The organism is Burkholderia sp. RF2-non_BP3, assembly GCF_001522185.1.
Classification (GTDB): Bacteria; Pseudomonadota; Gammaproteobacteria; order Burkholderiales; family Burkholderiaceae; genus Burkholderia; species Burkholderia diffusa.
Genome location: NZ_LOSU01000057.1, coordinates 1 through 55,053 on the forward strand (window position 1 = coordinate 1; position 55,053 = coordinate 55,053).

The window sequence follows — 55,053 nt, forward strand, 5'->3', positions numbered from 1 at the left end:
GACTGCGACTGGGGGCGGGAATCATGCCGGGCCTGGCTGGCCAAAGCCCCAATTATCGGGGCGTAAAGATAGTAACGGGGCGGTGTATGGCTGGCGCGTTTCATGGCAAATCCACGGCAGCTCGAGGCCGCGAGAGCATACCGTTAGCATCCGAATGACGACAGAGAAATTCCCACGGAGCCCTCCGCCGCCGCCCAGTGTCGGGAGGTGACGTCGGTTTGCCTGCTCGATCCCGTCAGACGTCCCCGTGTTGCTTCTGACGAGAGCGAGCTACCAGATTCGAAGGGCATAGGCTTCGTCAACGAGCGAACGAGCTGCGCCACCGAAAAAGCCACGATCTTAGCCATCAACGCGAAATGCATACCGCTCGCGTCGACGCTGGTCGGCACATGAGGTGCACGCGGCGCTCGGATCACCCAGCGCGGAATGCTCGCCCGGTACAAGTCGCGGATCCAATTTTTGCCCTGATCTCGGCACGGCGTGAGCATCGCCGGGGCGGCGAGCAGCCGACGTTGAGGTGCTCGTGTCGGACGTTAGCTTCTCTGGCGCGCGTAGTCCGCAGGAGGCGTTGCATAGGCGTCTCGATCAAAGTCGACGCGGAAGAACCGCCGGTCGACGCCGGATACTTCGCCGCCACCTACAACGCGGCGATGCCAGCGAGCGCGGCCCCGGAGGCAGTCGCGGACGCATGATGTTGAAGATCCCTTCGACCCACCTGATTGCGGCTCGCGGCGACGATGACACCGCCCGGAGCGGTCCGGAAGCTCGACCTGCCCGGACGTCCTGGTGCCGCTGATACGCGACGATTTGCACCCACACCTCTGCCCATCATGTCGGCCACGCGTCACCGTCGCAGCGAACGCGCCGCGGTGCGGCAAGTATCGCGCCGGACCTTCGCGCAGCGGATCAACACATGAGTCGGACTATCGCAGCGAAGCCGCGCTATACGTCCGATATCCGATACGACACTCGGCCCGCTGACCACGGACTTCACCGTTGTTATGTGCCGTGCGAGCTGGCGCGCCTCGTTTGCGCGTCCTGCTTGCGGCATCGTGGTGCCGCCGGAGTGCGACATGGAGGCACCGAAGATCGCGCGAAGGCACGAGAGAAGTCCGGATTTTGAATGAGGCGGGGGAGAGCGGGGGCTCGATCGCGTGAAAGCGGGGCGGTATCGCGCCTGTGTTCTGTCCCCGGGACGGAAAACATGGGCCAAGGGCGATCCCTGTTCTGACGGTTCGATTCCGGCGTGTCGCAGCGGAGGATGCGAGCAGGCACTATATCCGGAACCCGATGTCCGGTGTGTCGGAGCCTCTGCGGATAGCCCGGCTGACCCCGGCCAGACGATGTGCTGACGCGCCACCGTTAAACGGCTTCAGATTGGTCCTGGCGTTTGCCGGATGCCTTTGCAAATCCCTCCGGCATGGAAATTGCGGATTTTTTGCATCTACCCGCTTGGCATTATGCGCGGAAGGCCTTATGATGGCGGTCTTTCGTTTTCAGCGAAGATGCAAATCGATGCTGAAAACGGAGGTCTGACGAAAATGTGGGCGCCGATCGGCGATCCTCTCGTGCTTGCCTCAGCCGGGCGAGCATGGGTGTCGGGTGAGTCGCGCAAGTGGGCTGGAAGAGAATGAAAATAATCTTCCGGATGTGCTTGACAAGAGTGCGATGCACCCCCATAATCGTCAGTTCTCTACGGAGGGGTGCCCGAGTGGCTAAAGGGGGCAGACTGTAAATCTGTTGGCTTACGCCTACGTTGGTTCGAATCCAACCTCCTCCACCAGAACATCAGCGCAGAGAGCGGTAGGGAATCGTTAGTGGCCCGTGCGGGTGTAGCTCAATGGTAGAGCAGAAGCCTTCCAAGCTTACGACGAGGGTTCGATTCCCTTCACCCGCTCCAGTCCGTGTAGTTGAAGCGTAATAGCGCCCATGTGGCTCAGTGGTAGAGCACTCCCTTGGTAAGGGAGAGGTCGGCAGTTCGATCCTGCCCATGGGCACCAGCAGTAAAAAGTCAGTGTCTGTTTGCGCGCGGCGCAACATGTGAAATTCCTTTCGGGAGTTGAAAATGGCCAAGGAAAAGTTTGAGCGGACCAAGCCGCACGTCAACGTTGGTACGATTGGTCACGTTGACCACGGCAAGACGACGCTGACGGCAGCGATCACGACGGTTCTGACGAAGAAGTTCGGCGGCGAAGCGAAGGCCTACGACCAGATCGACGCGGCACCGGAAGAAAAGGCGCGCGGCATCACGATCAACACGGCACACGTCGAGTACGAAACGGCAAACCGCCACTACGCACACGTCGACTGCCCGGGCCACGCTGACTATGTGAAGAACATGATCACGGGCGCAGCGCAGATGGACGGCGCGATCCTGGTTTGCTCGGCAGCAGACGGTCCGATGCCGCAAACGCGTGAGCACATCCTGCTGGCGCGTCAGGTTGGCGTTCCGTACATCATCGTGTTCCTGAACAAGTGCGACATGGTGGACGACGCTGAACTGCTCGAGCTGGTCGAGATGGAAGTTCGCGAACTGCTGTCGAAGTACGACTTCCCGGGCGACGACACGCCGATCGTGAAGGGTTCGGCGAAGCTCGCGCTGGAAGGCGACACGGGCGAGCTGGGCGAAGTGGCGATCATGAGCCTGGCAGACGCACTGGACACGTACATCCCGACGCCGGAGCGTGCAGTTGACGGCGCGTTCCTGATGCCGGTGGAAGACGTGTTCTCGATCTCGGGCCGCGGTACGGTGGTGACGGGTCGTGTCGAGCGCGGCATCGTGAAGGTCGGCGAGGAAATCGAAATCGTCGGTATCAAGCCGACGGTGAAGACGACCTGCACGGGCGTTGAAATGTTCCGCAAGCTGCTGGACCAAGGTCAGGCAGGCGACAACGTCGGTATCCTGCTGCGTGGCACGAAGCGTGAAGACGTGGAGCGTGGCCAGGTTCTGGCGAAGCCGGGTTCGATCACGCCGCACACGCACTTCACGGCTGAAGTGTACGTGCTGAGCAAGGACGAAGGCGGCCGTCACACGCCGTTCTTCAACAACTACCGTCCGCAGTTCTACTTCCGTACGACGGACGTGACGGGCTCGATCGAGCTGCCGAAGGACAAGGAAATGGTGATGCCGGGCGACAACGTGTCGATCACGGTGAAGCTGATCGCTCCGATCGCGATGGAAGAAGGTCTGCGCTTCGCAATCCGCGAAGGCGGCCGTACCGTCGGCGCCGGCGTCGTCGCCAAGATCATCGAGTAAGCCAGTTATTCGTTGATCGACAGTTTTGGGGCTGGCAGCAGCCGGCCCCAACATGGTTTAGGGGTATAGCTCAACTGGCAGAGCGTCGGTCTCCAAAACCGAAGGTTGGGGGTTCGATTCCCTCTGCCCCTGCCAAAAATCGCCACGTGTCCCACGTGGCATTTGTTTTAAGGTGTTATGGCGAATCCATCCGTCGAAACTGTAAATACCTCCGGCGATAAGCTGATGCTGGCCCTGGGCGTATTGCTAGTCTTGGCCGGATTCGTGGGCTTCTTCTGGCTGGCCAACCAGCAGTGGTATGTCCGCGGCGCCGCATTGGCGGTAGGTATCATCGCCGGCGTGGCCGTCGGTCTGATGTCCGTGCCTGGCAAGAGCCTCATCGCATTTGCCAAGGATTCGTACAAGGAAGTCCGCAAGGTCGTTTGGCCCACCCGCAAGGAAGCAACGCAAACCACGCTTGTCGTGTTCGGTTTCGTGCTCGTGATGGCGATTTTCCTCTGGTTGAGTGACAAATCGATCGAATGGGTGATTTTCTCGGCGATTCTGGGTTGGAAATGATATGAGCGATACTCCGGCATCCCCGAGCGGAAAGCGTTGGTACGTCGTGCACGCCTACTCCGGTATGGAGAAGAGCGTGCAGCGCGCGCTTCAGGAGCGCATTGAACGTGCTGGCATGCAGGATAAATTCGGTCAGATCCTGGTTCCGACCGAAGAAGTGGTCGAAGTCAAAGGCGGCCACAAGGCTGTAACCGAACGTCGTTTCTTCCCCGGCTACGTGCTGGTGGAAATGGAGATGACGGACGAAACGTGGCACCTCGTGAAGAACACGGCGAAGGTCACGGGTTTCGTCGGCGGTGCGCGTAACCGCCCGACCCCGATTTCCCCGAAGGAAGTCGAAAAGATCATGTCGCAGATGCAGGAAGGCGTCGAGAAGCCGCGCCCGAAGACCCTGTTCGAAGTTGGCGAGATGGTGCGTGTCAAGGAAGGCCCGTTCACGGACTTCAACGGCACTGTCGAGGAAGTCAACTACGAAAAATCGCGCGTGCGTGTGTCGGTCACTATCTTTGGCCGCTCTACCCCGGTCGAACTCGAGTTCGGCCAGGTCGAAAAAGTTTGATCCCGATTCGGTGGGCAGCCTCGGCTGCCCACCTTCGCGCTTACGGCTCGCGTTATGGCCGTTGAGGAGCGTCAGTAGCCAACGGCGAACGCGCGTTATCACTCACCGAACGCCGTCTGGCGTTCCAACGAGGTTTACAAATGGCAAAGAAGATTGTCGGCTTTATCAAGCTGCAGATTCCTGCAGGTAAAGCCAACCCGTCGCCGCCGGTTGGTCCGGCACTGGGCCAGCGCGGCCTGAACATCATGGAGTTCTGCAAGGCGTTCAACGCGCAGACTCAAGGCATGGAGCCGGGTCTGCCGGTGCCGGTGGTCATCACGGCATACGCTGACAAGAGCTTCACGTTCGTGATGAAGACGCCGCCGGCGACCGTCCTGATCAAGAAGGCGGCGAAGGTGGACAAGGGCTCGAGCAAGCCGCACACCGACAAGGTCGGTTCGATCACGCGCGCTCAAGCCGAAGAAATCGCGAAGACCAAGATGCCGGACCTTACGGCAGCTGATCTGGACGCAGCCGTTCGCACCATCGCTGGTAGCGCACGCTCGATGGGCATCACTGTGGAGGGCGTGTAAATGGCTAAGATCTCCAAGCGCCGTCAGGCATTTGCCGCCAAGGTCGACCGTCAGAAGCTGTACGCGATCGAAGACGCACTGGCACTCGTGAAGGAATGCGCGAGCGCGAAGTTCAACGAATCGATCGACGTCGCAGTCCAGCTCGGCATCGACGCGAAGAAGTCGGACCAAGTCGTTCGTGGTTCGGTCGTTCTGCCGGCAGGTACGGGCAAGTCGGTTCGCGTTGCCGTGTTCGCACAAGGCGACAAGGCCGAGCAGGCTCGTGCAGCAGGCGCGGAAATCGTCGGTATGGAAGACCTGGCTGAGCAGATCAAGGCTGGCCAGATGGACTTCGACATCGTGATCGCTTCGCCGGACACGATGCGTATCGTCGGTACGCTCGGTCAGATCCTCGGCCCGCGCGGCCTGATGCCGAACCCGAAGGTCGGCACGGTCACGCCGGACGTCGCGACTGCAGTCAAGAACGCGAAGGCTGGTCAGGTGCAATTCCGTGTCGACAAGGCCGGTATCATCCACGCGACCATCGGCCGTGCATCGTTCGAATCGACCGCACTGCGTTCGAACCTGTCGGCACTGATCGAAGCGCTGCAGAAGGCCAAGCCGGCAACGAGCAAGGGCGTCTACCTGCGCAAGATCGCACTGTCGAGCACGATGGGTGTCGGCGTGCGTGTCGACCAGGCTACGCTGGCAGCACAGTAAGCAAGTATTCGGGCCGCTTCGTTCGCGAAGCGGCCTACATGGGCTTTGGGCGGTTGTTCGTGCAGCAGGGCGGGCAACCGGTTATCAAAGACCGTTGGTGGGGCGCAGCAGGCAGGCGATCCCTTAATTCAAGCCAACGCAGATGGCGAACCCGAAAAAGTTTTGCAGTGGTGAAGCCGCAGGTCGTGAAGCGATTCACGGCGTGAGGTGGAAATACTCCTAACGAGGTCGGACGCCGTTGTTGAACGAGGTACGTGAGGTTTCGTGCCGAACGTATCGTTTCTGGAGGCTAACCGTGCCGCTTAATAGAGAAGACAAGCAAGCCGTCGTCGCTGAGGTTGCCGCGCAAGTCGCGAAGGCCCAGACCGTTGTGCTGGCTGAGTATCGTGGAATTGCGGTTGGCGATCTGACCAAGCTGCGCGCGAAAGCGCGTGAGCAACAGGTTTACCTGCGCGTGTTGAAGAACACGCTGGCGCGTCGCGCTGTTGAAGGTACGCCTTTTGCTCCGCTGGCAGAGCAGATGACTGGCCCCCTGATCTACGGCATCTCGGAAGATGCAATTGCTGCTGCTAAGGTCGTCAACGACTTCAGCAAGAGCAATGACAAGTTGGTCATCAAGGCTGGTTCGTTCGATGGCAAGGTGATGGACAAGGCTGGCGTGCAAGCGCTGGCAAGCATCCCGAGCCGTGAAGAACTGCTCTCGAAGCTGCTGTTCGTTATGCAATCGCCTGTTTCGGGCTTCGCGCGTGCTCTTGCCGCGCTGGCCGAGAAGAAGCAAGCAGAAGCTGCGTAATCGAGCGTGCATCAGCGTCACTGATCGCTGGCTGTATCCGAATTCAATTTAGGAGTATTTCAAATGGCAATCGCAAAAGAAGACATCCTGGCAGCAGTCGAAGGGATGACCGTTCTGGAACTGAACGAACTGGTCAAGGCATTCGAAGAGAAGTTTGGCGTGTCGGCAGCTGCAGTGGCAGTCGCTGGCCCGGCAGGCGGCGGCGCTGCTGCTGCTGCAGAAGAGAAGACCGAATTCACGGTCGTCCTGGCTGAAGCAGGCAGCAACAAGGTTGCAGTCATCAAGGCAGTTCGCGAACTGACGGGCCTGGGCCTGAAGGAAGCGAAGGACGTCGTTGACGGCGCACCGAAGGCTGTCAAGGAAGGCGTCGACAAGGCTGCTGCTGAAGAAGCCAAGAAGAAGCTGGAAGAAGCAGGCGCGAAGGTCGAAGTCAAGTAAGTTTCGACGCGCTGTGCGAAGGCTGGCGGTATTTTCACCGCCGGCCTTTTTGTGCTTTGTGGGGACGTTATTCTGGCACTCATTCGGGAGCCCGAATAATCGGCCCCAGAAGCCAAAGAAAACCGCCGAATCGTAAGCGATGGTCGCGATCGGCGTTTCTCTTTGTCTTCTGAAGCGACTGCAGAAGGCAAGTTTGGTCGGGTAGCGGGCAACACAGGCATCCGCTGCCGTCAGCCAGCGGTTGGTAGCGGCCAACCACCAAGCTTCTCGGCTCGTTCAAGCCATCGGGCGGCCATCGGGTCTCAGTCGGTGAACACTCGGGTTCGAAACGTCCAGGTATCCCGCCTCGACAGCACCCGCCGTGATTCGGAGATCGTATGCAATATTCCTTCACCGAGAAGAAGCGCATTCGCAAGAGTTTCGCGAAGCGCCCCATCGTTCACCAAGTTCCGTTCTTGCTGGCCACCCAGCTTGAATCATTCAGCACGTTTCTGCAAGCTGATGTGCCTGGCACGCAACGCAAGCCTGAAGGTTTGCAAGCCGCATTCACATCGGTATTTCCCATTGTTTCGCACAACGGCTTCGCGCGCCTCGAGTTCGTGAGCTATGCGTTGTCCGCGCCGGCATTCAACATCAAGGAATGCCAGCAGCGTGGCCTGACGTACTGCTCCGCGCTGCGCGCGAAGGTCCGCCTCGTCATCCTCGACAAGGAATCGCCGAACAAGCCGGTCGTCAAGGAAGTGAAGGAGCAGGAAGTGTACATGGGCGAAATTCCGCTCATGACGCCGACGGGCTCGTTCGTCATCAACGGCACCGAGCGTGTCATCGTCTCGCAGCTGCACCGTTCGCCGGGCGTGTTCTTCGAACACGACAAGGGCAAGACGCACAGCTCGGGCAAGCTGCTGTTCTCGGCACGGATCATTCCGTACCGCGGCTCGTGGCTCGACTTCGAATTCGATCCGAAGGACATCCTGTACTTCCGCGTCGACCGTCGCCGCAAGATGCCGGTCACGATCCTGCTGAAGGCCATCGGCCTCACGCCGGAACAGATCCTCGCGAACTTCTTCGTGTTCGACAACTTCACGCTGATGGACGAAGGCGCGCAACTCGAGTTCGTGCCCGAGCGCCTGCGTGGTGAAGTCGCGCGCTTCGACATCACGGATCGCGACGGCAAGGTCATCGTCCAGAAGGACAAGCGGATCAACGCGAAGCACATTCGCGACCTCGAAGCCGCGAAGACCAAGTACATCTCGGTGCCGGAAGACTATCTGCTCGGCCGCGTGCTGGCGAAGAACGTCGTCGACGGCGACACCGGCGAAGTGATCGCGACCGCGAACGACGAAGTCACGGAAAGCGTGCTCGAGAAGCTGCGCGAAGCGGGCATCAAGGACATCCAGACGCTCTACACGAACGATCTGGATCAGGGTCCGTACATCTCGTCGACGCTGCGTGTCGACGAAACGACTGACAAGACGGCCGCGCGCATCGCGATCTACCGCATGATGCGTCCGGGCGAGCCGCCGACCGAAGAAGCGGTCGAGGCGCTGTTCAACCGTCTGTTCTACAGCGAAGAAGCGTACGACCTGTCGAAGGTCGGCCGTATGAAGTTCAATCGCCGCGTCAGCCGTGACGAGATCACCGGCCCGATGACGCTGCAGGACGACGACATCCTCGCGACGATCAAGATCCTCGTCGAACTGCGCAACGGCAAGGGCGAAGTGGACGACATCGACCACCTCGGCAACCGTCGCGTGCGTTGCGTCGGCGAACTGGCGGAAAACCAGTTCCGCGCGGGTCTCGTGCGTGTCGAACGCGCGGTCAAGGAACGCCTCGGCCAGGCCGAAAGCGAAAACCTGATGCCGCACGACCTGATCAACTCGAAGCCGATTTCGTCGGCGATCCGCGAGTTCTTCGGTTCGTCGCAGCTGTCGCAGTTCATGGACCAGACCAACCCGCTGTCGGAAATCACGCACAAGCGCCGTGTTTCCGCACTGGGCCCGGGCGGTCTGACGCGCGAACGCGCAGGCTTCGAAGTTCGTGACGTGCACCCGACCCACTATGGCCGCGTGTGCCCGATCGAAACGCCGGAAGGTCCGAACATCGGTCTGATCAACTCGCTCGCACTGTACGCGCACCTGAACGAGTACGGCTTCCTCGAGACGCCGTACCGCAAGGTCGTGGACAGCAAGGTGACCGACCAGATCGACTACCTGTCGGCGATCGAGGAAGGCCGCTACATGATCGCGCAGGCGAACGCCGCGATCGACGAGAACGGCACGCTGGTCGACGAACTCGTGTCGTCGCGTGAAGCCGGCGAAACGATGATGGTCACGCCGGACCGCATCCAGTACATGGACGTCGCGCCGTCGCAGATCGTGTCGGTTGCCGCTTCGCTGATCCCGTTCCTCGAGCACGACGACGCGAACCGTGCACTGATGGGTTCGAACATGCAGCGTCAGGCCGTGCCGTGTCTGCGTCCGGAAAAGCCGGTCGTCGGTACGGGCATCGAGCGTACCTGCGCGGTCGACTCGGGCACGACGGTTCAGGCGTTCCGCGGCGGCGTCGTCGACTATGTCGACGCAGGCCGTATCGTGATTCGCGTGAACGACGACGAAGCGGTCGCAGGTGAAGTCGGCGTCGACATCTACAACCTGATCAAGTACACGCGTTCGAACCAGAACACGAACATCAACCAGCGTCCGATCGTGAAGATGGGCGACAAGGTTTCGCGCGGCGACGTGCTGGCCGACGGCGCCTCGACGGACCTGGGCGAGCTCGCGCTCGGCCAGAACATGCTGATCGCGTTCATGCCGTGGAACGGCTACAACTTCGAGGACTCGATCCTGATCTCGGAGAAGGTCGTGGCCGACGATCGCTACACGTCGATCCACATCGAAGAGCTGAACGTCGTTGCACGCGACACGAAGCTCGGGCCGGAAGAAATCACGCGCGACATCTCGAACCTGGCGGAAGTCCAGCTCGGCCGTCTCGACGAATCGGGCATCGTGTACATCGGTGCGGAAGTCGAAGCGGGCGACGTGCTGGTCGGCAAGGTCACGCCGAAGGGCGAGACCCAGCTGACGCCGGAAGAGAAGCTGCTGCGCGCGATCTTCGGCGAGAAGGCTTCGGACGTGAAGGACACGTCGCTGCGCGTGCCGTCGGGCATGAGCGGTACCGTGATCGACGTCCAGGTGTTCACGCGTGAAGGCATCCAGCGCGACAAGCGTGCGCAACAGATCATCGACGACGAACTGAAGCGCTACCGTCTCGACCTGAACGACCAGCTGCGCATCGTGGAAGGCGACGCGTTCCAGCGTCTCGCACGGATGCTGGTGGGCAAGGTCGCGAACGGCGGTCCGAAGAAGCTCGCGAAGGGAACGAAGATCGACCAGGCTTACCTGGAAGATCTCGACCACTATCACTGGTTCGACATCCGCCTCGCGGACGACGAAGCAGCGGCATCGCTCGAAGCGATCAAGAACTCGATCGAAGAAAAGCGTCACCAGTTCGATCTCGCGTTCGAAGAGAAGCGCAAGAAGCTCACGCAAGGCGACGAACTGCCGCCGGGCGTGCTGAAGATGGTCAAGGTGTACCTCGCGGTGAAGCGCCGCCTGCAGCCTGGCGACAAGATGGCAGGCCGCCACGGTAACAAGGGTGTCGTGTCGAAGATCGTCCCGATCGAAGACATGCCGTACATGGCCGATGGCCGTCCGGCAGACGTCGTGCTGAACCCGCTCGGCGTGCCGTCGCGGATGAACGTGGGTCAGGTTCTGGAAGTGCACCTCGGCTGGGCCGCGAAGGGCCTCGGCTGGCGTATCGGCGAAATGCTGCAGCGTCAGGCGAAGATCGAGGAACTGCGCGTGTTCCTGACGAAGATCTACAACGAGTCGGGCCGCCAGGAAGACCTGGAAAGCTTCACCGACGACGAGATCCTCGAACTCGCGAAGAACCTGCGCGAAGGCGTGCCGTTCGCAACGCCGGTGTTCGACGGTGCGACCGAGGAAGAAATGGGCAAGATGCTCGACCTCGCGTTCCCGGACGACATCGCGGAACAGCTCGGCATGAACCCGTCGAAGAACCAGGTCCGCCTGTACGACGGCCGCACGGGCGAGATGTTCGAACGTCGCGTGACGCTGGGTTACATGCACTACCTGAAGCTGCACCACCTGGTCGACGACAAGATGCACGCGCGTTCGACCGGCCCGTACTCGCTCGTCACGCAGCAGCCGCTGGGTGGTAAGGCGCAGTTCGGTGGTCAGCGTTTCGGTGAAATGGAAGTGTGGGCACTCGAAGCGTACGGCGCGTCCTACGTGCTGCAGGAAATGCTGACGGTGAAGTCGGACGACGTGACCGGCCGGACGAAGGTTTACGAGAACCTCGTGAAGGGCGATCACGTGATCGATGCAGGCATGCCGGAATCCTTCAACGTGCTCGTGAAGGAAATCCGCTCGCTCGGTATCGACATCGATCTCGACCGCAATTAATCGGACTACGGAGAGAAAGCAATGAAAGCTCTGCTCGATCTATTCAAGCAAGTCCAACAGGAAGAAGTTTTCGACGCGATCAAGATCGGTCTGGCCTCGCCGGACAAGATCCGTTCGTGGTCGTTCGGTGAAGTGAAGAAGCCGGAGACCATCAACTACCGTACGTTCAAGCCGGAACGCGATGGTCTCTTCTGCGCGAAGATCTTCGGGCCGATCAAGGACTACGAGTGCCTGTGCGGCAAGTACAAGCGTCTGAAGCACCGCGGCGTGATCTGCGAGAAGTGCGGCGTCGAAGTGACGCTGGCGAAGGTGCGTCGTGAACGGATGGGCCACATCGAGCTGGCCTCGCCGGTCGCACACATCTGGTTCCTGAAGTCGCTGCCGTCGCGTCTGGGCATGGTGCTCGACATGACGCTGCGCGACATCGAACGCGTGCTGTACTTCGAAGCATACGTGGTGATCGAACCGGGCATGACGCCGCTGAAGGCGCGGCAGATCATGACCGAAGAGGATTACTACAACAAGGTCGAGGAATACGGCGACGAATTCCGTGCCGAAATGGGCGCGGAAGGCGTGCGTGAACTGCTGCGTGCGATCAACATCGACGAGCAGGTCGAGACGCTGCGCACCGAGCTGAAGAACACCGGCTCGGAAGCGAAGATCAAGAAGTACGCGAAGCGCCTGAAGGTCCTCGAGGCATTCCAGCGCTCGGGCATCAAGCCCGAGTGGATGATCCTCGAAGTGCTGCCGGTGCTGCCGCCGGAACTGCGTCCGCTCGTGCCGCTGGACGGCGGCCGTTTCGCGACGTCGGACCTGAACGACCTGTATCGCCGCGTGATCAACCGTAACAACCGGTTGAAGCGTCTGCTCGAGCTGAAGGCCCCTGAAATCATCGTCCGCAACGAAAAGCGGATGCTGCAGGAAGCCGTCGACTCGCTGCTCGACAACGGTCGTCGCGGCAAGGCGATGACGGGCGCGAACAAGCGTCCGCTGAAGTCGCTCGCCGACATGATCAAGGGCAAGGGCGGTCGTTTCCGTCAGAACCTGCTGGGCAAGCGCGTCGACTACTCGGGCCGTTCGGTCATCGTGGTCGGCCCGACGCTGAAGCTGCACCAGTGCGGTCTGCCGAAGCTGATGGCGCTCGAGCTGTTCAAGCCGTTCATCTTCAACAAGCTGGAAGTGATGGGCGTCGCGACGACCATCAAGGCTGCGAAGAAGGAAGTCGAGAACCAGACGCCGGTGGTGTGGGACATCCTCGAAGAGGTGATCCGCGAGCACCCGGTGATGCTGAACCGTGCGCCGACGCTGCACCGTCTCGGTATCCAGGCGTTCGAGCCCGTGCTGATCGAAGGCAAGGCGATCCAGCTGCACCCGCTCGTCTGCGCGGCGTTCAACGCCGACTTCGACGGTGACCAGATGGCCGTTCACGTGCCGCTGTCGCTCGAAGCGCAGATGGAAGCGCGCACGCTGATGCTGGCGTCGAACAACGTGCTGTTCCCGGCCAACGGCGATCCGTCGATCGTGCCGTCGCAGGATATCGTGCTGGGTCTGTACTACGCGACCCGCGAAGCGATCAACGGCAAGGGCGAAGGCCTGTCGTTCACCGGCGTGTCGGAAGTGATCCGTGCGTACGAGAACAAGGAAGTCGAGCTGGCATCGCGCGTCAACGTGCGGATCACCGAAATGGTCCGCAACGAAGACACGTCGGAAGGCGCGCCGCAATTCGTGCCGAAGATCTCGCTGTACGCGACGACCGTCGGTCGCGCGATCCTGTCGGAGATCCTGCCGCACGGCCTGCCGTTCTCGGTGCTGAACAAGCCGCTGAAGAAGAAGGAAATCTCGCGCCTGATCAACACCGCGTTCCGCAAGTGCGGTCTGCGTGCGACGGTCGTGTTCGCCGACCAGCTGATGCAGTCGGGTTTCCGCCTCGCGACGCGCGCCGGCATTTCGATCTGCGTGGACGACATGCTCGTGCCGCCGCAGAAGGAAACGATCGTCGGCGACGCCGCGAAGAAGGTGAAGGAGTACGACCGCCAGTACATGTCGGGTCTCGTCACCGCGCAGGAACGCTACAACAACGTGGTCGACATCTGGTCGGCGACGTCGGAAGCGGTCGGCAAGGCGATGATGGAGCAGCTGTCGACGGAGCCGGTGACGGACCGCGACGGCAACGAGACGCGCCAGGAGTCGTTCAACTCGATCTACATGATGGCCGACTCGGGCGCCCGGGGTTCGGCGGTGCAGATTCGTCAGCTGGCCGGTATGCGCGGCCTGATGGCGAAGCCGGACGGCTCGATTATCGAGACGCCGATTACCGCGAACTTCCGCGAAGGCCTGAACGTGTTGCAGTACTTCATCTCGACCCACGGTGCACGTAAGGGTCTGGCTGATACGGCACTGAAGACGGCAAACTCGGGTTACCTGACCCGTCGTCTCGTCGACGTCACGCAGGATCTGGTGGTGGTCGAGGACGATTGCGGCACGTCGAACGGCGTGGCGATGAAGGCGCTGGTCGAAGGCGGTGAAGTCGTCGAGGCACTGCGCGACCGTATCCTCGGCCGCGTCGCGGTCGCGGACGTCGTGAACCCGGAAACGCAGGAAACGCTGTACGAATCGGGCACGCTGCTCGACGAAACGGCGGTCGAGGAAATCGAACGCCTCGGCATCGACGAAGTGCGCGTGCGCACGCCGCTGACCTGCGAAACGCGTTATGGTCTGTGCGCGGCCTGCTACGGCCGTGACCTCGGCCGCGGCTCGCTCGTGAACGTCGGCGAAGCAGTCGGCGTGATCGCGGCACAGTCGATCGGTGAACCGGGCACGCAGCTGACGATGCGTACGTTCCACATCGGTGGTGCGGCATCGCGTGCGGCAGTGGCGTCGTCGGTCGAAGCGAAGAGCAACGGTATCGTGCGTTTCACGGCGACGATGCGTTACGTCACCAACGCGAAGGGCGAGCAGATCGTCATCTCGCGTTCGGGCGAGGCGCTGATCACCGACGATATCGGCCGCGAGCGCGAACGTCACAAGATCCCGTACGGCGCGACGCTGCTGCAGCTCGACGGCGCGGCGATCAAGGCCGGCACGCAGCTGGCGACGTGGGACCCGATGACGCGTCCGATCATCACCGAGTACGGTGGTACGGTGAAGTTCGAGAACGTCGAGGAAGGCGTGACCGTCGCGAAGCAGATCGATGACGTGACCGGCCTGTCGACGCTGGTCGTGATCGACGTGAAGCGTCGCGGTTCGCAAGCTTCGAAGAGCGTGCGTCCGCAGGTGAAGCTGCTCGACGCGAACGGCGACGAAGTGAAGATCCCGGGCACGGAACACGCGGTGCAGATCGGCTTCCAGGTCGGCGCACTGATCACCGTGAAGGACGGCCAGCAAGTGCAGGTGGGTGAAGTGCTCGCACGTATCCCGACCGAAGCGCAGAAGACGCGTGACATTACCGGCGGTCTGCCGCGGGTGGCGGAACTGTTCGAAGCGCGTTCGCCGAAGGATGCCGGCATTCTCGCGGAAGTCACCGGCACGACGTCGTTCGGCAAGGACACGAAGGGCAAGCAGCGTCTCGTCATCACGGACCTCGAAGGCAATCAGCACGAGTTCCTGATCGCGAAGGAAAAGCAGGTGCTGGTCCACGATGCTCAGGTCGTCAACAAGGGCGAAATGATCGTGGACGGCCCGGCCGATCCGCACGACATCCTGCGTCTGCAGGGTATCGAGGCGCTGTCGCGCTACATCGTCGACGAAGTGCAGGACGTGTATCGTCTGCAGGGCGTGAAGATCAACGACAAGCACATCGAGGTGATCGTTCGCCAGATGCTGCGTCGTGTGCAGATCACCGACAACGGTGATACGCGCTTCATCCCGGGCGAACAGGTCGAGCGTTCCGACATGCTGGACGAGAACGATCGCATGATCGCCGAGAACAAGCGTCCGGCGTCGTACGACAACGTGCTCCTCGGTATCACGAAGGCGTCGCTGTCGACCGACTCGTTCATCTCGGCGGCATCGTTCCAGGAAACGACCCGCGTGCTGACCGAAGCGGCGATCATGGGCAAGCGCGACGATCTGCGCGGTCTGAAGGAAAACGTGATCGTCGGCCGTCTGATCCCGGCCGGTACGGGTCTCGCGTTCCACAAGGCACGCAAGGCGAAGGAAATGTCCGACCGCGAGCGTTTCGATCAGATCGCAGCGGAAGAGGCATTCGACTTCGGCACGCCGAGCGCGCCTGCGGAAGAGCCGCAACACCCGGCAGCCGAATAAGCACGGGCGGCGCGAGCCGCCTCACGTTGCGTATTCGCTGTCGTCGAAACCGCCCGGTCCGCCGGGCGGTTTTTTTTATCCGTCGTTCACGTGCATGACGGGCTTGCCGCATGCTTGCGCAGGCCCGTCATGCGCGCGAACGAACTCGGTCGATTGGCCAACGTTGCACGATTCGCCGCGCGCTGCGCGAGCGGGTTGTTAAAATCGCGGTCATCGTTCCGCCGTCCTCGTTCTCATCATTCATGTCCCGCGCCCTCGAAATCCTCGACGAAGTCTTTGGTTATTCCGCATTTCGCGGCCAGCAGGGCGAGATCGTCGAACATGTCGCCGGCGGCGGCGATTGCCTCGTGCTGATGCCGACGGGCGGCGGCAAGTCGCTGTGCTACCAGATTCCGGCGCTGCTGCGTCGCGAAGCCGGGCAGGGCGCCGGCATCGTGGTATCGCCGCTGATCGCGCTGATGCAGGACCAGGTCGCCGCGCTCAGCGAAGTCGGCGTGCGCGCGGCCTACCTGAACTCGACGCTGTCGGGCGCCGAGGCCGCGGCGACCGAGCGCGCGCTGCGCGAGGGCGAGATCGACCTGCTGTACGTCGCGCCGGAGCGTTTGATGACCGGGCGCTTCCTCGACCTGCTCGAGCGCGCGAAGATCGGCCTGTTCGCGATCGACGAGGCGCATTGCGTGTCGCAGTGGGGGCATGACTTCCGTCCCGAATACATCCAGCTGTCGGTGCTGCACGAGCGTTTCCCGTCGGTGCCGCGCATCGCGCTGACGGCCACCGCCGACGCGATCACGCGAGACGAGATCATCCATCGCCTCGCGCTCGACGATGCGCGCGTGTTCGTGTCGAGCTTCGACCGGCCGAACATCCGCTACCGGATCGTCGAGAAGGACAACGCGCGCGCGCAGCTGCTCGACTTCATCCGCGCCGAGCACACGAACGCGGACGGCACGACCGACGCGGGCGTCGTCTACTGCCTGTCGCGCCGCAAGGTCGAGGAAACGGCCGAATGGCTGAAGGCACAGGGCGTGCGCGCGCTGCCGTATCACGCGGGGATGGAGTTCGAGGTGCGACAGAAGCACCAGGAAATGTTCCAGCGCGAGGAAGGCATCGTGATGTGCGCGACCATCGCGTTCGGCATGGGCATCGACAAGCCGGACGTGCGCTTCGTCGCCCATCTCGATTTGCCGAAGAGCGTCGAAGGCTACTACCAGGAAACCGGCCGCGCGGGCCGCGACGGGATGCCGGCGAACGCATGGATGGCGTATGGGCTCGGCGACGTCGTCCAGCAGCGCAAGATGATCGACGAGTCCGATGCTGACGACGCCCACAAGCGCGTGCAGACGTCGAAGCTCGATGCGCTGCTCGGGCTGTGCGAGACGATCTCGTGCCGGCGTGTGCGGCTTCTGAACTACTTCGGCGAGGCGAGCCAGCCGTGCGGAAACTGCGACACGTGCCTCGAGCCGCCTGATTCGTGGGACGCGACGCGCGAGGCGCAGATGGCGCTGTCGTGCGTATTCCGCGCGCAGCGCGCGAGCGGCTTCAATTTCGGCTCGAGCCATCTGATCGAGATCCTGCGCGGCGGCCGCACCGAGAAGGTGCTGCAGCGCGGCCACGACCAGCTCAGTACGTTCGGCATCGGCGCGTCGCTGTCCGAGCCCGAGTGGCGCGCGATTTTCCGGCAGCTCGTGGCGTACGGCTATCTGGCGGTCGACCATGGCGGCTTCGGCGCATTGATGCTGACCGAGGCCGCGAAGCCTGTGCTGAAGAACGAAGAGAAGGTCACGCTGCGCCGCTACGTGAAGCCGCAGCGCACGCGCCAGTCGTCGAGCCGCAGCGGCACGCGGGTCGACCCGACGGCCGGCATGGGCACGCGCGAGCGCGCACGCTGGGATGCGCTGCGCGCGTGGCGCGCGGAAACCGCGAAGTCCGACGGCGTGCCGGCCTACGTGATCTTCCACGACGCGACGCTGGCCGAAATCGCGCGCAACGCGCCGGAGACGATCGACGACCTGCGCCACATCCCCGGCATGGGCGTGCGCAAGCTGGAACGCTTCGGCGACGAGATCATCGACGTCGTCGAATCGGCATGACACAGGTGTTCCGACCCTTCCGGTAAACCGCCCGCCCGGCTGGCAAATCACGCAAGCCGTTGACTTAGTTGGTATTTCCGGAATATCATGCTGGGTTCCGGTATTCGGTGGGCCGAGTCGCGTTCGAAGGTTCGTGTCCGTATCACCGGTTCGGAAGTCAACTGTGCGTCGATTCTCGCTTTGCCCGAAATCGATGTGCAGATTTTGTTCAATTTCAGGAATAAACAATGCCAACCATCAACCAACTGGTTCGCAAAGGCCGTCAGTCGGAAACGACGAAGAGCAAGAGCCCGGCCCTGCAGGACTGCCCCCAGCGTCGCGGCGTGTGCACCCGTGTGTACACGACGACGCCGAAGAAGCCGAACTCGGCACTCCGTAAGGTCGCCAAGGTTCGTCTGACGAACGGCTTCGAAGTGATTTCGTACATCGGCGGTGAAGGCCACAACCTGCAGGAACACTCGGTTGTGCTGATCCGCGGCGGCCGTGTGAAGGACTTGCCGGGTGTGCGTTACCACATGGTTCGCGGCTCGCTGGATACCCAGGGCGTCAAGGACCGTAAGCAAGCGCGCTCGAAGTACGGCGCGAAGCGTGCAAAGGCTGCCAAGTAAGCAGTTTTTGATCAGGGATCGCCGCAGGGCGGTCAAGGCGGGAGTGCCGGATTGCCGGTGCTGTCGAGTAAGTGGTCACCCGGCCAAGCTGGTTAGTCGTGAAGATGTGATCGGGTTTGTTGGTGACCGCGGGGCTGGATGCAGCTCCAACTGAACAGGTAAAGGAAGAATCATGCCGCGTCGTCGCGAAGTCCCCAAGCGGGAAGTGTTGCCGGATCCGAAGTTCGGCAACGTTGATGTAGCCAAGTTCATGAACATGCTGATGCTGTCCGGCAAGAAGTCGGTCGCAGAGCGCATCGTTTATGGCGCATTCGAACAAATCCAGACCAAGGGTGGCAAGGACCCGCTGGAAGTGTTCACCGTTGCGCTCAACAACGTGAAGCCGGTGGTCGAAGTGAAGAGCCGTCGCGTTGGTGGTGCCAACTATCAGGTTCCGGTCGAAGTGCGCCCGTCGCGTCGTATGGCATTGGCGATGCGCTGGCTGCGTGAGGCTGCGAAGAAGCGCAGCGAGAAGTCGATGGCTCTGCGTCTGGCAGGCGAACTCACCGAAGCGGCCGAAGGCCGTGGCGGCGCGATGAAGAAGCGCGATGAAGTTCACCGCATGGCAGAAGCCAACCGCGCGTTCTCGCATTTCCGTTTCTAAGCGCCTGGCTGGGCTGTTTGCGGAAATAAATTCCGGGCGGGTGCGCTTTTCAGGCGCCTCGCCCGTTTGTGTTGAAGCATGATGCAGCAGGGCTGCATCGTGTTATCCCAGTAGAGGATCAAAGTGGCTCGCAAGACTCCTATCGAGCGCTACCGCAATATCGGTATTAGCGCTCACATCGACGCCGGCAAGACGACGACGACCGAGCGCATTCTGTTTTACACCGGTGTGAACCACAAGATCGGTGAAGTCCACGACGGCGCAGCAACGATGGACTGGATGGAGCAGGAACAGGAGCGTGGCATCACGATCACGTCCGCTGCTACCACGGCCTTCTGGAAGGGCATGGGCGGCAACTATCCGGAACACCGCATCAACATCATCGACACCCCGGGCCACGTCGACTTCACGATCGAAGTGGAGCGTTCGATGCGCGTGCTCGATGGCGCGTGCATGGTGTACTGCGCAGTGGGCGGCGTGCAGCCGCAGTCGGAAACGGTGTGGCGCCAGGCTAACAAGTACAAGGTGCCCCGTCTCGCGTTCGTCAACAAGATGGACCGTACCGGCGCGAACTTCTTCAAGGTCTACGACCAGCTCCGTCTGCGCCTGAAGGCGAACCCGGTTCCGGTCGTGGTGCCGATCGGCTCGGAAGAAAACTTCAAGGGCGTGGTCGACCTGATCAAGATGAAGGCGATCATTTGGGACGAAGCGTCGCAAGGCACGAAGTTCGACTACGTCGACATCCCGGCCGAGCTCGCCGAGACCTGCAAGGAATGGCGCGAAAAGATGGTCGAAGTGGCTGCTGAAGCCAGCGAAGACCTGATGAACAAGTACCTGGAAGAAGGCGATCTGCCGGAAGCCGACATCGTCAAGGCGCTGCGCGACCGTACGATCGCGTGCGAAATCCAGCCGATGCTGTGCGGTACCGCGTTCAAGAACAAGGGCGTGCAGCGTATGCTCGACGCCGTGATCGACTTCCTGCCGTCGCCGGTCGACATCCCGCCGGTCAAGGGCGAGCTCGAAAACGGTGAAGAAGCAGAGCGCAAGGCGTCGGACGACGAGAAGTTCTCGTCGCTCGCGTTCAAGATCATGACCGACCCGTTCGTCGGCCAGCTGATCTTCTTCCGTGTGTACTCGGGCGTCGTCAACTCGGGCGACACGCTGCTGAACTCGACCAAGGGCAAGAAGGAACGCCTCGGTCGTATTCTGCAGATGCACGCGAACCAGCGTGAAGAAATCAAGGAAGTCCGTGCAGGCGACATCGCTGCTGCGGTCGGCCTGAAGGAAGCGACCACGGGCGACACGCTGTGCGACCCGGCGAACCCGATCGTTCTCGAGCGCATGGTGTTCCCGGAGCCGGTGATTTCGCAGGCTGTCGAGCCGAAGACCAAGGCTGACCAGGAAAAGATGGGCCTCGCGCTGAACCGTCTGGCGCAGGAAGACCCGTCGTTCCGCGTGCAGACCGACGAAGAATCGGGCCAGACCATCATTTCGGGCATGGGCGAGCTCCACCTCGAAATTCTGGTCGACCGGATGAAGCGTGAATTCGGCGTGGAAGCTACCGTCGGCAAGCCGCAGGTTGCATACCGCGAAACGATCCGTTCGACGGCGAAGGACGTCGACGGCAAGTTCGTCAAGCAGTCGGGTGGTCGCGGCCAGTACGGTCACGCGGTCATCACGCTCGAGCCGAACGAACAGGGCAAGGGCTACGAGTTCTTCGACGAGATCAAGGGTGGTGTGATTCCGCGTGAATACATCCCGGCGGTCGACAAGGGTATCCAGGACACGCTGAAGTCGGGCGTGCTGGCTGGCTTCCCGGTCGTCGACGTGAAGGTTCACCTGACGTTCGGTTCGTACCACGACGTTGACTCGAACGAAAACGCGTTCCGCATGGCCGGTTCGATGGCGTTCAAGGAAGCGATGCGCAAGGCGAACCCGGTCGTCCTCGAGCCGATGATGGCTGTCGAAGTCGAGACGCCGGAAGACTACATGGGCAACGTGATGGGCGACCTGTCGGGCCGTCGCGGTATCGTCCAGGGCATGGAAGACATGGTTGGCGGCGGCAAGATCGTTCGCGCCGAAGTGCCGCTGTCGGAAATGTTCGGTTACTCGACGTCGCTGCGTTCGCTGACGCAAGGTCGTGCAACGTACACGATGGAGTTCAAGCACTACGCTGAAGCTCCGCGCAACGTTGCTGAAGCGATCATCAGCGCGAAGTCGAAGTAAATCTGAAGCTACCAACCGATATTTTTTGAAAGAAGAGAATCATGGCAAAAGAAAAGTTTGAGCGGACCAAGCCGCACGTCAACGTTGGTACGATTGGTCACGTTGACCACGGCAAGACGACGCTGACGGCAGCGATCACGACGGTTCTGACGAAGAAGTTCGGCGGCGAAGCGAAGGCCTACGACCAGATCGACGCGGCACCGGAAGAAAAGGCGCGCGGCATCACGATCAACACGGCGCACGTCGAGTACGAAACGGCAAATCGCCACTACGCACACGTCGACTGCCCGGGCCACGCTGACTATGTGAAGAACATGATCACGGGCGCAGCGCAGATGGACGGCGCGATCCTGGTTTGCTCGGCAGCAGACGGCCCGATGCCGCAAACGCGTGAGCACATCCTGCTGGCGCGTCAGGTTGGCGTTCCGTACATCATCGTGTTCCTGAACAAGTGCGACATGGTGGACGACGCTGAACTGCTCGAGCTGGTCGAGATGGAAGTTCGCGAACTGCTGTCGAAGTACGACTTCCCGGGCGACGACACGCCGATCGTGAAGGGTTCGGCGAAGCTCGCGCTGGAAGGCGACACGGGCGAGCTGGGCGAAGTGGCGATCATGAGCCTGGCAGACGCACTGGACACGTACATCCCGACGCCGGAGCGTGCAGTTGACGGCGCGTTCCTGATGCCGGTGGAAGACGTGTTCTCGATCTCGGGCCGCGGTACGGTGGTGACGGGTCGTGTCGAGCGCGGCATCGTGAAGGTCGGCGAGGAAATCGAAATCGTCGGTATCAAGCCGACGGTGAAGACGACCTGCACGGGCGTTGAAATGTTCCGCAAGCTGCTGGACCAAGGTCAGGCAGGCGACAACGTCGGTATCCTGCTGCGTGGCACGAAGCGTGAAGACGTGGAGCGTGGCCAGGTTCTGGCGAAGCCGGGTTCGATCACGCCGCACACGCACTTCACGGCTGAAGTGTACGTGCTGAGCAAGGACGAAGGCGGCCGTCACACGCCGTTCTTCAACAACTACCGTCCGCAGTTCTACTTCCGTACGACGGACGTGACGGGCTCGATCGAGCTGCCGAAGGACAAGGAAATGGTGATGCCGGGCGACAACGTGTCGATCACGGTGAAGCTGATCGCTCCGATCGCGATGGAAGAAGGTCTGCGCTTCGCAATCCGCGAAGGCGGCCGTACCGTCGGCGCCGGCGTCGTCGCCAAGATCATCGAGTAACATCGACGATCCGCGGATCCCTCCGGGGTCCGCGATTCCACGGTAGGCAGTCGTACCGTCGAAACCGGGTGTCCAGTTTGATCTGGCACCCGGTTTTGTCTTTGTGGCGTGCGCGTTGCCGTCTTGACAAACGCACACCACCATTCCGATTTTTCGTGTAGAATCGCGGGCTTAGCAGTGGAAGTGCCGTTCGGAAGCTGGCGCCTCGCTCCCCGCAGGTAACAGGTTTCGCGTTCTTTTAGTGTCCGGCGATGCAACATCGCCTCGCTCTTTTCAAGGAATCGTCATGCAGCAACAGAAAATCCGCATTCGCCTGAAGGCTTTCGACTATCGTCTGATCGATCAATCGGCTGCCGAAATCGTCGATACCGCGAAGCGGACTGGCGCAATCGTCCGTGGCCCGGTGCCGCTGCCGACGCGCATCCAGCGTTTTGACATCCTGCGTTCGCCGCACGTCAACAAGACGTCGCGCGATCAGCTCGAAATCCGTACCCACCAGCGCCTGATGGACATCGTCGATCCGACCGACAAGACGGTTGACGCGCTGATGAAGCTCGACCTGCCGGCTGGCGTCGACGTGGAAATCAAGCTGCAGTAAGGCTTTCGGCGCCATCCGGCGTGCCGGGCGGTGCTAAGTCTTTGTATTGCTTGCGGAAATCGATAAGTCGGGCTATACTGCTTGGCTTTTCGCGTATTCGCGTAAAAAAGTTGGGCCTTGCGTGCCCGGCATTTTGTAAATCAGCCCCGACCAATCGCAGTCGGGAATGGAGAAAATGATGAGCCTTGGACTCGTAGGTCGCAAGGTTGGCATGACCCGTATCTTCACGGCTGAAGGGGATTCGATTCCCGTCACCGTGCTGGACGTGTCGGACAACCGCGTGACGCAGATCAAGACTGTTGAAACCGACGGCTACACGGCCGTGCAGGTTGCATTCGGCTCCCGCCGCGCATCGCGCGTGACGAAGCCGCTGGCAGGTCATCTCGCCAAAGCCGGTGTCGAAGCCGGTGAAATCCTCAAGGAATTCCGCATTGACGCGGCCAAGGCAGCTGAGCTGTCGAATGGCGCCGTGGTCGGTGCTGATCTTTTCGAAGTGGGCCAGAAGGTCGACGTGCAAGGCGTGTCGATTGGTAAGGGCTACGCCGGTACGATCAAGCGTTACAACTTCTCCTCCGGCCGTGCTACCCACGGTAACTCGCGCTCGCACAACGTGCCGGGCTCGATCGGTATGGCGCAGGATCCGGGTCGCGTTTTCCCGGGTAAGCGCATGACGGGTCACCTCGGTGACGTTACGGTGACGGTGCAGAACCTCGAAATCGCTCGTATCGACGCAGAGCGCAAGCTGCTGCTCGTCAAGGGTGCGATTCCGGGCGCGAAGGGCGGCAAGGTTTTCGTGACGCCGGCCGTCAAGACCAAGGGGGCGAAATAATGGAACTCAAGCTCCTGAACGAAAATGGTCAGGAAGGTGCAGTGGTCAACGCGTCGGACGTTGTGTTCGGTCGTGACTACAACGAAGCGCTGATCCACCAGGTCGTCGTCGCGTACCAGGCGAATGCTCGCCAGGGTAACCGCGCACAGAAGGACCGTGAGCAAGTCAAGCACACCACCAAGAAGCCGTGGCGTCAGAAGGGTACGGGCCGCGCTCGTGCCGGTATGTCGTCGAGCCCGCTGTGGCGTGGCGGTGGTCGCATCTTCCCGAACTCGCCGGAAGAGAACTTCTCGCACAAGGTCAACAAGAAGATGCATCGCGCAGGTCTCTGCTCGATCTTCTCGCAGCTGGCCCGTGAAGGCCGTCTGTCGGTCGTCGAGGACATCATCCTCGAAGCGCCGAAGACCAAGCTGCTGGCTGACAAATTCAAGACCATGGGTCTCGACTCCGTGCTGATCATTACGGACACGGTCGACGAGAACCTGTACCTGGCTTCGCGCAACCTGCCGCACGTGGCGATTGTCGAGCCGCGCTACGCTGACCCGCTGTCGCTGATCTACTTCAAGAAAGTGCTGGTCACGAAGGCTGCGGTCGCCCAGATCGAGGAGTTGCTGTCATGAGCGAGATTCGCAAGAACGATCATCGTTTGATGCAGGTCCTGCTCGCACCGGTGATCTCGGAAAAGGCGACGCTGGTTGCCGACAAGAACGAGCAAGTCGTGTTCGAAGTCGCACCGGATGCCACGAAGCAGGAAGTGAAGGCGGCTGTCGAGCTGCTGTTCAAGGTTGAAGTTGATTCGGTCAACGTGCTGGTTCAGAAGGGCAAGCAAAAGCGCTTCGGCCGTTCGATGGGCCGCCGTAAGGACGTGAAGAAGGCGTACGTTTGCCTGAAGCCCGGCCAGGAAATCAACTTTGAAGCGGAGGCCAAGTAATCATGGCAATCGTGAAAGTTAAACCGACTTCGCCGGGTCGCCGCGCGATGGTCAAGGTGGTCAACAAGAATCTGCACCAGGGCAAGCCGTTCGCGGCACTGCTCGACTCGCAGAGCTCGACCGCCGGCCGTAACAACAACGGCCGCATCACCACGCGTCACAAGGGTGGTGGTCACAAGCAGCATTACCGTATCGTCGATTTCCGTCGCACGAAGGACGGCATCCCGGCAAAGGTCGAGCGTCTCGAGTACGACCCGAACCGTAGCGCGAACATCGCGCTGGTGCTCTACGCAGACGGCGAGCGTCGCTACATCATCGCCCCGAAGGGCCTGACCGTCGGCCAACAGCTGATGTCGGGTTCGGAAGCGCCGATCCGTGCAGGCAACACGCTGCCGATCCGCAACATTCCGGTCGGTACGACGATCCACTGCATCGAGATGCTGCCGGGCAAGGGCGCGCAAATGGCGCGTTCGGCTGGCACGTCGGCCATGCTGCTGGCACGTGAAGGCGTCTACGCGCAGGTTCGTCTGCGTTCGGGCGAAATCCGCCGCGTGCACATCGAGTGCCGTGCAACGATCGGTGAAGTCGGCAACGAAGAGCATAGCCTGCGCCAAATCGGCAAGGCTGGCGCGAACCGCTGGCGCGGTATCCGCCCGACGGTGCGTGGCGTTGCGATGAACCCGGTTGATCACCCGCACGGTGGTGGTGAGGGCAAGACGGCTGCAGGTCGCGACCCGGTGAGCCCGTGGGGTACGCCGGCTAAGGGTTACCGCACCCGCAGCAACAAGCGCACGACGACGATGATCGTCCAGCGCCGTCACAAGCGTTAAGGAGTAGGCAATGGCACGTTCTGTAAAAAAAGGTCCGTTCTGCGACGCCCATTTGCTGAAGAAAGTTGAGGCGGCTGCAGCTTCGCGCGACAAAAAGCCGATCAAGACCTGGTCGCGTCGCTCGACGATTCTGCCGGATTTCATCGGCCTGACGATCGCTGTTCACAACGGCCGTCAACACGTTCCGGTGTACATCTCGGAAAACATGGTCGGCCACAAGCTTGGCGAGTTCGCACTGACCCGTACGTTCAAGGGTCACGCGGCCGACAAGAAGGCCAAGAAATAAGGGGCAATCAAGATGGAAGTGAAAGCAATTCATCGCGGTGCCCGCATCTCGGCGCAAAAAACGCGCCTTGTGGCTGACCAGATCCGCGGTTTGCCGGTCGACAAGGCGCTGAACGTTTTGACGTTCTCGCCGAAGAAGGCGGCTGGCATCGTGAAGAAGGTTGTGCTGTCGGCAATCGCGAATGCGGAGCACAACGAAGGCGCTGATATCGACGAGCTCAAGATCAAGAGCATCTACGTCGACAAGGCTGCATCGCTCAAGCGTTTCACCGCGCGCGCCAAGGGCCGCGGTAACCGCATCGAGAAGCAATCCTGTCACATCACTGTGACGGTCGGGAATTAAGGAGCCATACGATGGGACAGAAAATTCATCCGACTGGCTTCCGCCTGGCTGTCAGCCGCAATTGGGCTTCGCGTTGGTACGCGAACAACAACAATTTCGCGGCGATGCTGCAGGAAGACATCGGTGTTCGTGAGTACCTGAAGAAGAAGCTGAAGAACGCTTCGGTCGGTCGGGTCGTCATCGAGCGTCCGGCAAAGAACGCGCGCATCACGATTTACAGCTCGCGTCCGGGCGTCGTCATCGGCAAGAAGGGCGAGGATATCGAACAGCTGAAGACGGAACTGCAACGCCGCATGGGCGTGCCGGTTCACGTCAACATCGAAGAAATCCGCAAGCCGGAAACCGATGCGCAACTGATCGCTGACTCGATCACGCAGCAGCTCGAGCGCCGGATCATGTTCCGTCGCGCGATGAAGCGTGCGATGCAGAACGCGATGCGTCTGGGTGCCCAGGGCATCAAGATCATGAGCGCAGGCCGTCTGAACGGTATCGAAATCGCACGTACGGAGTGGTATCGCGAAGGTCGCGTGCCCCTTCACACGCTGCGTGCCGACATCGACTACGCGACCTCGGAAGCGAAGACGACCTACGGGATCATCGGTGTCAAGGTGTGGGTGTACAAGGGCGACACGCTCGGCCGCAATGACGCGCCGGTGGTCGAAGAAGTAGCCGAAGACAAGCGTCCGCGTCGCAATGCGCGTCCGGGCGACCGTCGTCCGCGCCGTGACGGCGAAGGCGGCGCTCCGGGTGCTCGTCGTGGCGCACCGCGCCGTGGCGCCGGCAAGCCGGAAGACGGCAAGACTGGAGAATAACGATGCTGCAACCGAAACGCAGGAAGTATCGCAAAGAGCAGAAGGGTCGTAACACCGGCAAGGCGACGCGCGGCAACGCCGTGTCGTTCGGTGAATTCGGCCTGAAGGCGATCGGTCGCGGTCGTTTGACCGCACGTCAAATCGAAGCGGCGCGTCGTGCAATGACGCGTCACATCAAGCGTGGCGGCCGTATCTGGATCCGTATCTTCCCGGACAAGCCGATTTCGCAAAAGCCGGCAGAAGTGCGTATGGGTAACGGTAAGGGTAACCCGGAGTACTACGTCGCCGAAATCCAGCCGGGCAAGATGCTCTATGAAATGGACGGCGTAACCGAAGAACTGGCACGCGAAGCGTTCCGTCTGGCCGCAGCGAAGCTGCCGCTGAAGACGACGTTCATCGTGCGCCAGCTCGGCGCCTAAGGAGAAAACATGAAGGCTTCCGAACTTCTCCAGAAAGACCAGGCCGCGCTCAACAAGGAGCTGGCGGACCTGCTGAAGGCGCAATTCGGCCTGCGCATGCAACTCGCGACCCAGCAGCTCACGAACACGAGCCAGCTGAAGAAGGTTCGTCGCGACATCGCACGTGTGCGGACCGTCATGACTCAGAAGGCGAACCAGAAATGAACGATAGCGTGAAAACCTCGCTGAAGCGGACGCTGGTCGGTCGGGTCGTCAGCAACAAGATGGACAAGACCGTCACCGTGCTGATCGAGCACCGCGTCAAGCACCCGATCTACGGCAAGTATGTCGTGCGCTCGAAGAAGTACCACGCGCATGATGAAGCGAACACCTGCAACGAAGGCGATCTCGTCGAAATCCAGGAAACTCGTCCTGTTTCGAAGACGAAGGCCTGGACGGTGTCGCGCCTCGTCGAAGCAGCTCGCGTCATCTAAGCGGGCAGAGCAGTAGGCAGTAACAGGCACTTCGCCAAGAAGTGCTTGAAATCGCAAAGTTTTTGCTTGCGTGACCGGGATTATTTGTTATAATCCCGGTCTTCCCTCTTTATGGGAGCCCCGTCGCGGGCGAAGTTGGTGGGGGAAGCGGACTGGCGCCAGCCTGTCCGAAAGATTCACCGAATTGCGATGGCGGGTTTCGTTTGCCGTCGCTGCTGTTCCAACCCAAGCAGCCGATTGGCTGACGGGACCAAGACTGACCGAATGCATCATGGTGGTGCATCCGGATTAAGTTGGGAAAGACAAACCATGATCCAGACCGAATCTCGGCTCGAAGTAGCCGACAACACGGGTGCGCGTGAAGTCATGTGCATCAAGGTGCTCGGCGGCTCGAAGCGTCGTTATGCCGGCATTGGCGACATCATCAAGGTGACCGTCAAAGAAGCAACGCCGCGCGGGCGCGTGAAGAAAGGCGAAATCTACAACGCCGTGGTGGTCCGCACCGCCAAGGGTGTTCGCCGTCAAGACGGCTCGCTGATCAAGTTCGACGGCAACGCCGCTGTGCTTTTGAATAACAAGCTTGAGCCGATCGGCACCCGTATCTTCGGGCCGGTGACGCGTGAGCTGCGTAGCGAACGATTCATGAAGATCGTTTCGCTGGCGCCGGAAGTGCTGTAAGGAGTCGCGATGAACAAGATTCGCAAAGGTGACGAAGTTATCGTCGTCACTGGCAAGGACAAGGGCAAGCGCGGCGTCGTGCTGGCTGTCGGTGCTGAACATGTGACGGTTGAAGGTATCAACCTCGTCAAGAAGCATGTGAAGCCGAACCCGATGAAGGGTACGACGGGCGGCGTGGAAGCGAAGACGATGCCCCTGCATATTTCGAACGTCGCACTGGTCGACGCGAATGGCAAGGCGTCGCGTGTTGGCATCAAGGTCGAGGAAGGCAAGAAGGTTCGCTTCCTGAAGACGACCGGTGCCGTACTGAGCGCCTGACGCAGCGGAGTAAAAAATGGCTCGTTTTCAAGAGTTTTACAAAGAAAAGGTTGTGCCCGGCCTGATCGAGAAGTTCGGTTACAAGTCGGTCATGGAAGTGCCGCGCATCACCAAGATCACGCTGAACATGGGTCTTGGCGAAGCGATCGCTGACAAGAAGATCATCGAGAACGCCGTTGGCGACCTCACGAAGATCGCTGGTCAGAAGCCGGTCGTCACGAAGGCGCGCAAGGCAATCGCAGGCTTCAAGATCCGCCAGGGCTACCCGATCGGCGCGATGGTGACGCTGCGTGGTCGTGCGATGTACGAATTCCTCGACCGTTTCGTGACCGTTGCCCTGCCCCGCGTGCGTGACTTCCGCGGTGTGTCGGGCCGTGCTTTCGATGGCCGCGGCAACTACAACATCGGTGTGAAAGAGCAGATCATTTTCCCCGAAATCGACTACGACAAGATCGACGCACTGCGTGGGCTGAACATCAGCATCACGACGACTGCGAAGACCGACGACGAAGCAAAGGCACTGCTCGCCAGCTTCAAGTTCCCGTTCAGAAACTGAGGTTACCGTGGCTAAACTGGCACTGATCGAACGTGAAAAGAAGCGCGCCCGCCTGGTCGCGAAGTTCGCAGCAAAGCGCGAAGCGCTGAAGGCGATCGTCGAAGACCAAAGCAAGTCGGAAGAAGAGCGCTACGAAGCACGCCTTGAGCTGCAGCAACTGCCCCGCAACGCAAACCCGACCCGCCAGCGTAACCGCTGCGCGATCACGGGCCGTCCGCGTGGCACGTTCCGTAAATTCGGCCTCGCGCGTAACAAGATTCGTGAAATCGCATTCCGTGGCGAGATTCCTGGCCTGACCAAGGCGAGCTGGTAATAGGAGAAACGTAAATGAGCATGAGTGATCCTATCGCCGATATGCTGACTCGCATCCGCAACGCGCAGATGGTCGAGAAGGTATCGGTCGCGATGCCCTCGTCGAAGGTCAAGGTTGCAATCGCGCAAGTCCTGAAGGACGAAGGTTATATCGACGATTTCGCCGTCAAGGCGGAAGGTGCGAAGTCCGAACTGAATATCGCGCTGAAGTACTACGCAGGTCGCCCGGTCATCGAACGCCTCGAGCGCGTGTCGAAGCCTGGTCTGCGCGTGTACCGCGGCCGTAACGACATTCCGCAGGTCATGAATGGCCTGGGCGTGGCAATCGTGTCGACGCCGAAGGGCGTGATGACCGACCGCAAGGCGCGCGCTACCGGCGTCGGCGGCGAAGTCATCTGCTACGTCGCTTAAAGCCGAGGAGAGAGAAACATGTCTCGAGTAGGTAAGAGCCCGATCGCGCTGCAAGGCGCGGAAGTCAAGCTGGCCGACGGTGCCATCACCGTCAAGGGCCCGCTGGGCACCATCACGCAAGCGATCAATCCGCTCGTGAACGTGGCGAACAACGACGGCACGCTGAATCTGTCGCCGGTCGACGAAAGCCGCGAAGCAAACGCACTGTCGGGCACGATGCGCGCGATCATCGCGAATGCCGTGCACGGCGTGACCAAGGGTTTCGAGCGCAAGCTGACGCTGGTTGGCGTCGGTTATCGTGCGCAAGCGCAAGGCGACAAGCTGAACCTGTCGCTGGGTTTCTCGCACCCGGTGGTGCACCAGATGCCGGAAGGCGTCAAGGCTGAAACCCCGACGCAAACCGAAATCGTGATCAAGGGGATCAACAAGCAACAAGTCGGTCAAGTGGCTGCGGAAGTCCGCGGTTACCGTCCGCCGGAGCCGTACAAGGGCAAGGGCGTGCGCTATTCCGACGAGGTTGTGATCCTCAAAGAAACGAAGAAGAAGTAAGGGTGCGCAATCATGGATAAGACTCAATCTCGCCTGCGCCGCGCTCGCCAGACGCGTATCAAGATCGCTGAGCTGCAGGTCGCGCGTCTCGCCGTGCATCGCACGAACACGCACATCTACGCTCAAGTGTTCTCGCCCTGCGGCACCAAGGTGCTCGCCAGCGCGTCGACGCTCGAAGCAGAAGTGCGCGCCGAACTGGCCGACAAGTCGGGCAAGGGCGGCAACGTTAATGCTGCGACGCTGATCGGCAAGCGTATTGCCGAGAAGGCAAAGGCCGCCGGCATCGAATCCGTCGCCTTCGACCGCTCGGGCTTCCGCTACCATGGCCGCGTCAAGGCGCTGGCTGAGGCAGCTCGCGAAGCTGGGCTCAAGTTCTAAGGAAGGAATTCGTCATGGCAAAGATGCAAGCGAAAGTTCAGGCTGACGAGCGCGACGACGGCCTTCGCGAAAAGATGATTTCGGTCAACCGCGTGACCAAGGTCGTGAAGGGTGGCCGTATTCTCGGCTTCGCCGCACTGACCGTGGTCGGCGACGGTGATGGCCGCATCGGTATGGGCAAGGGCAAGGCGAAGGAAGTGCCGGTCGCTGTCCAGAAGGCAATGGAACAAGCTCGCCGCAACATGTTCAAGGTGCCGCTCAAGAACGGCACGCTGCAGCACGAAGTGCACGGCAAGCATGGCGCATCCGCCGTCCTCCTCGCTCCGGCGAAGGCAGGTACGGGCGTGATCGCCGGCGGCCCGATGCGCGCAGTGTTCGACGTGATGGGCGTTCAGAACGTCGTGGCAAAGAGCCACGGTTCGACGAACCCGTACAACCTCGTTCGCGCCACGCTGGACGGTCTGCGCAAGCAGTCGACCCCGGCAGACATCGCGGCGAAGCGCGGCAAGTCCGTCGAAGATATTTTGGGCTAAGCCCGGGTGGTCACCATGTCTGAAAAAACTGTCAAGGTTCAGCTCGTTAAGAGCCTGATCGGGACCCGCGAATCGCACCGCGCGACCGTGCGTGGCCTGGGCCTGCGCCGACTCAACTCGGTTAGCGAGCTGCAGGACACGCCGGCGGTCCGCGGCATGATCAACAAGGTCTCGTACCTCGTTAAGGTCATCGCGTAAGCGGCCCTACGGATCAAGGAGTTGATATGGAATTGAATAACCTGAAGCCGGCCGCTGGCGCCAAGCACGCCAAGCGTCGCGTCGGCCGCGGCATCGGTTCGGGCCTCGGCAAGACGGCTGGCCGTGGTCACAAGGGTCAGAAATCGCGTTCGGGCGGCTTCCACAAAGTCGGTTTCGAAGGCGGTCAGATGCCGCTGCAACGTCGTCTGCCGAAGCGCGGCTTCACGTCGCTGACGAAGGAATTCGTCGGTGAAGTGCGCCTGGGCGACCTCGAGAAGCTGCCGGTCGATGAAATCGATCTGCTCGCACTGAAGCAAGCCGGCCTGGTCGGCGAGCTGACGAAGAGCGCAAAGATCATCGCGACGGGCGAACTGAAGCGCAAGATCGTCGTGAAGGGTCTCGGTGCCACCAAGGGTGCGCGCGCTGCGATCGAAGCGGCTGGCGGTTCGTTCGCCGAGTGACACGCGTAGCGCGTCGTTACTTGCATTCATCGGAGAAGGTACTTGGCTAACAGCCCGAGTCTTGCAAAACCCGGTCGAAGCACGGCGAAATTCGGCGATCTGCGTCGGCGAGCGATGTTCCTGCTCCTGGCGCTGATCGTCTATCGCATCGGCGCGCACATCCCCGTGCCGGGCATCGATCCGGATCAACTGGCGAAGCTGTTCCAGAGTCAGGCGGGCGGCATCCTGGGCATGTTCAACATGTTCTCGGGTGGCGCGCTTTCCCGCTTCACGATCTTTGCGCTGGGGATCATGCCGTACATCTCGGCGTCGATCATCATGCAGTTGCTGGCGATCGTCTCGCCGCAGCTCGAGGCGCTGAAGAAGGAAGGGCAGGCAGGGCAACGGAAGATCACGCAGTACACGCGGTATTTCACCGTGGTGCTCGCGACCTTCCAGGCGTTCGGTATCGCGGCTGCGCTGGAAAACCAGCCGGGCCTCGTGATCGACCCCGGCATGCTGTTCCGGCTGACGACGGTCGTGACGCTGGTTACCGGCACGATGTTCCTGATGTGGCTGGGTGAGCAGATCACCGAGCGTGGTCTGGGCAACGGCATCTCGATCATCATCTTCGGCGGGATCGCAGCAGGGTTCCCGAATGCCGTCGGTGGGCTGTTCGAGCTGGTGCGCACGGGTTCGATGAGCATCATTTCGGCGATCATCATCGTCGTTCTGATTGCCGCGGTGACTTACCTGGTCGTGTTCATCGAACGCGGTCAGCGCAAGATCCTCGTGAACTACGCGAAGCGCCAGGTCGGCAACAAGATCTACGGTGGCCAGTCGTCGCACTTGCCGCTGAAGCTGAACATGTCGGGCGTGATTCCGCCGATCTTCGCGTCGTCGATCATCCTGTTTCCGGCCACGATTCTCGGCTGGTTCAGCACGGGTCAGCCGTCGGGAAGCTGGATCTCCAACACGTTGCATAACGTCGCGGAGGCGCTGAAGCCGGGTCAGCCGGTCTATGTGCTGCTGTACACGCTGGCAATCGTGTTTTTCTGCTTCTTCTACACCGCACTGGTGTTCAACAGCAGGGAAACCGCGGACAACCTGAAGAAGAGCGGTGCGTTTGTTCCGGGCATTCGTCCGGGCGATCAGACCGCACGATATATCGACCGCATCCTCACGCGTCTGACGCTGGCCGGTGCGATCTACATCGTCTTCGTGTGTCTGCTGCCGGAATTCCTGGTGCTGCGCTGGAACGTGCCGTTTTATTTTGGTGGAACGTCGCTGCTGATCATTGTCGTCGTCACGATGGACTTCATGGCGCAGGTGCAGTCGTACGTTATGTCGCAACAGTATGAGTCGCTGCTCAAGAAGGCAAACTTCAAGGGCGGCAACATCCCAATGCGTTAATTAAGGACTATGGCCAAAGACGATGTAATCCAGATGCAAGGTGAGGTGATCGAAAACCTCCCGAATGCGACCTTCCGTGTGAAGCTGGAAAACGGCCATGTCGTGTTGGGGCATATCTCCGGGAAGATGCGGATGCACTACATCCGCATCCTGCCGGGCGACAAGGTGACGGTTGAATTGACGCCTTACGATCTGTCTCGTGCGCGGATCGTGTTCCGGGCGAAGTGATTTGAAAAAAGGGTATTATCATGAAAGTGATGGCATCGGTTAAGCGCATTTGCCGCAATTGCAAGATCATCAAGCGCAAAGGCGTCGTTCGCGTGATCTGCAGCTCGGATCCGCGCCACAAGCAGCGCCAAGGCTGACCGCGCGTTTGTTTGCGCTTTTTGTTTGAGGAAAAACAATGGCTCGTATCGCAGGGGTTAACATCCCGAATCACCAGCATACCGAGATCGGCCTGACGGCAATCTTCGGTATCGGCCGCACGCGCTCGCGCAGCATCTGCACGGCAGCTGGCGTGGAATTCTCGAAGAAGGTCAAGGACCTGACCGACGCAGACCTCGAAAAGCTGCGTGAAGAAGTGGGCAAGTTCATCGTCGAAGGCGATCTGCGCCGTGAAGTGACGATGAACATCAAGCGCCTGATGGACCTCGGTTGCTACCGTGGTGTTCGTCATCGCAAGGGCCTGCCGATGCGCGGTCAGCGTACGCGTACGAACGCACGTACCCGCAAGGGTCCGCGTCGTGCAGCGCAAGCGCTGAAGAAGTAAGCGGAACTGACAGTTACAGGAAAACGTAATGGCTAAGGCTTCGAACACCGCGGCGCAACGCGTTCGCAAGAAGGTTAAGAAGAACGTCGCTGAAGGCGTGGTTCACGTTCACGCGTCGTTCAACAACACGATCATCACGATCACCGATCGCCAGGGCAATGCACTGGCATGGGCGACGTCGGGCGGCCAGGGCTTCAAGGGCTCGCGCAAGTCGACGCCGTTCGCTGCTCAGGTTGCTGCTGAGTCGGCCGGTCGCGTGGCGATGGAATATGGCGTGAAGAATCTGGAAGTGCGGATCAAGGGCCCGGGCCCGGGTCGTGAGTCGGCAGTGCGCGCACTGCATGGCCTCGGCATCAAGATCACCGCGATTTCGGACGTCACCCCGATTCCGCACAACGGCTGCCGTCCGCCGAAGCGCCGTCGTATCTAAGAATGTGCTGGCACGTTCGTGCTGGCACATTTGCCTGTCGCCGCGTAGCGTCGACGGGCGTTGCTTTTTTGATTGACTAAGCCCACCGTTCGCCCCAAAGGGCGCGAACTAGCGCGGATTTCGGTCCGCGTGACTGATTGATAAAGGAATGCAAAGTGGCACGTTATATCGGCCCTAAGGCCAAGCTGTCCCGCCGTGAAGGCACCGACCTGTTCCTGAAGAGCGCGCGCCGCTCGCTCGCCGACAAGTGCAAGCTCGACAGCAAGCCGGGTCAGCACGGTCGTACCTCGGGCGCACGTACGTCCGACTATGGTACGCAGCTGCGTGAAAAGCAAAAGGTCAAGCGCATTTACGGCGTCCTGGAGCGTCAGTTCCGCCGCTACTTCGCTGAAGCCGACCGTCGCAAGGGCAACACGGGTGAAAACCTGCTGCAACTGCTCGAGTCGCGTCTCGACAACGTCGTGTATCGCATGGGCTTCGGCTCGACCCGCGCTGAAGCGCGTCAGCTGGTGAGCCACAAGTCGATCACCGTGAACGGCGTCGTCGCGAACGTGCCGTCGCAGCAAGTGAAGGCGGGTGACGTCGTCGCGATCCGCGAAAAGGCAAAGAAGCAGGCGCGTATCGTCGAAGCGCTGTCGCTGGCCGAGCAAGGCGGCATGCCGAGCTGGGTTGCAGTCGATGCGAAGAAGTTCGAAGGCACGTTCAAGCAAATGCCGGAACGCGCTGACATCGCAGGCGACATCAACGAAAGCCTGATCGTCGAATTGTATTCGCGTTAATCCGATTGACGGCCGAGGTACCCCGATTGCGTTACGCAAGGAGGGGCCTCGGCTGTTTATTTTCTGGTTGTTACCGGTCAGCCTTATCGGTGTAACGAGCCGAGGGTATTGAAAAGGAAAGCCCATGCAAACCAGTTTGCTGAAACCCAAGATCATCGCCGTGGAATCGCTGGGCGAGAACCACGCGAGGGTGGTCATGGAACCGTTCGAACGCGGTTACGGCCACACCTTGGGCAATGCGCTTCGCCGCGTGCTGCTGTCGTCGATGGTTGGCTACGCGCCGACCGAAGTCACGATCGCCGGCGTGGTGCACGAGTATTCGACGCTTGATGGCGTGCAAGAGGACGTCGTCAACCTGCTGCTGAACCTGAAGGGTGTGGTGTTCAAACTGCACAACCGTGACGAAGTGACGGTGACCCTGCGCAAGGAAGGCGAAGGCGTCGTCACGGCCGGCGATATCGAGCTGGCTCACGATTGTGAAGTCATCAACCCGAATCACGTGATCGCACACCTGTCGAAGGGCGGCAAGCTCGACGTTCAGATCAAGATCGAAAAGGGTCGCGGCTACGTGCCTGGCAACGTCCGTCGCTATGGCGAAGACACGGCCAAGATCATCGGCCGCATCGTTCTCGACGCATCGTTCTCGCCGGTTCGCCGCGTGAGCTATGCAGTTGAAAGCGCACGTGTCGAGCAGCGTACCGACCTCGACAAGCTCGTGATGAACATCGAGACGAGCGGCGTGATCACCCCGGAAGAGGCGATCCGTCAATCGGCCCGCATCCTGGTCGACCAGCTGTCCGTGTTCGCGGCTCTGGAAGGCACGGAAACGGCTGCAGAGGCACCGTCGCGCGCACCGCAGATCGATCCGATCCTGCTGCGTCCGGTGGACGATCTCGAGCTGACGGTTCGTTCGGCGAACTGCCTGAAGGCCGAGAACATCTACTACATCGGCGACCTGATCCAGCGCACGGAAAACGAGTTGCTGAAGACGCCGAACCTCGGTCGCAAGTCGCTCAACGAGATCAAGGAAGTGCTCGCTTCGCGCGGTCTCACGCTGGGCATGAAGCTCGAAAACTGGCCGCCGGCTGGTCTCGACAAGTAAGCCCGGTTGTTGCTGTAGTTGGCAAAGATGCGGATTTTCCTTTAAAATCCGCATCTTGCTTTTTTCGTTACCGGCCCGTGCACCCCAGCGGTGCGATAGAAGAGCTGGATCAAAACTTTGAATCAAGGAAACTGAAATGCGCCATCGTCATGGTCTGCGGAAACTGAACCGCACGAGCAGCCACCGTCTGGCTATGCTCCGTAACATGTCCAACTCGCTGATCGAGCACGAAGTCATCAAGACGACGCTGCCGAAGGCGAAGGAACTCCGTAAAGTCGTCGAGCCGCTGATCACGCTCGGCAAGAAGCCGTCGCTGGCAAACCGTCGCCTGGCGTTCAACCGCCTGCGCGATCGTGACTCGGTGGCGAAGCTGTTCGACGTGCTCGGTCCGCGTTTCGCGAACCGTCCGGGCGGCTACCTGCGCGTGCTGAAGTTCGGCTTCCGCGTCGGCGACAACGCACCGATGGCACTGGTCGAGCTGCTCGATCGTCCGGAAGTCGACGAAACGGAAAACGTGCAAGAAGCCGAGTAAGCTTCCAGTACGCAGCAGTATCTGAAAAGGGCCGGGCAAATGCTTGGCCCTTTTTGTTTTTGTGGCGCCGCGGGCTGCGATCGATTGTCGCAGCCCGCGGCCGGCAGCGTCGCGCGGGCTGCGCTACGATACGGAACTGTCGGCGCGGGCCTTCGATGGGCCGGTCGTGGCGGCGGAAGCCGGTAAAACCAGCCAGGAGGGCGCGTATGGTGGTGGTGTTGATGCTGACGACGGTGCCGGACGCGGCGACGGCCGCAGCGCTCGCCGACGGCGCGCTCGATGCGCGGCTTGCCGCGTGCGTATCGGAGCTCGGTGCGATCAAGTCGCGCTACCACTGGCAGGGCAAGGTCGAGACGGCCGACGAGATCCAGTTGCTGTTCAAGACGAGCCCCGTGCGCTCGCTCGAACTGGAGCGATTTATTCTCGCGCATCATCCGTACGAGACGCCGGAAATCGTCTCGTGGCAGGCGACGGCTTCGGCCGCATACGGCCAGTGGGTGACCAGCGAAACTCAACGTCTATTTCATGTTTAACGGTATGGCGCTTTCCGTGCGCGTGCGCGCGCTGCGGATCCTCGCAGTCCTGTTGTCGTTCATGTTCATGCTGGGCGGCCTGTCGGTCGCGCGCGCGGCCGACGATTTTCTCGATCCGTCGGTCGCATTTAAATTCAGCGCGAGCGAAGCGCCGGGGCAGGTGGACGTCCGCTTCAAGGTCGCCAATGGCTATTACCTGTACCGAGAGCGGTTCGCTTTCGCGGTGAAGGGCGGGCAGGCGACGCTTGGCGATCCACTGTTCCCGGCCGGTCATGTGAAGTTCGACCAGACGTTCCAGAAGGAAGTCGAGACATATCGCGACGAGGTCGTGATTCATGTGCCGGTCAAGCAGGCGGCGGGGCCGTTCGAGCTCGCGGTGACGTCGCAGGGGTGCGCCGACGAAGGGATCTGCTATCCGCCCGCGGAGCACGTCGTGAAGGTCGACGGCGCGGCGCTGGGCGCGGCCGCGCCGGCCGACGGCGCACCGGCCTCGGGCAACTGGTTCGACAAGGTCACGAGCGCGGATTTCGCGCAGTCGCTGCTCGAGGGGCACGGCTTCTTCACGATCGTCGCGCTGTATTTCGTCGCGGGCGTCGTGCTGAGTCTCCTGCCCTGTTCGTATCCGATGATTCCGATCGTGTCGGCGATCATCATCGGCCAGGGCACGCGGGCGACGCATGCGCGCGGCTTTGCGCTGTCGCTGACGTACGTGGTCGGCATGGCGCTCGTCTATACGGTGCTGGGCATCGCGGCGGCGCTGGTCGGCCAGAGCCTTGGCGCGTGGTTGCAGAACCCGTGGGTGCTCGGCGCGTTCGGCGTGCTGCTCACGGCATTCGCGGTATCGCTGATTTCCGGCAAGGACATCGCATTGCCCGAGCGCTGGCAGAACGGCGCGGCCGAAGCCTCGCGCGCGCGGCAGGGCGGTCACTTCGTCGCCGTCGCCGCGATGGGTGCGTTGTCGGCGCTGGTCGTCGGCGCGTGCATGACGGCGCCGCTGTTCGCGGTGCTCGCGTTCATCGCGCACACCGGCAATGCATGGCTCGGCGGTGCCGCGCTGTTCGCAATGGGGCTGGGGCTCGGCGTGCCGCTGCTCGTCGTCGGCGTCGGTGCCGGCACGGTGCTGCCGCGCGCGGGCGCATGGATGGATGGCGTGAAGGTGTTCTTCGGCATCGTGCTGCTCGCCGCCGCGCTGTGGATCGTGTGGCCGGTGCTCGCGGGCGGGCTGAAGATGGTGCTCGCCGCGCTGTGGCTGCTCGTCGCGGCGGCGGCGCTCGGCCTGTTCACGCCGCATGCCGGCGCCGCGTCGATCTGGCGCCGTCTCGGTCGCGGCCTCGGTGCGGCGCTCGCGATCTGGGCCGCGACGCTGCTCGTCGGGCTCGCGGCGGGCTCCAACGACCCCGTGAAGCCGCTGGCCGTACTCGCGGCGCGCACGGTTGCGTCGGGCGATGCGTCGGCAGCCGGCGCGGCGGCCGGGCAGGCGGGCCCCGCGTTCGCGTCGGTGCGCTCCAGCGGCGAGCTCGATGCGCTGCTGAAGACGTCGGGCCGACCCGTGATGCTCGACTTCTACGCCGACTGGTGCGTGAGCTGCAAGGAAATGGAGCATCTGACGTTCACCGATTCGCGCGTGCAGGCGCGGCTCGCGCAGCTTCACCTGGTGCGCGCGGATGTCACCGCGAACAATCCGGCGGACCAGGCGCTTCTCAAGCGCTTCAACCTGTTCGGGCCGCCGGGCATCATCTTCTTCGATCGCAACGGCAATGAGATCGGCCGCGTGGTCGGCTATCAGGCGGCCGAGACGTTCCTGCGCAGCCTCGATCGCGCGGCGGTGCCGACGGTGTAAGGCGCGCGCGTCCGCGCATATGGGCGCCTGCTACGCCGACCGGGCGACAAATACAAAACGGCGGGACACCGATGAAGTGTCCCGCCGTTTTTCTTGATACGCGCCGTCGTGCGGCTCAGCGCTGCGCTTTCAGCAGACGGGCAGCGTCGAGCGCGAAGTACGTGAGGACACCGTCGGCGCCTGCGCGCTTGAATGCGAGCAGCGATTCGAGCACGACCTTGTCGTGGTCGAGCCAGCCGTTCATCGCGGCGGCCTTCAGCATCGCGTATTCGCCGCTCACCTGGTACACGTAGGTCGGGAAGCGGAACTCGTCCTTCACGCGGCGCACGATGTCGAGATACGGCATGCCGGGCTTGACCATCACCATGTCGGCGCCTTCGTCGATGTCGAGGCGCACTTCGCGCAGCGCTTCGTCGCTGTTCGCCGGATCCATCTGGTAGGTCATCTTGTTGCCCTTGCCCAGATTGGACGCCGAGCCGACCGCATCGCGGAACGGGCCGTAGAACGCCGACGCGAACTTGGCCGAATAGGCCATGATGCGCGTATGGATATGGCCGTCGCTTTCCAGCATCTCGCGGACCGCGCCGATGCGGCCGTCCATCATGTCCGACGGCGCGACGATGTCGACGCCGGCTTCCGCCTGCGCGCGCGCCTGGTCGACCAGGATCTCGATCGTGTCGTCGTTGATCACGTAGCCGTTTTCGTCGAGCACGCCGTCCTGGCCGTGGCTCGTGTACGGATCGAGCGCGACGTCGGTCAGCACGCCGAGCTCGGGGAAATGCTTCTTCAGCTCGCGCACCGCGCGCGGGATCAGGCCTTCCGGATTGGCCGCTTCGCGGCCGTCAGGCGTTTTCAGCGACGGCTCGATGGCCGGGAACAGCGACAGCACGGGCACGCCGAGTTCGACGCACTGCTCGGCGACGTGCATCAGCAGATCGACCGACACGCGCTCGACGCCGGGCATCGACGGGACGGCCTGGCGTTCGTTGGTGCCGTCGACGACGAACACCGGGTAGATCAGGTCGTCGGTGGTCAGGCGGTTTTCGCGCATCAGGCGCCGGGAGAAGTCGTCGCGGCGCATCCGGCGCGGACGATGAAGCGGATGGAAGCTCATGGCGATTTGGTAGAAATCAGGGCAAGAAGGACCTTACGGAACCCTTAGGTCATTTTCGAGATCGTTGGTATATGATAGCGATCGAGCGGCACGCGTCGCGTGCAGCTCCCCGCTTCTCCTCCCTGAGCGGGTGCCTGTCGTTTTTCGATTAGGCTGTTTGACCCGCCGTTCAACGGCGGGTTTTTTTATGAGCCGGCCGAATTCGCAGGTGCCGTCAGGTGCGCACGGCCGATCCCGGCCGCGCGTTGCCCGCTTATTGTGCTACAGGCTCGCCTTTTTCGTCGGCGGCGGACGGCCGCACCCAGCTCTCGATCAGCTCATGCGCCTCGTCGAGCCCCGTGCGCTTCAGCGCCGAGAACAGCTGGACGGTCAGCTTGCCTTTCACGCCCTGGTCGCGATACGCGTCGAGTCCCTTCTGCGTGTTACGCAGCGCATTGATGCTTTCCTGGCGCGTCAATTTGTCGCACTTCGTCAGCAGCGTGTGGATCGGCTTGCCGGTCGGCGCGAACCACTCGATCATCCGGCGATCGAGGTCGGTCAGCGGGCGGCGCGAATCCATCATCAGGATCAGGCCGCACAGCTGCGAACGCGTCGCGAGATAGGACGACAGCAGCATTTCCCAGTGGGCCTTCGCGGCCCCCGGCACTTCCGCGTAACCGTAGCCGGGCAGGTCGACGAGGTTCGCGACGGGCTCGGCGGCCGGGCCGACGGAGAAGTAGTTGATGTGCTGCGTGCGACCGGGCGTCTTCGACGCGAACGCGAGCCGCTTCTGATTGCACAGCACGTTGATCGCCGTCGATTTGCCGGCATTCGAGCGGCCCGCGAACGCGATTTCCGGTTGCACCGTCGGCGGCAGGTCGCGCAGATGGTTGACGGTCGTGTAGAAGCGGGCTTGATGGAGCAAAAAGGCCATGGGGGAAACCGGAGGGACGGGGCGGCGCGAGCCGCTTGGTGGAGGCGGGGTAGCCCCGATAGGCGCGGGAGCTTTCAGCGCGATATTGTACAATACGCCGGTTTTGCCGAAGGGCTGCGGGCGCCTGCCTCGCGCTTTTATGCAGCTTCTGCGGTAGACTGGTCGACGTCGTTTTTTGCAGAACCTCAAATTCCCACAAGACGAAACAGGGTGTGCGAATGAATCGACTGTGCAAGTCTCTGATGGTGCTTCAGGTTGCAGCAGGGTTCGTAGGTTTCGTAGCGGAGGCAAACGCGGCGGATGCGGCAAAGCCGGATCTGGACCGCGGCAAGGCGATTGCCGGGCAAGTCTGCGCGTCGTGTCACGGCGCCGACGGCAACAGCGCATCGGGCAGTTTCCCGAAGCTCGCCGGCCAGCATCCCGAATATCTGGTCAAGCAGTTGAACGACTTCAAGGCCCAGCCGGGCGCGAAGGGGCCGGCGCGGACCAATCCGGTGATGGTCGGGTTTGCGAGCGCGTTGAGCGCGGACGACATGCGCAACGTCGCCGCGTATTACGGATCGCAGTCCACGAAGCTCGGCACCGCACGCGATGCGGCGACCGTGCCGATCGGCCAGAAGATCTATCGCGGCGGCATCGCGGAAAAGGGTGTGCCCGCCTGCGCGAGCTGCCACGGGCCGACGGGGCAGGGGATTCCGGTCCAGTACCCGCGTTTGTCGGGGCAGTGGGCCGATTACACGGTGGCCCAGTTGACCGCGTTCCAGCAGGGTGTCGGCGCGCGCAACAACAACGAGGCGATGCATCAGATCGCATCACGTCTGTCGGACAACGAGATCAAGGCCGTCGCGGATTACATCGCGGGCCTGCGTTGAACGGACGGTCGCGAATGGAATGACCGGACGCCCGAAGGGCGGCCGGAGTCAGAACAAGAAAAGGGTGGGGCGCCGCACCGTTGCGGTTGCCTCGCCCTTTTTTGTCGGCACTCGCCGGGCCGTCCCAAGAGTGCTGACCGCCCCCTCGGGGGCAGCGAACATAGTGAGCGTGGGGGCTGTGTCCCCTTAGTCGGAGTTTGAATGAGCGTTACCACGTCGGGGTTGCAGTCGAAGTCGGGTCAAAGTGCGTCCAGGCGCGCGGTCGAGTTGCTGAGCTCGATGCGCTTCGCGATCGCACTGTTGGTGGTGCTGTCGATCGCGAGCATCGTCGGGACGGTCCTGACCCAGGATGACCCGTATCCGAACTACGTGAACCAGTTCGGGCCATTCTGGGCGGACATCTTCCGCTCGCTGGGCCTGTACAACGTGTACAGCGCGTGGTGGTTCATGCTGATCCTGATCTTCCTCGTCGTGTCGATCTCGCTGTGCGTGATCCGCAACGCGCCGAAGATGCTTGCCGACGCGAAGAGTTGGAAGGACAAGGTGCGCGAAGGCAGCCTGCGCGCCTTCCACCACAAGGCCGAATACTCGGCGTCCGGCACGCGCGCGACCGTCGCGGCCTCGCTTGCCACGTTCGTCACCAAGGCCGGCTACAAGCATGTCGTGCGTGAAACCGACGGTGCAACGCTGATCTCCGCGAAACGCGGCGCGCTGGCGAAGTGGGGCTACATCTCCGCACACCTTGCGATCGTCGTGATCTGTATCGGCGGCCTGCTGGACAGCAACCTGCCGATCAAATTCCAGATGTGGATGTTCGGCAAGAGCCCGGTCAACACGAGTGCGACGATCAGCGAAATCTCGCCCGACCATCGGTTGTCGGCGTCGAACCCGACCTTCCGCGGCTACGCGTGGGTGCCGGAAGGCCAGTTCGTGTCCACCGCGATCCTGAACCAGCCGAGCGGTTCGCTGATCCAGGACCTGCCCTTCTCGATCCAGCTCAACAAGTTCATCGTCGACTACTACACGACGGGCATGCCGAAGCTGTTCGCGAGCGACATCGTCGTGATCGATCGCGAGACGGGCCAGAAGATCCCGGCGCGCGTCGAGGTCAACAAGCCGTTCACGTACAAGGGCGTGTCTATCTACCAGTCGAGCTTCCAGGACGGCGGCTCGCAGATGGAAATGACGGCCTACCCGATGACGGGCGGCAACGCGAAGACCTTCGCGGTGAAGGGCACGATCGGCAGCACGGCGCCGCTGCAGATGGCGGGCAGCGATGGCGACACGATCGAATTCTCCGACTTCCGCGCGATCAACGTCGAGAACATGGCGGACGCGAACGGCAAGCCGGACGTGCGCGGCGTCGCGAAGACGGAGTCGCTCAAGGAAGCGTTCGACGAGCGGCTCGGTTCGGGCGCGAAGACGTCGAAGCCGATGCAGCTCCACAACATCGGCCCGTCTGTGCAGTACAAGATTCGCGGCAAGGACGGCCAGGCGCGCGAATTCAACAACTACATGCTGCCCGTCGACATGGGCGGCACGCGCGTGTTCCTCGCCGGCGTGCGCGCGAGCCCGAACGATCCGTTCCGCTACATGCGGATTCCGGCCGACAGCCAGGATTCGATCGGCGAATGGATGCGCCTGCGCGCCGCGCTCGAGGATCCGGCCGTGCGTGCCGACGCCGCCGCACGTTTCGCGCAGCGTTCGCTGCCGACGACCGAAGCGTCGCTGCGCGGCCGCCTGCAGGACAGCGCGTTCAAGGTGCTGACCCTTTTTGCGGCGAGCGACGACAGCGTCGGCCGTGGCGCCGACGGCCAGCCGATCGGCGGCTTCCAGGCGGTGGCGACGTTCATCGACCGCTCGGTGCCGAAGGCCGAGCAGGAAAAGGCGGCCAGCCTGCTGCTGCGCATGCTCGAGGGGTCGATGTGGGAGGTCTGGCAGATCGCACGCGAGCGAGCCGGCGAGCCGGCCGCCCAGCAGGGCACCGACACGATCCGCTTCGTGCAGAACGCGATCAATGCGCTATCCGACAGCTTCTTGTACGGATCGCCGGTCTATTTGCAGCTCGACTCCTTCAAGCAGGTGCAAGCTTCGGTATTTCAGCTGACGCGCGCACCCGGCAAGAATCTGGTGTATCTTGGCAGCCTGCTGTTGGTCGCCGGCATCTTCTCGATGTTCTACGTGCGCGAGCGGCGACTCTGGTTCTGGCTCAAGGACGCCGGTTCGGGCGTCGATGTGGTGATGGCGATGTCCACGGCCCGCAAGACCTTCGATTTCGAGAAAGAATTCGTGCAGACGCGCGACGCGGCCGGCGCCGCCTTGCGCGCCACGCCGCGCGACGCCGCACCCGCCGGTGCGGCAGCGACTGCCCGTCCGCCCGCCGGCGACGGTTCCGATTCCGAGAATTCCACCCGGTAACATCATGGATCTCACTCAAGTTTCCTCTTCCCGTTCGGGGCCGGTCCAGGCCCCGAATCCGGCGCCGTTGTTCGACGACCGTCCGTTCCTCGCGCGCCTGTCGATCATCGACTGGCTGTTCGCCCTGGCACTCGTGGTCGGCGCGGGCTATGCGTTCGTGCATTACAACGAACACATGAATTACTACGACAAGGCGGTGATGATCGGCACGGTGCCGGCGCTTGTCGTGCTCGGCTGGCGCTGGAAGCCTGCGCGGCTGATGATGGCGTCGATCGCGGTGCTGTCGCTGCTGTCGATCCAGATCTACCAGGGCGATCTCGCGCGCGCCGATTCGGCGTTCTTCCTCAAGTACTTCCTGTCGAGCCAGTCCGCGATCCTGTGGATGAGCGCGCTGTTCGTGCTCGCGACGATCTTCTACTGGATCGGCCTGCTCGCGCGCTCCGAATCGGGCTCCGCGATCGGCCAGAAAATGACGTGGGTCGCGGTGCTGATGGGTTTCACCGGCCTGATGGTGCGCTGGTACGAGTCCTACCTGATCGGTGCCGACGTCGGGCATATCCCGGTGTCGAATCTGTATGAAGTCTTCGTGCTGTTCAGCCTGATCACCGCGCTGCTCTACCTGTATTACGAAGGCCACTACGGCACGCGCTCGCTCGGCGCGTTCGTGCTGCTGGTCATCAGCGCGGCCGTCGGCTTCCTGATGTGGTACTCGGTCGCGCGCGACGCACAGCAGATCCAGCCGCTCGTGCCGGCGCTGCAGAGCTGGTGGATGAAGATTCACGTGCCGGCGAACTTCATCGGCTACGGCAGCTTCGCGCTGTCGGCGATGGTGTCGGTCGCGTACCTGATGAAGGAGCGCGGCGTGCTCGCCGATCGCCTGCCGACGCTCGAGGTGCTCGACGACGTGATGTACAAGTCGATCGCGGTCGGCTTCGCGTTCTTCACGATCGCGACGATCCTCGGCGCGCTGTGGGCCGCGGAAGCATGGGGCGGTTACTGGAGCTGGGACCCGAAGGAAACCTGGGCGCTGATCGTATGGCTCAACTACGCGGCCTGGCTGCACATGCGCCTGATGAAGGGCCTGCGTGGCGCGGTCGCCGCCTGGTGGGCGCTCACGGGCCTGCTCGTGACGACGTTCGCGTTCCTCGGCGTCAACATGTTCCTGTCCGGGCTGCATAGCTACGGCAAGCTGTAAGATTTCCGACGTTGGTCCGACAAAAGACCGCCGGCGCACTGCGTGCCCGGCGGTTTTCTTTTGTAACGGGCGGGCGGTCCGGGCGTCGAACGGCGCAGCACGGGTCGGGTCGAACGCTCATGAAGCGTGCGCGCCGCGCATGCAGGAGGAGCAGCACGATGTGGATCAAACACTCTTTGCGCACCGTACTGACCGGCGGTGATATCGCGCAGAGCCAGATTACGCCGCGCGCGGTATTCGAGAACCGGCGGCGCGTATTGCAGGCCGCCGGCCTGGCGGCGGCGGGCGGATTGCTTGGCGGCAGCGGCGCGGCGTTCGCGGCCTATGCGTCGCCGGACGCGCGGGCCGCGAAGCTTGCGGCGAAAACCAACCCGAGGTTCGTCGCGGCCGACAAGGTGACGCCGTTCAAGGACATCACGTCCTACAACAACTTCTACGAATTCGGCACCGACAAGAGCGACCCGGCCCAGAACGCGGGCACGCTGCGGCCGCGCCCGTGGCGCGTGAGCGTCGAGGGCGAGGTGCTGCACCCGAAGGTGTTCGATCTCGACGAACTGCTGAAGCTCGCGCCGCTCGAGGAGCGCGTGTACCGGCTGCGTTGCGTCGAAGGATGGTCGATGGTGATTCCGTGGATCGGCGTGCCGCTGTCCGAGCTGATCAAACGCGTGCAGCCGACCGGCAACGCGAAATACGTGCAGTTCATCACGCTGGCCGATCCGTCGCAGATGCCTGGGCTGTCGGCGCCGGTGCTCGATTGGCCGTATTCGGAAGGGCTGCGGATGGACGAGGCGATGAATCCGCTGACGCTGCTGACGATGGGCGTGTACGGCCAGGTGCTGCCGAACCAGAACGGCGCGCCGGTGCGGATCGTCGTGCCGTGGAAGTACGGCTTCAAGAGCGCGAAGTCGCTGGTGAAGATCCGCTTCGTCGACAAGCAGCCAAAGACGAGCTGGAACACGTATGCGTCGAACGAATACGGCTTCTATTCGAACGTGAACCCGAACGTCGATCACCCGCGCTGGAGCCAGGCGACCGAGCGCCGGATCGGCGAGGACGGCTTCTTCACGCCGAAGCGCAAGACGCTGATGTTCAACGGCTATGGCGATCTCGTGGCGTCGATGTATCAGGGCATGGACCTGAAAAAGAACTTCTGAGCTTGCCGGTGAGAAACGACATTCCTTCCTCCACGCTGACGCCCGTGCGCGCGTCCGGCATGCGCACGGCTGCCGCTGGTGGTGCCGGGGCCGGCGCGGCGCGTACCGCCTCGCCGCGCTGGCTTGCCCCCGCCAAGGTGCTGGTGTTCGCGGCGGGTCTCTATCCACTTGCACGTCTTGTGCTGTACGGGCTGACCGACCGGCTCGGCGCGAACCCGATCGAGTTCATCACGCGTTCGACGGGCCTCTGGACGCTGGTGATGCTCTGCATCACGCTCGCCGTCACGCCGCTTCGGCGCGTGACGGGCGTTCCCGCGTTGCTGCGCTTTCGCCGGATGATCGGCCTGTTCGCGTTCTTTTACGCGACGCTGCATTTCACGACGTATCTGTGGTTTGACAAGTGGTTCGACGTGCTCGCGATCCTGAAGGACGTCGGGAAGCGTCCGTTCATCACGATCGGCTTCGCCGCGTTCGTGTTGCTGATTCCGCTGGCCGCGACGTCGCCGCGCGCGATGGTGCGCCGGCTCGGCCGTCACTGGGCGACGCTGCACCGCGCAATCTATGCGATTGCGCTGTTCGGCGTGCTGCATTTCTGGTGGATGAGGGCAGGCAAGCACAATCTCGCGCAGCCGAAGCTCTACGCGACGATCGTCGCGGTGCTGCTCGGCTGGCGGCTGCTTGAATGGGGCTGGCGGCGCATCCGTGCATGACGATGCGGGCCTGAAAAAAACAAAAGGCGATGACGGGAAGTCATCGCCTTTGTTGCGAACGAAACCGCGCGGGCCGCGGGGTGCGATTATTGCGCGACAACCGGGCCGGATGCGGGCGTCGCGGCTCTCGACGCATCGCTCGACAGCTCCGGCGACAGCGTGAGCGGCGTGCCGGAAGAATCGGGAATGCTTTCGGTCGACGCGTTTTCATCGGTCGGCGTGACGTCCGACGGCGGCGTGTCCTGTTGCTGGATGGGCTTCGCCGGCAACGGCGGCACGGTGGGCAGATAGAGCGGGCCGCGTTGACCGCAGCCGGCAAGTATCGCCAAAGCCGCTACAATCGCGCTCATCCGGAAAACGACTCGCATGATCGTCCCTGAACAATTTAACCGATAGAGTTTAGCATGTCCGATACTGAATACCTGGCCCGTGCCGAGGCCGTGCTGGCGGCCGTCGAGCGTACCGTGGATGCCGCGAACGACGGCGACCACGACATCGATCTGGAGCGCAACGGCAGCGTGCTGACGCTGACGTTCGAGAACGGCTCGAAGATCATCATCAATCTCCAGCCGCCGATGAAGGAACTGTGGATCGCCGCGAAGGCGGGCGGATTCCATTACCGTTTCGTGGACGGCGAATGGCGCGATACGCGCACCGGCTCCGAGTTCTTCGCGGCGCTCACCGACTACGCGACGCAGCAGGCCGGCCAGCCGATCACGTTCGGCGCGTAACGTTCGGCGCTCGCCCGACCGGGCGCCCGATACGCCGGATCGAAGCACAAGAAAAAAGCGCCCTGCGGGGCGCTTTTTTCATGCTCGGGCCGTTCGTGTCAATGGCCGCGGAACAGGTTCATGATGTCCTGCTTCTCCTGCTCGTCGACGTGCGGCACGGGTTCGTCGGTGTTCTGCACCGCCGGCGCCTGCGGCACGCCGACCGTCGACACGAAGCCGTGCCCCGGCGTGAACTCGGTGAAGTAAAGCTCGCTGCCGAGCGCCTGGACGTCGTCCGGCATCGTCGGCTTGAACTCCGGCGTGCCCTTCAGCGCCGCGCCCATGTAGTCGATCCAGACCGGCAGCGACAGGCCGCCGCCGGTTTCGCGATCGCCGAGGCTGCGCGGATTGTCGTAGCCGATCCACGCGATCGCCGCGAGCGTGTGCTGGTAGCCGGCGAACCATGCGTCGTGCGAATCGTTCGTCGTACCGGTCTTGCCGGCGAGGTCGGTGCGCTTCAGCACGTTCGTGCGCGCGCCCGTGCCGCGCTGCGCGACGCTCTGCAGCAGGCTGTTCATCACGTACGCGTTGCGCGCGTCGATTGCGCGCGGCGCATTCTGCTCGGCGATGAGCGGCTGCGCGCGGGCGACGATCGCGCCATTCGGATCGGTCACTTCGGCGATCAGGTACGGATTCACGCGGAAGCCGCCGTTCGCGAACACCGAGTACGCGCCGGCCATCTGCAACGGCGTGACCTGGCCCGCGCCGAGCGCCATCGGCAGATAGGCCGGATGGCGGTCGGCGTCGAAGCCGAAGCGCGTGATGTACTGCTGCGCGTACTTCGTGCCGATGTGGTTCAGGATCCGGATCGACACGAGGTTGCGCGAGCGCTGCAGCGCGGTGCGCATCGACATCGGGCCTTCGAAGCCGCCGCCGTAGTTCTTCGGCTCCCACGGCTGGCCGCCGGTTTCCGCGGCGCTGAAATACAGCGGGCCGTCGTTGATCACCGTGGCCGGCCCGAGGCCCTTGTCGAGCGACGCCGAGTAGATGAACGGCTTGAACGACGAACCCGGTTGCCGCCACGCCTGCGTGACGTGGTTGAACTTGTTCTTGTTGTAGTCGAAGCCGCCGACGAGCGAGCGGATCGCGCCGTCCTGCGGGACGATCGAGATGAACGCGCCTTCGACCTGCGGCAACTGCGTGATCGCCCACTTGCCTGCGTCGTTCTTCACGACCCGGACGATCGCGCCGGGCCGGATGCGGCGGTTCGGCTGCGCGCCGGCCGACAGCGCGCCCGACGCGAAGCGCAGGTTGTCGCCTTCGATCGTCGCGCTGCTGCCGTCGATGAAGGCGACGGTGATCTGGCGCGGGGTTGCGGCGGTGACGACCGCCGCGACCAGTTCGCCGTTGTCGGGGTGCTCGAGCAGCGCGTCGTCGATCGCCTGCTCGCGGTCGTCGGCGCCGGCCGGCAGCTCGATGAAGCCTTCCGGCCCGCGATAGCCGTGGCGGCGCTCGTAATCCATGATGCCCTTGCGCAGCGCGGTGTACGCGACCTGCTGGTCGGCGGAGTCGATCGTCGTGACGACGTTGAAGCCGCGCGTGTAGGTTTCCTCGCGGTACTGCGCGTACATCATCTGGCGGACCATTTCCGCGACGTACTCGGCGTGCACGCTGAATTCGCGGCCGGCGCCCTTGACGACGAGCGGCTGCGCGACGGCTTCGTCGTACTGCTCGCGCGTGATGAAGTTCAGCTCGAGCATCCGTTGCAGGATGTATTCCTGGCGCACCTTCGCGCGCTTCGGATTGACGACCGGGTTGTACGCGGACGGCGCCTTCGGCAGCCCCGCGAGCATTGCCGCTTCCGCGAGCGTGATGTCCTTCAGGTCCTTGCCGAAGTAGACCCGCGCGGCGCTCGCGAAGCCATACGCACGCTGGCCGAGATAGATCTGATTCATGTAGACCTCGAGAATCTGATCCTTCGTCAGCGCGCGCTCGATCCGGTACGCGAGCAGCATCTCGTAGATCTTGCGCGTGTAGGTCTTTTCGCTCGACAGGAAGAAGTTGCGCGCGACCTGCATCGTGATCGTGCTCGCGCCCTGCGACGCATGGCCGTTCGTCAGCGCGACGAAGCCGGCGCGGGCAATGCCGGTGAGGTCGACGCCGCCATGATCGTAGAAGCGCGCGTCCTCGATCGCGAGGATCGCCTTCTTGAGCGAGTCGGGCACGTCCTTGAAATGGACGATGTCGCGGCGTTCCTCGCCGAATTCGCCGATCAGCACGTGATCCGACGTGTAGATCCGCAGCGGTACCTTCGGACGATAGTCGGTCAGCGCGTCGAGCGACGGCATGTTCGGCCACGCGACGACGAGCGCGTAGCCGAGCACGAGGCCGCCGGCCACGACGAGGGCCACGCACATCGCGGCGAGGCCGATCAGGACTTTCAGCCACCAGGACCGCTTCTTCGGCTCGGGCGCGGGAGGCGGGGACGTAGGAGACGTGGATTGCATAGGCATACCGGAAAACAGTCCCGCGATTATAGCTGCCCGGTAAGACGGTCCCTGACGCGGGGGACGTCCGCCGGCACGCGGCTGATCGCGGTGCCGTCAGTATGGGGTCCGCGCGGCCGCTCCGTGCCACGACTGGCCGTTCGGCCGACTGTCTGGCGCGCGCGCCGCTTTGCAGAATCAGGCCTCGGAAACGCGGCGTGGGCCGCGACGATCGCGGGAGGCTGGGATGGCAGGACGATGGGCGGCGCGGTTCGCGCCGGGCAGGCACCGCTCGACGGGCATCGACGTCGGGGCGGACGAGGTGAGGGTGGCCGTGCTGAGCCGGCGCGGCCGGGCTGCGGATGTGCGGGTCGAAGGACTCGAGCGGGAGCCGGTCGGACTGGCGGGCGGGCCGGAGGACGCGCGCTGGGCTGCGGTCGCACGTGCGTTGGCGGCGGCGGTGTCGCGGCTGTCGGCGGCGGGCGTGCGCTGCGACGCGCGCGGCGTGATGGCGCTGCGCGATGACGAGATGCAGACCGCGACGCTCGATCTGGCCGGGCGCGACGACATCGCGGACGCCGCCCGGCAGGCGGCCGAACGGATCTCGGGGCTGGCACCTGACGACCTCGCGTTCGACTGGCGGCAGGACGACGACGCGTGCCGGGGCGAGATTGCGGTCGCCGTGGCGCCGCAGGCATTGCTCGAGCGGCGGATCGACGTGGCCGCGCAGGCCGGCATCGATCTGACGGCCGTCGACGGCGAGTCGGCTGCCGCGCTGCGCGCGTTGCGCTATGCCGCGCAGTTCGAGCCCGACGCGCACGGCCCGTATGCCGCATTCTGGTTCAACGACACGGGCGTGCGCGGCTGGCGGATTGACGGTGCGATCGCCGCACCGGTGCTCGCGCTGTCCGGCGACGTGCGGGCGGCGTTGCCGGACGCATTGCGCCAGTGCGAGTTCGAGCCGGTGCGCTGCGTGCTCGTGGCCGGCGACGAGCGCTGCATCGCCCGCTGCGGCGCGTCGGCCGCCGATATCGGCGATGCGCTCGGGGCGGCCGTGGTGCCGTTCGACTGCACCGGATGGGACGGTCTGCCGGGCGTACCCGCCGGCGCGCCGGGCGGTCCGGCGTTTGCCCTCGCGGTCGGGCTGGCGCTGCGCGGGGTGTGGGAATGATCGTCGATATGGGGTTCGGGCGGGCTGCCGCCGGCCATGCCGCGCTCGGGGGCTTCAATTTGCTGCCATACCGTGAGCGGCTGGCGCAGGCGCTGCGGCGCCGCCGTGCCGCGCAATGCGGGGCGGCGATCGTGCTCGGCGCACTCGGGGCCGGTCTCTGGGCAGGGGTGGCGACAGCGTGGCGATGGCGCGTGGATGCCGAGCGCACGCGAGTGGAGGCGCGGCTACGGCAATTGCAGCCGCACGTCGATGCCGCACGGCGCACCGCCGGCGCGGCAGCCGATCTCGCGCAACGCGATGCGCGAGCGGCCGTGCTTGCCGCGCCGTATCGGCGCGTTGCCGGACTGCTGGCGACGCTGGCGCAGGTGCGCGACGACACGGTTCAGCTCGACGCATTGCGTACGACATCGTCCGGTGCCGAGCTCGACGCGCGTGCGACGAGTTACCGGACGGCTGCGCGATGGCTCGCACGCATCGCGGCCGAGCAGCGCGACTGGCGCTTCGACATCGGTGCGCTGACACCGGCTTCGGCCACGCCGGTCGCGGGTTCGGCCGTGCCGTTCCGTTTCTCCGTGCAGGTGCGCTGGCACGACGCGCCGCCGCGACAGACGGCGACGGGAGGCGGCGCATGACGGCGATCGTGCATCAGTCCATGCCTGACGGCGCCGAGTGGCTCGGCCGCGTGACGCGGATGTCGCCGGCCGCCGTGCACGCCGTTGGTTGTGCGCTCGCATTCGCGTTCGTGATGGGGGTGGGCGTTTATCTGATGAATGCCGTCGATGGAAGCGGACTCGCACGCAGCCGTGCATTGCTGGCAACGGCGCAGATACGGGCCGCCGACGCACAACGGCTGCTCGCGGCCGCCGCGCCGCGGCGCGATATGGGTCCGGTTGCCGGGCGGGACGCAGGCTCGCCGCCTGCGCCGGGGTGGCCCGCGCTGATGCTGGAGCTGGCTGACGTGGTTCGAGGAAGCGGACTGCGGGTTGTGTCGATCGAACCGCGGCGCACTGACGATGCGGCGCCGGATGGCCGGCGCACGGTGCGGATCGTCGCGGAAGGCGGTTTTCCGGCGCTGCTGCGCCTGATGGGCGGGCTGGCGAGTTTCCCGGTGCTGGTGGTGCCGTCCGGGCTGCATATCGAGAGCAAACCGCCCGCGTCGCAGGTGGACATGACGATCGACGTGTTTCCGGCGCTGTCGGGGGCCCGGGTTCCGGACGGCGCGAAGGCGGTGCTTGCCGGCGCGCGGAGCGACGATCCATTCGGCGGAGCCGGTTCGCCGACGGTGGCTGACGATATGACGCCGCGCCTGGCCGGCACCATTCGCGACGGACGCACCGGGCTTGCGCTGTTCGACGCCGGCGATGGCGCATTCGCGACCGTTGCGCCGGGCGAGGCGTTCGGGGTATCGCGTGTGGTGAGCGTCGATACCGGTGCCGTGACGGTCGCGACGGCCGATGGCGCACGCCGGCTCGTCGTGGACGACGGAGGTCATTCATGACGAAGTACGGATGGTGGGTGATCGCATTCTGGGCTGGATCGAGCGTGGCCGCCGTGGACGCGGCGCGATCGCCTTTGCCGCCGGCCGGCTGGCCGATCGGGTCGATACGGGCGTATGCCGAGGACACGCCGCTGCCGCAGGGCGTGCCCGACGGCCTGGACGGCGTGAGCGGTAACGCGCCCGCGCACGATGGTCCACTGCCGTTCGACCAGGCGGCGCGCACAGCGCTTCAGGCGAATACTCCGGCACCCGCGCCCCAGCTGGAAGGGCCGCCGATTCCATTGCCTCCGCCGACGCGCATGAGCGACGCCGCGGCGCGGCACCCCGGCGATGCGGACGACGCGCGGCGAATCTCGCTGAATCTGCAGGGCGCCGGCCTCGCGGCCGCATTCGACGCGCTCGCGCGATTCACCGGGCTGAACATCGTCGTCGGCGAGCAGGTGCGCGGCACCGTGACATTACGTCTGAACAATGTCCGCTGGCGCGATGCGTTCGATACGTTGCTCGACACGCACGGGCTGGCGATGTCCCGGCGCGGCAACGTGATCTGGGTCACGCCGGCGGCCGAAGTCGCCGCGCGGGAGCGCGAGCGCTTCGAAACGCACGCACGCGCGGCCGAGCTGGAGCCGCTCGCGAGCCGAACCTTCGTGCTGCATTACCCGCGTGCGCAGGACGTGCAGCGGTTGCTGGCCGGGGCGACCGGCCAGCGCCTGCTGTCGAAGCGCGGTGCCGCGGCGGCCGATCCGCGCATGAACTTGTTGTTCGTCACCGATCTGGCGCCGCGCATCGAGCAGATCGCGGGCCTGATCGACGCGATCGACCGGCCGTCGCGGCAGGTCCGGATCGAGGCGCGCATCGTCGAGGGCGAGCAGGGGTTCTCGCGCAACCTCGGCGCACGCGTCGCGCTGCGCGCACAGGGGCGGGCTCCCGCTGCAGACGGGGCGGCGACCGTGACGGACACACGCAACGCGCTCGACCTGGCCGCGCGACCGCTCGGCGGCTTCGAGGCGGCGACGGCCGGCTTCACGTTGTTCGCCGCGCCGCTCAGCCGCGTGCTCGACGTCGAATTGAGCGCGCTCGAGGCGCAGGGCCGGGGCCAG

The 55,053-nt window shown here is 62.9% G+C and carries 59 protein-coding genes and 4 tRNA genes (1 of these 63 only partly in view); 59 read left to right on the top strand and 4 right to left on the bottom strand.

Annotated features, from left to right (window positions below; genetic code table 11):
* Nucleotides 1-1,697: 1,697 nt before the first annotated feature.
* From WS45_RS26720 to dsbD, 49 genes are all read left to right on the top strand, one after another.
* A tRNA-Tyr gene (locus WS45_RS26720) sits at nt 1,698-1,783 on the top strand.
* Nucleotides 1,784-1,826: 43 nt separating this feature from the next.
* A tRNA-Gly gene (locus WS45_RS26725) sits at nt 1,827-1,900 on the top strand.
* A 25-nt stretch (nt 1,901-1,925) separates the two neighbouring features.
* Nucleotides 1,926-2,000, top strand: a tRNA-Thr gene (locus WS45_RS26730).
* Nucleotides 2,001-2,065: 65 nt separating this feature from the next.
* A complete protein-coding gene (gene tuf / locus WS45_RS26735; protein WP_006482910.1) occupies nt 2,066-3,256 on the top strand; it encodes an elongation factor Tu in 1,191 nt (396 codons plus the stop codon).
* Between the two features lie 59 nt (nt 3,257-3,315).
* Nucleotides 3,316-3,391: transfer RNA gene (locus tag WS45_RS26740), tRNA-Trp, on the top strand.
* 42 nt (nt 3,392-3,433) lie between these two features.
* Complete coding sequence (gene secE, locus WS45_RS26745; protein WP_059535562.1) at nt 3,434-3,814, top strand: preprotein translocase subunit SecE; 381 nt, start codon at nt 3,434-3,436, stop codon at nt 3,812-3,814.
* Between the two features lies 1 nt (nt 3,815).
* The gene (nusG, locus tag WS45_RS26750) at nt 3,816-4,373 is read left to right on the top strand and encodes a transcription termination/antitermination protein NusG (RefSeq protein ID WP_006400672.1); all 558 of its coding nucleotides are present in this window, start codon (nt 3,816-3,818) and stop codon (nt 4,371-4,373) included.
* 140 nt (nt 4,374-4,513) lie between these two features.
* A complete protein-coding gene (gene rplK / locus WS45_RS26755; protein WP_006400671.1) occupies nt 4,514-4,945 on the top strand; it encodes a 50S ribosomal protein L11 in 432 nt (143 codons plus the stop codon).
* Nucleotides 4,946-5,644: a 50S ribosomal protein L1 gene (gene rplA, locus WS45_RS26760; RefSeq protein WP_059535563.1), complete on the top strand. Its 699-nt coding sequence runs from the start codon at nt 4,946-4,948 to the stop codon at nt 5,642-5,644.
* A gap of 295 nt (nt 5,645-5,939) precedes the next feature.
* The gene (rplJ, locus tag WS45_RS26765) at nt 5,940-6,437 is read left to right on the top strand and encodes a 50S ribosomal protein L10 (protein WP_038715103.1); all 498 of its coding nucleotides are present in this window, start codon (nt 5,940-5,942) and stop codon (nt 6,435-6,437) included.
* 63 nt (nt 6,438-6,500) lie between these two features.
* A complete protein-coding gene (gene rplL / locus WS45_RS26770) occupies nt 6,501-6,875 on the top strand; it encodes a 50S ribosomal protein L7/L12 (protein ID WP_021161757.1) in 375 nt (124 codons plus the stop codon).
* Between the two features lie 377 nt (nt 6,876-7,252).
* Nucleotides 7,253-11,359: a DNA-directed RNA polymerase subunit beta gene (rpoB, locus tag WS45_RS26775; protein ID WP_059535566.1), complete on the top strand. Its 4,107-nt coding sequence runs from the start codon at nt 7,253-7,255 to the stop codon at nt 11,357-11,359.
* Nucleotides 11,360-11,380: 21 nt separating this feature from the next.
* Nucleotides 11,381-15,622 (top strand): DNA-directed RNA polymerase subunit beta', encoded by a 4,242-nt coding sequence (rpoC, locus tag WS45_RS26780; protein WP_059535568.1) that lies wholly within the window; start codon nt 11,381-11,383, stop codon nt 15,620-15,622.
* A 242-nt stretch (nt 15,623-15,864) separates the two neighbouring features.
* Nucleotides 15,865-17,712, top strand: coding sequence for a DNA helicase RecQ (recQ, locus tag WS45_RS26785; protein ID WP_059535570.1), 1,848 nt, complete (start codon nt 15,865-15,867; stop codon nt 17,710-17,712).
* 227 nt (nt 17,713-17,939) lie between these two features.
* The gene (gene rpsL, locus WS45_RS26790; protein ID WP_006400662.1) at nt 17,940-18,320 is read left to right on the top strand and encodes a 30S ribosomal protein S12; all 381 of its coding nucleotides are present in this window, start codon (nt 17,940-17,942) and stop codon (nt 18,318-18,320) included.
* 172 nt (nt 18,321-18,492) lie between these two features.
* The gene (gene rpsG, locus WS45_RS26795) at nt 18,493-18,963 is read left to right on the top strand and encodes a 30S ribosomal protein S7 (protein ID WP_034209730.1); all 471 of its coding nucleotides are present in this window, start codon (nt 18,493-18,495) and stop codon (nt 18,961-18,963) included.
* A gap of 123 nt (nt 18,964-19,086) precedes the next feature.
* Nucleotides 19,087-21,189, top strand: coding sequence for an elongation factor G (fusA, locus tag WS45_RS26800; RefSeq protein WP_059535572.1), 2,103 nt, complete (start codon nt 19,087-19,089; stop codon nt 21,187-21,189).
* 41 nt (nt 21,190-21,230) lie between these two features.
* Complete coding sequence (gene tuf, locus WS45_RS26805; RefSeq protein WP_006482910.1) at nt 21,231-22,421, top strand: elongation factor Tu; 1,191 nt, start codon at nt 21,231-21,233, stop codon at nt 22,419-22,421.
* A 286-nt stretch (nt 22,422-22,707) separates the two neighbouring features.
* Nucleotides 22,708-23,019 (top strand): 30S ribosomal protein S10, encoded by a 312-nt coding sequence (gene rpsJ, locus WS45_RS26810; RefSeq protein WP_004199280.1) that lies wholly within the window; start codon nt 22,708-22,710, stop codon nt 23,017-23,019.
* Nucleotides 23,020-23,197: 178 nt separating this feature from the next.
* Nucleotides 23,198-23,848 (top strand): 50S ribosomal protein L3, encoded by a 651-nt coding sequence (rplC, locus tag WS45_RS26815; protein WP_006752926.1) that lies wholly within the window; start codon nt 23,198-23,200, stop codon nt 23,846-23,848.
* Nucleotides 23,848-24,468, top strand: coding sequence for a 50S ribosomal protein L4 (gene rplD, locus WS45_RS26820; protein ID WP_006477192.1), 621 nt, complete (start codon nt 23,848-23,850; stop codon nt 24,466-24,468). Before rplC ends, rplD begins: the two co-directional genes overlap by 1 nt.
* Nucleotides 24,465-24,779 (top strand): 50S ribosomal protein L23, encoded by a 315-nt coding sequence (gene rplW, locus WS45_RS26825; RefSeq protein ID WP_004199275.1) that lies wholly within the window; start codon nt 24,465-24,467, stop codon nt 24,777-24,779. Before rplD ends, rplW begins: the two co-directional genes overlap by 4 nt.
* Before the next feature lie 2 nt (nt 24,780-24,781).
* Nucleotides 24,782-25,609, top strand: a complete 828-nt coding sequence (rplB, locus tag WS45_RS26830) for a 50S ribosomal protein L2 (protein WP_006482900.1) — start codon at nt 24,782-24,784, stop codon at nt 25,607-25,609.
* A 10-nt stretch (nt 25,610-25,619) separates the two neighbouring features.
* Complete coding sequence (gene rpsS / locus WS45_RS26835; protein WP_004199273.1) at nt 25,620-25,895, top strand: 30S ribosomal protein S19; 276 nt, start codon at nt 25,620-25,622, stop codon at nt 25,893-25,895.
* A 12-nt stretch (nt 25,896-25,907) separates the two neighbouring features.
* On the top strand, nt 25,908-26,237 hold the full coding sequence (gene rplV, locus WS45_RS26840; protein ID WP_004199272.1) for a 50S ribosomal protein L22: 330 nt from the start codon (nt 25,908-25,910) through the stop codon (nt 26,235-26,237).
* 11 nt (nt 26,238-26,248) lie between these two features.
* Nucleotides 26,249-27,049 carry a 30S ribosomal protein S3 gene (rpsC, locus tag WS45_RS26845; protein ID WP_006482899.1) on the top strand — a complete coding sequence of 267 codons (801 nt, stop codon included), beginning with the start codon at nt 26,249-26,251 and terminating at the stop codon, nt 27,047-27,049.
* 2 nt (nt 27,050-27,051) lie between these two features.
* On the top strand, nt 27,052-27,468 hold the full coding sequence (gene rplP / locus WS45_RS26850) for a 50S ribosomal protein L16 (RefSeq protein ID WP_059468475.1): 417 nt from the start codon (nt 27,052-27,054) through the stop codon (nt 27,466-27,468).
* Between the two features lie 9 nt (nt 27,469-27,477).
* A complete protein-coding gene (gene rpmC, locus WS45_RS26855) occupies nt 27,478-27,672 on the top strand; it encodes a 50S ribosomal protein L29 (RefSeq protein ID WP_006400652.1) in 195 nt (64 codons plus the stop codon).
* Nucleotides 27,669-27,941 carry a 30S ribosomal protein S17 gene (gene rpsQ / locus WS45_RS26860; protein ID WP_006752928.1) on the top strand — a complete coding sequence of 91 codons (273 nt, stop codon included), beginning with the start codon at nt 27,669-27,671 and terminating at the stop codon, nt 27,939-27,941. The genes rpmC and rpsQ overlap by 4 nt, the downstream gene beginning before the upstream one ends.
* Before the next feature lie 309 nt (nt 27,942-28,250).
* The gene (rplN, locus tag WS45_RS26865; RefSeq protein ID WP_006752929.1) at nt 28,251-28,619 is read left to right on the top strand and encodes a 50S ribosomal protein L14; all 369 of its coding nucleotides are present in this window, start codon (nt 28,251-28,253) and stop codon (nt 28,617-28,619) included.
* A 9-nt stretch (nt 28,620-28,628) separates the two neighbouring features.
* On the top strand, nt 28,629-28,937 hold the full coding sequence (gene rplX / locus WS45_RS26870) for a 50S ribosomal protein L24 (protein ID WP_006477187.1): 309 nt from the start codon (nt 28,629-28,631) through the stop codon (nt 28,935-28,937).
* Nucleotides 28,938-28,953: 16 nt separating this feature from the next.
* Nucleotides 28,954-29,493 (top strand): 50S ribosomal protein L5, encoded by a 540-nt coding sequence (gene rplE, locus WS45_RS26875; protein ID WP_006482882.1) that lies wholly within the window; start codon nt 28,954-28,956, stop codon nt 29,491-29,493.
* A 7-nt stretch (nt 29,494-29,500) separates the two neighbouring features.
* Nucleotides 29,501-29,806 (top strand): 30S ribosomal protein S14, encoded by a 306-nt coding sequence (gene rpsN, locus WS45_RS26880; protein WP_006482884.1) that lies wholly within the window; start codon nt 29,501-29,503, stop codon nt 29,804-29,806.
* A 14-nt stretch (nt 29,807-29,820) separates the two neighbouring features.
* Nucleotides 29,821-30,216, top strand: coding sequence for a 30S ribosomal protein S8 (gene rpsH / locus WS45_RS26885; protein ID WP_006477185.1), 396 nt, complete (start codon nt 29,821-29,823; stop codon nt 30,214-30,216).
* A gap of 18 nt (nt 30,217-30,234) precedes the next feature.
* The gene (rplF, locus tag WS45_RS26890; protein WP_006758786.1) at nt 30,235-30,765 is read left to right on the top strand and encodes a 50S ribosomal protein L6; all 531 of its coding nucleotides are present in this window, start codon (nt 30,235-30,237) and stop codon (nt 30,763-30,765) included.
* Between the two features lie 12 nt (nt 30,766-30,777).
* On the top strand, nt 30,778-31,143 hold the full coding sequence (rplR, locus tag WS45_RS26895; protein WP_006477183.1) for a 50S ribosomal protein L18: 366 nt from the start codon (nt 30,778-30,780) through the stop codon (nt 31,141-31,143).
* 14 nt (nt 31,144-31,157) lie between these two features.
* A complete protein-coding gene (gene rpsE / locus WS45_RS26900) occupies nt 31,158-31,676 on the top strand; it encodes a 30S ribosomal protein S5 (protein ID WP_006752931.1) in 519 nt (172 codons plus the stop codon).
* 15 nt (nt 31,677-31,691) lie between these two features.
* On the top strand, nt 31,692-31,874 hold the full coding sequence (gene rpmD, locus WS45_RS26905) for a 50S ribosomal protein L30 (protein ID WP_006400644.1): 183 nt from the start codon (nt 31,692-31,694) through the stop codon (nt 31,872-31,874).
* Nucleotides 31,875-31,900: 26 nt separating this feature from the next.
* Nucleotides 31,901-32,335 (top strand): 50S ribosomal protein L15, encoded by a 435-nt coding sequence (rplO, locus tag WS45_RS26910; RefSeq protein WP_006482880.1) that lies wholly within the window; start codon nt 31,901-31,903, stop codon nt 32,333-32,335.
* Between the two features lie 42 nt (nt 32,336-32,377).
* Entirely contained in the window at nt 32,378-33,727 is a 1,350-nt protein-coding gene (secY, locus tag WS45_RS26915; protein ID WP_006400642.1) for a preprotein translocase subunit SecY, read from the top strand.
* A gap of 9 nt (nt 33,728-33,736) precedes the next feature.
* Nucleotides 33,737-33,955, top strand: coding sequence for a translation initiation factor IF-1 (gene infA, locus WS45_RS26920; protein ID WP_004521905.1), 219 nt, complete (start codon nt 33,737-33,739; stop codon nt 33,953-33,955).
* Between the two features lie 20 nt (nt 33,956-33,975).
* Nucleotides 33,976-34,092: a 50S ribosomal protein L36 gene (gene rpmJ, locus WS45_RS26925; RefSeq protein ID WP_004199844.1), complete on the top strand. Its 117-nt coding sequence runs from the start codon at nt 33,976-33,978 to the stop codon at nt 34,090-34,092.
* Between the two features lie 38 nt (nt 34,093-34,130).
* Complete coding sequence (rpsM, locus tag WS45_RS26930; protein ID WP_039323572.1) at nt 34,131-34,496, top strand: 30S ribosomal protein S13; 366 nt, start codon at nt 34,131-34,133, stop codon at nt 34,494-34,496.
* Between the two features lie 28 nt (nt 34,497-34,524).
* Nucleotides 34,525-34,926, top strand: coding sequence for a 30S ribosomal protein S11 (gene rpsK / locus WS45_RS26935; protein ID WP_004197937.1), 402 nt, complete (start codon nt 34,525-34,527; stop codon nt 34,924-34,926).
* Between the two features lie 155 nt (nt 34,927-35,081).
* Nucleotides 35,082-35,705 carry a 30S ribosomal protein S4 gene (rpsD, locus tag WS45_RS26940; protein ID WP_012362893.1) on the top strand — a complete coding sequence of 208 codons (624 nt, stop codon included), beginning with the start codon at nt 35,082-35,084 and terminating at the stop codon, nt 35,703-35,705.
* Nucleotides 35,706-35,829: 124 nt separating this feature from the next.
* Nucleotides 35,830-36,807: a DNA-directed RNA polymerase subunit alpha gene (locus WS45_RS26945; RefSeq protein WP_006477176.1), complete on the top strand. Its 978-nt coding sequence runs from the start codon at nt 35,830-35,832 to the stop codon at nt 36,805-36,807.
* 136 nt (nt 36,808-36,943) lie between these two features.
* Nucleotides 36,944-37,339, top strand: coding sequence for a 50S ribosomal protein L17 (rplQ, locus tag WS45_RS26950; protein WP_006477175.1), 396 nt, complete (start codon nt 36,944-36,946; stop codon nt 37,337-37,339).
* 206 nt (nt 37,340-37,545) lie between these two features.
* Nucleotides 37,546-37,872 carry a divalent-cation tolerance protein CutA gene (gene cutA, locus WS45_RS26955; protein ID WP_057924809.1) on the top strand — a complete coding sequence of 109 codons (327 nt, stop codon included), beginning with the start codon at nt 37,546-37,548 and terminating at the stop codon, nt 37,870-37,872.
* Entirely contained in the window at nt 37,865-39,712 is a 1,848-nt protein-coding gene (gene dsbD, locus WS45_RS26960; RefSeq protein ID WP_059702543.1) for a protein-disulfide reductase DsbD, read from the top strand. Before cutA ends, dsbD begins: the two co-directional genes overlap by 8 nt.
* A gap of 115 nt (nt 39,713-39,827) precedes the next feature.
* On the opposite strand, the gene hemB is transcribed toward dsbD, so the two are convergent.
* Together hemB and yihA are read right to left on the bottom strand one after the other, a co-directional pair.
* Complete coding sequence (gene hemB / locus WS45_RS26965; RefSeq protein ID WP_059702546.1) at nt 39,828-40,826, bottom strand: porphobilinogen synthase; 999 nt, start codon at nt 40,824-40,826, stop codon at nt 39,828-39,830.
* Between the two features lie 253 nt (nt 40,827-41,079).
* Nucleotides 41,080-41,739, bottom strand: a complete 660-nt coding sequence (gene yihA / locus WS45_RS26970; protein ID WP_059505749.1) for a ribosome biogenesis GTP-binding protein YihA/YsxC — start codon at nt 41,737-41,739, stop codon at nt 41,080-41,082.
* Nucleotides 41,740-41,957: 218 nt separating this feature from the next.
* On the opposite strand from yihA, the gene WS45_RS26975 reads away from it, so the two are divergent.
* From WS45_RS26975 to msrQ, 5 genes are all read left to right on the top strand, one after another.
* The gene (locus WS45_RS26975; protein ID WP_059535578.1) at nt 41,958-42,611 is read left to right on the top strand and encodes a c-type cytochrome; all 654 of its coding nucleotides are present in this window, start codon (nt 41,958-41,960) and stop codon (nt 42,609-42,611) included.
* A gap of 201 nt (nt 42,612-42,812) precedes the next feature.
* Complete coding sequence (locus WS45_RS26980) at nt 42,813-45,029, top strand: cytochrome c biogenesis protein ResB (protein ID WP_059702548.1); 2,217 nt, start codon at nt 42,813-42,815, stop codon at nt 45,027-45,029.
* 4 nt (nt 45,030-45,033) lie between these two features.
* On the top strand, nt 45,034-46,224 hold the full coding sequence (gene ccsB / locus WS45_RS26985) for a c-type cytochrome biogenesis protein CcsB (protein WP_059535582.1): 1,191 nt from the start codon (nt 45,034-45,036) through the stop codon (nt 46,222-46,224).
* Between the two features lie 158 nt (nt 46,225-46,382).
* The gene (gene msrP / locus WS45_RS26990; RefSeq protein WP_059702643.1) at nt 46,383-47,378 is read left to right on the top strand and encodes a protein-methionine-sulfoxide reductase catalytic subunit MsrP; all 996 of its coding nucleotides are present in this window, start codon (nt 46,383-46,385) and stop codon (nt 47,376-47,378) included.
* 20 nt (nt 47,379-47,398) lie between these two features.
* Entirely contained in the window at nt 47,399-48,088 is a 690-nt protein-coding gene (gene msrQ / locus WS45_RS26995) for a protein-methionine-sulfoxide reductase heme-binding subunit MsrQ (protein WP_059702645.1), read from the top strand.
* An 86-nt stretch (nt 48,089-48,174) separates the two neighbouring features.
* Here the strand turns inward: msrQ and lptM are convergent, their stop codons facing one another.
* Nucleotides 48,175-48,456, bottom strand: a complete 282-nt coding sequence (gene lptM / locus WS45_RS27000) for an LPS translocon maturation chaperone LptM (RefSeq protein ID WP_059535586.1) — start codon at nt 48,454-48,456, stop codon at nt 48,175-48,177.
* A gap of 36 nt (nt 48,457-48,492) precedes the next feature.
* On the opposite strand from lptM, the gene cyaY reads away from it, so the two are divergent.
* On the top strand, nt 48,493-48,819 hold the full coding sequence (gene cyaY / locus WS45_RS27005) for an iron donor protein CyaY (protein ID WP_059692387.1): 327 nt from the start codon (nt 48,493-48,495) through the stop codon (nt 48,817-48,819).
* A 98-nt stretch (nt 48,820-48,917) separates the two neighbouring features.
* Here cyaY and WS45_RS27010 read toward each other — a convergent pair whose 3' ends face one another.
* Nucleotides 48,918-51,305 (bottom strand): penicillin-binding protein 1A, encoded by a 2,388-nt coding sequence (locus tag WS45_RS27010; RefSeq protein WP_156437291.1) that lies wholly within the window; start codon nt 51,303-51,305, stop codon nt 48,918-48,920.
* 226 nt (nt 51,306-51,531) lie between these two features.
* Here WS45_RS27010 and WS45_RS27015 point away from each other — a divergent pair, with 226 nt between their 5' ends.
* The 4 genes in view from WS45_RS27015 to WS45_RS27030 are tightly spaced (each overlapping or abutting the next) and all read left to right on the top strand, a layout consistent with a single transcriptional unit that may run on beyond the window.
* Nucleotides 51,532-52,455 carry a hypothetical protein gene (locus WS45_RS27015; RefSeq protein WP_059702552.1) on the top strand — a complete coding sequence of 308 codons (924 nt, stop codon included), beginning with the start codon at nt 51,532-51,534 and terminating at the stop codon, nt 52,453-52,455.
* A complete protein-coding gene (locus WS45_RS27020; protein WP_179950397.1) occupies nt 52,452-53,087 on the top strand; it encodes a fimbrial protein in 636 nt (211 codons plus the stop codon). Before WS45_RS27015 ends, WS45_RS27020 begins: the two co-directional genes overlap by 4 nt.
* The gene (locus tag WS45_RS27025) at nt 53,084-53,953 is read left to right on the top strand and encodes a hypothetical protein (RefSeq protein ID WP_059702554.1); all 870 of its coding nucleotides are present in this window, start codon (nt 53,084-53,086) and stop codon (nt 53,951-53,953) included. The genes WS45_RS27020 and WS45_RS27025 overlap by 4 nt, the downstream gene beginning before the upstream one ends.
* A protein-coding gene (locus WS45_RS27030; RefSeq protein WP_059702556.1) for a type IV pilus secretin PilQ crosses the window boundary here: on the top strand, nt 53,950-55,053 show its 5' portion. The gene runs 540 nt beyond the window's last position; 1,104 of the gene's 1,644 nt are visible here — the first part of the coding sequence; it begins with the start codon at nt 53,950-53,952; the stop codon falls past the right edge of the window. The genes WS45_RS27025 and WS45_RS27030 overlap by 4 nt, the downstream gene beginning before the upstream one ends.

What these genes read in the sequence shown, in the direction of transcription:
- tuf (WP_006482910.1), top strand. Translation starts at nt 2,066, where the DNA reads ATGGCCAAGGAAAAGTTTGAGCGGACCAAGCCGCACGTCAACGTTGGT.
- secE (WP_059535562.1), top strand. Translation starts at nt 3,434, where the DNA reads ATGGCGAATCCATCCGTCGAAACTGTAAATACCTCCGGCGATAAGCTG.
- nusG (WP_006400672.1), top strand. Translation starts at nt 3,816, where the DNA reads ATGAGCGATACTCCGGCATCCCCGAGCGGAAAGCGTTGGTACGTCGTG.
- rplK (WP_006400671.1), top strand. Translation starts at nt 4,514, where the DNA reads ATGGCAAAGAAGATTGTCGGCTTTATCAAGCTGCAGATTCCTGCAGGT.
- rplA (WP_059535563.1), top strand. Translation starts at nt 4,946, where the DNA reads ATGGCTAAGATCTCCAAGCGCCGTCAGGCATTTGCCGCCAAGGTCGAC.
- rplL (WP_021161757.1), top strand. Translation starts at nt 6,501, where the DNA reads ATGGCAATCGCAAAAGAAGACATCCTGGCAGCAGTCGAAGGGATGACC.
- rpoB (WP_059535566.1), top strand. Translation starts at nt 7,253, where the DNA reads ATGCAATATTCCTTCACCGAGAAGAAGCGCATTCGCAAGAGTTTCGCG.
- rpoC (WP_059535568.1), top strand. Translation starts at nt 11,381, where the DNA reads ATGAAAGCTCTGCTCGATCTATTCAAGCAAGTCCAACAGGAAGAAGTT.
- recQ (WP_059535570.1), top strand. Translation starts at nt 15,865, where the DNA reads ATGTCCCGCGCCCTCGAAATCCTCGACGAAGTCTTTGGTTATTCCGCA.
- rpsL (WP_006400662.1), top strand. Translation starts at nt 17,940, where the DNA reads ATGCCAACCATCAACCAACTGGTTCGCAAAGGCCGTCAGTCGGAAACG.
- rpsG (WP_034209730.1), top strand. Translation starts at nt 18,493, where the DNA reads ATGCCGCGTCGTCGCGAAGTCCCCAAGCGGGAAGTGTTGCCGGATCCG.
- tuf (WP_006482910.1), top strand. Translation starts at nt 21,231, where the DNA reads ATGGCAAAAGAAAAGTTTGAGCGGACCAAGCCGCACGTCAACGTTGGT.
- rpsJ (WP_004199280.1), top strand. Translation starts at nt 22,708, where the DNA reads ATGCAGCAACAGAAAATCCGCATTCGCCTGAAGGCTTTCGACTATCGT.
- rplC (WP_006752926.1), top strand. Translation starts at nt 23,198, where the DNA reads ATGAGCCTTGGACTCGTAGGTCGCAAGGTTGGCATGACCCGTATCTTC.
- rplD (WP_006477192.1), top strand. Translation starts at nt 23,848, where the DNA reads ATGGAACTCAAGCTCCTGAACGAAAATGGTCAGGAAGGTGCAGTGGTC.
- rplW (WP_004199275.1), top strand. Translation starts at nt 24,465, where the DNA reads ATGAGCGAGATTCGCAAGAACGATCATCGTTTGATGCAGGTCCTGCTC.
- rplB (WP_006482900.1), top strand. Translation starts at nt 24,782, where the DNA reads ATGGCAATCGTGAAAGTTAAACCGACTTCGCCGGGTCGCCGCGCGATG.
- rpsS (WP_004199273.1), top strand. Translation starts at nt 25,620, where the DNA reads ATGGCACGTTCTGTAAAAAAAGGTCCGTTCTGCGACGCCCATTTGCTG.
- rplV (WP_004199272.1), top strand. Translation starts at nt 25,908, where the DNA reads ATGGAAGTGAAAGCAATTCATCGCGGTGCCCGCATCTCGGCGCAAAAA.
- rpsC (WP_006482899.1), top strand. Translation starts at nt 26,249, where the DNA reads ATGGGACAGAAAATTCATCCGACTGGCTTCCGCCTGGCTGTCAGCCGC.
- rplP (WP_059468475.1), top strand. Translation starts at nt 27,052, where the DNA reads ATGCTGCAACCGAAACGCAGGAAGTATCGCAAAGAGCAGAAGGGTCGT.
- rpmC (WP_006400652.1), top strand. Translation starts at nt 27,478, where the DNA reads ATGAAGGCTTCCGAACTTCTCCAGAAAGACCAGGCCGCGCTCAACAAG.
- rpsQ (WP_006752928.1), top strand. Translation starts at nt 27,669, where the DNA reads ATGAACGATAGCGTGAAAACCTCGCTGAAGCGGACGCTGGTCGGTCGG.
- rplN (WP_006752929.1), top strand. Translation starts at nt 28,251, where the DNA reads ATGATCCAGACCGAATCTCGGCTCGAAGTAGCCGACAACACGGGTGCG.
- rplX (WP_006477187.1), top strand. Translation starts at nt 28,629, where the DNA reads ATGAACAAGATTCGCAAAGGTGACGAAGTTATCGTCGTCACTGGCAAG.
- rplE (WP_006482882.1), top strand. Translation starts at nt 28,954, where the DNA reads ATGGCTCGTTTTCAAGAGTTTTACAAAGAAAAGGTTGTGCCCGGCCTG.
- rpsH (WP_006477185.1), top strand. Translation starts at nt 29,821, where the DNA reads ATGAGCATGAGTGATCCTATCGCCGATATGCTGACTCGCATCCGCAAC.
- rplF (WP_006758786.1), top strand. Translation starts at nt 30,235, where the DNA reads ATGTCTCGAGTAGGTAAGAGCCCGATCGCGCTGCAAGGCGCGGAAGTC.
- rplR (WP_006477183.1), top strand. Translation starts at nt 30,778, where the DNA reads ATGGATAAGACTCAATCTCGCCTGCGCCGCGCTCGCCAGACGCGTATC.
- rpsE (WP_006752931.1), top strand. Translation starts at nt 31,158, where the DNA reads ATGGCAAAGATGCAAGCGAAAGTTCAGGCTGACGAGCGCGACGACGGC.
- rpmD (WP_006400644.1), top strand. Translation starts at nt 31,692, where the DNA reads ATGTCTGAAAAAACTGTCAAGGTTCAGCTCGTTAAGAGCCTGATCGGG.
- rplO (WP_006482880.1), top strand. Translation starts at nt 31,901, where the DNA reads ATGGAATTGAATAACCTGAAGCCGGCCGCTGGCGCCAAGCACGCCAAG.
- infA (WP_004521905.1), top strand. Translation starts at nt 33,737, where the DNA reads ATGGCCAAAGACGATGTAATCCAGATGCAAGGTGAGGTGATCGAAAAC.
- rpmJ (WP_004199844.1), top strand. Translation starts at nt 33,976, where the DNA reads ATGAAAGTGATGGCATCGGTTAAGCGCATTTGCCGCAATTGCAAGATC.
- rpsM (WP_039323572.1), top strand. Translation starts at nt 34,131, where the DNA reads ATGGCTCGTATCGCAGGGGTTAACATCCCGAATCACCAGCATACCGAG.
- rpsK (WP_004197937.1), top strand. Translation starts at nt 34,525, where the DNA reads ATGGCTAAGGCTTCGAACACCGCGGCGCAACGCGTTCGCAAGAAGGTT.
- WS45_RS26945 (WP_006477176.1), top strand. Translation starts at nt 35,830, where the DNA reads ATGCAAACCAGTTTGCTGAAACCCAAGATCATCGCCGTGGAATCGCTG.
- rplQ (WP_006477175.1), top strand. Translation starts at nt 36,944, where the DNA reads ATGCGCCATCGTCATGGTCTGCGGAAACTGAACCGCACGAGCAGCCAC.
- cutA (WP_057924809.1), top strand. Translation starts at nt 37,546, where the DNA reads ATGGTGGTGGTGTTGATGCTGACGACGGTGCCGGACGCGGCGACGGCC.
- dsbD (WP_059702543.1), top strand. Translation starts at nt 37,865, where the DNA reads ATGTTTAACGGTATGGCGCTTTCCGTGCGCGTGCGCGCGCTGCGGATC.
- hemB (WP_059702546.1), bottom strand. Translation starts at nt 40,826, where the DNA reads ATGAGCTTCCATCCGCTTCATCGTCCGCGCCGGATGCGCCGCGACGAC.
- yihA (WP_059505749.1), bottom strand. Translation starts at nt 41,739, where the DNA reads ATGGCCTTTTTGCTCCATCAAGCCCGCTTCTACACGACCGTCAACCAT.
- WS45_RS26975 (WP_059535578.1), top strand. Translation starts at nt 41,958, where the DNA reads ATGAATCGACTGTGCAAGTCTCTGATGGTGCTTCAGGTTGCAGCAGGG.
- WS45_RS26980 (WP_059702548.1), top strand. Translation starts at nt 42,813, where the DNA reads ATGAGCGTTACCACGTCGGGGTTGCAGTCGAAGTCGGGTCAAAGTGCG.
- ccsB (WP_059535582.1), top strand. Translation starts at nt 45,034, where the DNA reads ATGGATCTCACTCAAGTTTCCTCTTCCCGTTCGGGGCCGGTCCAGGCC.
- msrP (WP_059702643.1), top strand. Translation starts at nt 46,383, where the DNA reads ATGTGGATCAAACACTCTTTGCGCACCGTACTGACCGGCGGTGATATC.
- lptM (WP_059535586.1), bottom strand. Translation starts at nt 48,456, where the DNA reads ATGCGAGTCGTTTTCCGGATGAGCGCGATTGTAGCGGCTTTGGCGATA.
- cyaY (WP_059692387.1), top strand. Translation starts at nt 48,493, where the DNA reads ATGTCCGATACTGAATACCTGGCCCGTGCCGAGGCCGTGCTGGCGGCC.
- WS45_RS27010 (WP_156437291.1), bottom strand. Translation starts at nt 51,305, where the DNA reads ATGCAATCCACGTCTCCTACGTCCCCGCCTCCCGCGCCCGAGCCGAAG.
- WS45_RS27015 (WP_059702552.1), top strand. Translation starts at nt 51,532, where the DNA reads ATGGCAGGACGATGGGCGGCGCGGTTCGCGCCGGGCAGGCACCGCTCG.
- WS45_RS27020 (WP_179950397.1), top strand. Translation starts at nt 52,452, where the DNA reads ATGATCGTCGATATGGGGTTCGGGCGGGCTGCCGCCGGCCATGCCGCG.
- WS45_RS27025 (WP_059702554.1), top strand. Translation starts at nt 53,084, where the DNA reads ATGACGGCGATCGTGCATCAGTCCATGCCTGACGGCGCCGAGTGGCTC.